Here is a 57,671-nt window from a genome sequence, read left to right as displayed (position 1 = left end):
ATGGCTTGGACGCCGCCGCTTTGCAACGGGTGCTCGGCTGGAGCTCGGGACCCGCCGCGCCGACGGTGAAAGACGGCTTCGTCGACGTCGTGACGCAGATCGAACAGCAGGTCGCACGGGCGCCTGCGGCCATGGCCTTGATCTCCGATCAGGAGGGGATCAGCTACGCGGAACTGAATGCGCAGGCGAACCGCCTGGCGCGACAGATCATGCAGGCCGGCATCGCTCTGGATGCTCCGGTCGGCTTGGCATTCGAGCGCAGCGCCGACCTGGTCGTGGCTGTGTTGGCCGTTCTGAAGGCCGGGGCCGGCTACCTGCCGCTCGATCCGGATTATCCCAGCCAGCGGCTCGCGGCGATGCTGGGCGACAGCGGCACGCGGCTGGTGCTGACGCAGCCGCAGTTGCGTGATCGGCTGATGGAGATCACGGCAGGGGCGGGCGCCGAGTTGATCGCCGTCGGCGACAGACGCGCCTCGCAGGACACGGACACCGGCAGCTTGGATCTCCAGAGTCCGACCCACGCCGAGAGCCTCGCCTATGTGATCTACACGTCCGGCTCGACCGGCGTGCCGAAGGGCGTGGCCTGCACGCGTGGTGCGCTGGCAGCGCGGCTCGCCTGGATGCAGCGGGAGTACGGGCTCGATCCCGGCGAAACGCTGTTGCAGAAGACGCCGTTCAGCTTCGACGTCGCGGTGTGGGAAATCCTGTGGCCGTTGACGGTCGGTGCGCGGCTTGCGATCGCGGCGCCGGGGGCCCATCGCGAGCCGAAGCGGCTGGTCGATGCGGTCACTGCGCATGGTGTGACCACGCTGCATTTCGTGCCGCAGATGCTCGCGCAATTCGTGGCTGAGCCGGAGGCTCAGCGATGCGTGACGTTGAAGCGCCTGTTCTCCGGTGGCGAGGCCCTGCCGGTCCTGCTGAAGGACCAAGTCTACGCGGCATTCCCAGCAATCCGGTTCGACAACCGCTATGGGCCGACCGAAGCGCTGATCAATGCCAGCTTCTGGAACTGCCGCGCGGCGAGTGGGGCACGCGTGCCGATCGGCTTTCCGATTCCAGGCACGATCCTGCGCATTCTCGACACCGACCTCAATCCGGTCGCCGAGGGCACGACGGGCGAGCTCCATATCGGCGGAGACGGGCTGGCGCGCGGCTATCTCGGGCGCGCGGCGCTGACGGCCGAGCGCTTCATTCCCGATCCGTTCGGACCTCCCGGCGCGCGGCTCTATCGAAGCGGCGATCTGGCGCGCTGGCGCAGCGACGGCGCCATCGACTATGTCGGCCGGGCCGATCACCAGGTAAAGGTTCGCGGCTTCCGCATCGAGCTCGGCGAGATCGAGGCGCGGCTGCTGCAGCAGCCATCGGTCACTGCGGCCGTCGTCATCGCGAGGGAGTTCGGGGCTGGCCGGCAACTGGTCGGCTATGTCTGCGGTGACGGCACGCTCGATGGCGAGGTGCTGCGCAACGCGCTGTCCGCGACGTTGCCGGACTACATGGTGCCGGCGCGGATCGTGGTCCTCGACCGCCTGCCGCTGATGGTGAATGGCAAGGTCGATCGCAACGCGCTGCCGGCGCCGGAGGCGCCCGCTGCAGCGATGCGGATTGCGCCGCGGACGCCGGCCGAGGCTGCGTTGGCAACCATCTGGGCCGAGCTGCTGCATCAGCCCGATGTCGGCATGACCGACAATTTCTTCGAGCTCGGCGGCGATTCGATCATCTCGCTGCAGATGGTCAGTCGTGCGCGGCGGGCCGGCCTTCTGATCGAGCCACGAGACGTCTTCAAGCATCAGACGCTGGAAGCCCTGGCGCGCGACGCGCGGCAGGTCGTCCGGTTGGAGACGACGGCGGAGCAGGGTCTCGTCTCCGGGCCACTCCCGTTGCTGCCGATTCAGCTCCGTTTCTTCGAGCAGGAGCTGGAGGCGCCCGATCACTGGAACCAGGCCTTGCTGCTGCGGCCGCAACAGCGGCTCGACTGGGACGTGCTGCGGCGCGTGGCAGTGGCCGTCGTCACTCATCACGATGCGCTGAGACTGCGCTTCGAACGCATCGACGGCATCTGGCGCGCCGAGCACGGGCCGGCGCCGGCGGTCTCCGACCTGTTTCGGTCGTGCGAGCTGGCCGATGGCGAGGCGGTCACCGCGCTCGCCGCTGAGGTCCAGGCGAGCCTTTCGCTCGCGGAGGGACGTCTGGTGCGGCTGGTCGGCATCGATCTGCCGGAGGGCGGGCAGCGCCTCCTGATCGTGATTCATCACCTCGTGACCGACGGCGTGTCGTGGCGTGTGCTGCTGGAGGATCTCGCGGCTGCCTATGAGCAGCTCATGCGTAGACAAGAGGCGACGCTGCCGCCCAAGACGCACGCCTATGCCCAATGGGGCGCAGCGCTGCGCGCGCACGCGGCCTCGGATGTGCCGGCTGCAGAGTGGGATCATTGGTCCGGTCTCCGGCAGACGGAGGACGTGCCGAGCGATTTCGATCATGCGGATCGGGATACGATTGCAGACGCCGACGACGTGCCGCTCGCGATCGACGCTGAGCTGACCGCGCGTCTGCTGGGCACGGCGCACGGGGCGTACAGAACCCAGGTCAATGATCTGCTGCTGTCGGCGCTCGCGCGTGCGCTGTGGCTGTGGTCGGGCCGGGAGATCATGGCAATCGAACTCGAGGGTCACGGCCGCGAGGATCTCGGCGGCGGGCTCGACCTGTCGCGAACCATCGGCTGGTTCACGACCGCGTTCCCGGTACGACTGGCGGCTGGATCGCAGCCGCCCGCGGTGCTGATCAAGGCGACCAAGGAGATGCTGCGGTCCGTCCCCAGCCGGGGACTTGGCTACGGTGTCCTGCGCTACCTGGGTTCTGATGCCCAGCGCGCGGCGCTGACGACGGGCGTGCAGCCGCGCATCGGGTTCAATTATCTCGGACAGGTCGATGGCAGCGCGGACGAGACGGCGCTGTTCTCGATCGCGCCCGAGAGCGCCGGCCCGTCGCGCGCCGCGTCGAGCCCGTTGCGCCACCATATCGCGATCAATGCGAGGGTGCTCGACGGTCGTCTGGAGCTGTCGTTCGGCTTCAGCGGGAAGCGTCAACGCCGCGAAACGATTGCGCGCCTGGCGGACTGTTTTGAGGCGGCGCTGCGTGAGCTGGTCGATCACTGCACGAGCGGCGTCCATGGCGTGACGCCGTCCGATGTGCCGTTGTCGAAGCTGAGCCAGGCCGAGCTCGATGCGCTGGCGCTGGATTGGCGCGAGGTCGAGGACATCTATCCGCTGTCGCCGATGCAGCAGGGCATGCTGTTCCACGCGTTGCACGACGACGGCACCGGGGTCTACGTCAACCAGGTTGCCGCCGAGACCCGCGGTCTCGACGCCGGCAAGCTGCAAGCCGCGTGGCAGGCGGTCAGCAATCGCCATACCGTGCTTCGCACCGGTTTCCTGTGGCGTGAATTGCCGGGACCACCGCAGCAGGTCGTCCATCGCAGTGCCGACGTTCCCTTCGTCGCGGAAGATTGGCGGGAACGTGCGGCGCAGCTCGCTCCGGCCGCTTTGGATGCTGCGCTCATGGCGGCGGCAGACCGCGAGCGCGCCGACGGCTTCGATCTCTCGCGGCCGCCGCTGCAGCGCGTAAGGCTGATCCGGATCGCCGACGACCGGCATTGGCTGATCTGGACTCATCATCACATTCTGATGGACGGCTGGAGCTCGGCCCGATTCATCGCCGAGGTGATGCAGCACGAGGGGCAGGGGGCGCTGCAAGGACAGCCGCCGCGCTACCGCGACTACATCGCATGGCTGCAGGCGCAGGACCACGGTGCTGCGGCCGAGTTCTGGCGAGCGGCGTTGGCCCGCCTCGACGAGCCGAGCCTGCTGTCGCGGCCTGCGGTCGACGCTCGCGTCGGCCATGGCTCGCTCACCATGGCGGTGGACGCCGATCTCAGCGAGCGGCTGCAACGCTTCGCGACCCGCGAACGGGTCACGCTGAATACGGTGGTGCAGGCGGCATGGGCGCAATTGCTCCGTCGGTTCACCGGGCAGGATACGGTCAGCTTCGGCGTGACGGTGTCGGACCGGCCCGCTGGGCTCGCTGGCGCCGAGGAGATGGTCGGCCTGTTCATCAACACCTTGCCCGTGGTCGATGCCGAGGATCCGCAGCGGCGGGTTGGTGCGTGGCTGCGCGACCTGCAGGATCGCAATCTCGCCTTGCGGGATCATGGCTGGATGCCGCTGGCCGACATTCAGCGGATCGCGGGCCAGGCAGGGCGTCCGCTGTTCGACAGCATCCTGGTGTTCGAGAACTATCCGGTGGACGAGGCCTTGAAGACCCGAGACGGCCGCGTGAGCGTCGGCCGGACGAGGATCCTCGAAACGAGCAACTACCCGCTGTTCGTGAGCGTCGGTCTCGAAGCAGAGCTGCGGCTGGTATTCAATTTCCAGCGGCAACATTTCGACGAGGCCCAGATTCGCCGGCTGCACAAGGCGTTCGTGCAACTGCTCGCGGCCATCACTGGCGATGCCGAGCAGGCGGTCGGCTGCCTTGCGGCTGATGATCCCACGGACATCGCGCTGCTGGCGCGGGTCAACGCAACGGCCGGGGCCGTGATAGCGCCGGGTGTCGTCGCTCAGTTCGAGGCCCAGGCAGGGCGCGCGCCCGATGCGATTGCGCTCGTGCACAATGAGGAGACGATCAGTTACGGAGCGCTGAATGCGCGCGCGAACCGGCTGGGCCATAGGCTCAGGGAGCACGGCGTCGGTCCCGATGTGGTGGTGGGACTGGCGCTGGAGCGCAGTGTGACGATGATGGTGGCGCTGCTCGCGGTGCTCAAGGCGGGCGGAGCCTATCTGCCGCTCGATCCGGACTATCCGGCCGAGCGTCTCGCGCACATGCTGTCCGACAGCGGCGCGAAGCTGCTGCTGACGCAGGCGACGCTCCACGACCAGCTCGCGCCTGTGCTGGCGGACGGCCACGCCCAGGCCTGGCTGCTGGACGAGGAGTTTAGAGAAGATTCGGTCGGCGTCGGCGATCTCGACGTCGCCATCCATCCAGACAACCTGGCTTACGTCATCTACACCTCCGGCTCGACCGGCCTGCCCAAGGGCGTGATGGTGCGCCATGGCGCCGTGACGAATTTCCTGGCGACGATGGCTGAGCAACCGGGCATCGCGCGCGATGACCGTGTGCTTGGCTTGACCTCGCTATCGTTCGACATCGCGGTGCTCGAGCTCTGGCTGCCGCTCATTCATGGCGCGCGGATCGTGCTGGCGGATCACGCCTCGGCCCATGATCCGGCGAGGCTGAAGGCGATCGTCGCCGATCATGGCGTGACCCTGATCCAGGCCACGCCGTCGAGCTGGCGCATGCTGCTCGATCATGACGATGGTGCGCGCGGTTGGCTGCCTCAAGGCTGCCGCTTGCTGAGCGGCGGCGAGGCGCTGGCGCCCGACCTGGCGCTTCGGCTGCTCGCGCTCGGAGGCGAGGCCTGGAACCTGTTCGGGCCGACCGAAACCACGGTGTGGTCGGCGCGCCATCGGCTCGACGCACGCGATCCCGCACCGGTCCTCGGCGGCCCGATCGGCAGCACCACGCTGCATGTGCTCGACGGCGATCTCAACCCCGCCCCCGTCGGCGTGACAGGCGAGCTCTTCATCGGCGGCGAGGGCCTGGCCCGCGGCTATTGGCGCCGAGCGGCGCTCAGCGCCGAGCGCTTCATTCCCGATCCATTCGGCGATCCCGGTGCGCGGCTGTACCGCACCGGCGATCTGGCGCGGTGGCGCGCCGACGGTTTGCTCGACTATGTCGGCCGTGCCGACCATCAGGTGAAGATCCGCGGCCACCGCATCGAGCTCGGCGAGATCGAGGCGCGGCTGCGCACGCAGCCCGGCGTGCGCGACAGCGTCGTGGTGGCGCAAGAGCTCGGCGGCGGCCGGCAGCTCGTCGGCTATGTCAGCGGCGACGATGCGCTCGACGGAGCCGAGCTGCGCGCGACTCTCGCGTCAGCGTTGCCGGACTACATGGTGCCGTCGCGCGTGATGGTGCTGCCGCGGCTGCCGCTGACACCGAACGGCAAGATCGATCGCAAGGCGTTGCCGTTGCCCGATACGCGGCTTGGGCAGGGACAGCGCGTCGTGCCACGCAATCCGACCGAGGCCGCACTCGCTGCGATCTGGGCCGAGCTGCTGCACCAGCCGGACGTCGGCGTCACCGACAATTTCTTCGAGCTCGGCGGCGACTCGATCATCTCGCTGCAGATGGTCAGTCGCGCACGCCGGGCTGGTCTCGAGCTGGAGCCGAGAGACGTGTTCCGGCTGCAGACGATCGAGCTGCTCGCGCCGGCCTGCGTGGCTGCGCGGAACGACCAGCCCGCAATCACTCGCGCGCGCGGCGCATTGTCGGGGCTGACGAGCGAGGAGCTCGCGCAGCTCGGTGTCGACTGGGACCGCATCGAGGACGTCTACCCGCTCTCGCCGATGCAGCAGGGCATGCTGTTCCATAGCCTGCGCGATGCCGGAAGTGGCGTCTATGTCAACCAAGTCAGCGTCGAGATCCGCGGGCTGGACGTCGAGCGGCTGCGCACCGCGTGGCAGGAGGTCTCTGCCTGTCATCCGATGCTGCGTACTGGATTTCTGTGGCGCGAGCTGTCCGGCGCACCGCTGCAGGCCGTCCATCGCGCGGCGAGTGTGCCGTTCGCAACGGAAGACTGGCGTGGGCAGGCCGTCGATGAGGCGCGGCTGTCGTCGGCGCTGGCCGCGGAGCGCGGCGCCGAGTTCGATCTCGCGGTGCCGCCACTGCAGCGTGTCCGCTTGTTGCAGCTCGACCACGATCGTCATCGCCTGATCTGGACCTACCATCATATCCTGATGGATGGCTGGAGCTCGGCCCGCTTCATCGGTGAAATCCTGCAGCGCTATGCCGGGCGTGCGCTCGTCTCTCAATCGGCGCACTATCGCGATTATGTTGCCTGGCTGCCGGCCCAGGACGCGCAGGCCGCCGAGCGCTTCTGGCGAGGACAACTCACGGCCTTCGACCAGCCGACGCAACTGGCCGATGCCTTCGGCGCGCGGCGCTACGACGCGCACGGACACCGGCGCTGCTACACCCGGCTCGACAAGGATGCGACCGCGGCATTGAAGGCGTTCGCCCGGCACGAGCGCATCACCCTGAACACGCTCATCCAGGGCGTCTGGGCGCTGCTGCTGCAACGCTACACCGGCCAGCAGACCGTTACATTTGGAGTCACCGTCGCCGGCCGTCCGGCGGGTCTCGACGGGGCCGAGCAGATGATCGGCCTGTTCATCAATACGCTGCCCGTGATCGAGACGCCTTCGCCGGCCGCAACGATCGGTGACTGGCTGCGCGCCATGCAGGACCGCAACGCGGCGATGCGCAACTTCGAGCAGACGCCGCTCTACGACATCCAGAGCTGGGCCGGGCGTGCCGGCGAGACCATGTTCGACAGCATCATCGTGTTCGAGAACTATCCCGTCGACCGAGGCCTGCTGCAGGGCGACGGCTCGCTTCAATTCGGCGAGCTGCGCAACGTCGACGTCACGAACTATCCGATGGACCTGTCCGTCATGGTCGAGGATACGCTACAGGTCGAATTCACCTATATGCCGAGCCACTTCACGCCGGAACAGGCGGAGCAGGTGAGGGCGCAATTCGAACATCTGCTCGCGGCCATGCTACGAGGTCCGGAAGCCAGGCTTGGCGCGATCGATGCGTCCACCGCTCAGGATGTGCAGCGCGCAGACGCCTGCAATGGCCGGGCGGCGTCTGCCGCGATGCGTCCACTCGTCCACGAGATGATCCGCGATCATGCACAGCGCGATCCGGAACGTGTCGCCCTGACGATCGGCGGCCGGAACGTGTCCTACGGTGAGCTCGATCGTCGCGCCAACCGGATCGCGCACCACCTCGTCGAGGCCGGGCTCGAGCCCGACCAGCGCGTCGGCGTCGTCGTCGAGCGCAACGAAGCGACGATGGCCGCGTTGCTTGCCGTGCTGAAGGCCGGAGGAGCCTATGTCCCGCTCGATCCCGAGCTGCCGCCGGACCGCATCGCTCATGTGATGCGCGATTCCGGGATGAGGATGCTGCTGTCCGGCGCGTGTGACATCTCCGTTATCGAAGGCGTCCAGGCGATCGATCTGGCCTCGTTCGATTTCGCCAGCGGTCCGAACCATGCGCCGGATCCACGCCTGCATCCGGAGAGTCTCGCTTATGTGATCTACACGTCCGGTTCGACCGGGCGGCCGAAAGGCGTCGCCGTCGCGCATGGACCGCTGGCGATGCATTGCCGAGCGACCGCTGCGCTCTACGAGCTCGACGAGCACGCAAGCGAGCTGCATTTCCTGTCGCTGGCCTTCGACGGCGCGCATGAGCGGTGGCTCACGGTGCTGTCGCAGGGCGCTCGGCTGGTCATGCGCGATGCGGAGCTGTGGACGCCCGAACGGACCGTCGCCGAACTTCATGCGCAGCGGATCACGCATATCGGCCTGCCGCCGGCCTATCTGCAGCAGGTCGCAGAGTGGGTGGAGCAGGCCGGCAATCCGCCGCCCGTCAGGCTGTATTCGTTCGGCGGCGAGGCGATGCCCAAGGCCGGCTTCGACAAGGTCAGGCGGACGTTGAAGCCGCAGATCCTGATCAACGGCTATGGTCCGACCGAGACCGTCGTGACACCGCTCGTGTGGAAGGTCGACGGCAACACGGCGTGCGACAAGGCCTATGCGCCGATCGGCATTCCCGTTGGCCGCCGCACCGCCTACATCCTCGATGGCTCGCTGAATCTCGTTCCGGCAGGCGCAGCCGGCGAGCTCTACATCGGCGGGTTCGGGCTCGCGCGCGGGTACCACGCCAAGCCAGGCATGACGGCGGAACGCTTCGTGCCGGATCCATTTTCGGCGGACGAGGGCGCACGTCTCTACCGCACCGGCGACCTTGCGCGATGGGATGCGAGCGGCACGATCGAATATCTCGGACGCAGCGACGATCAGGTCAAGGTCAGCGGCTTCCGGATCGAGCTTGGCGAAATCCAATCGGCTCTGCTGAGCGACCCAGCGGTCGCGCAGGCTGCCGTGCTCGCCGTGGTGGGTGCGGGAGGAAATCAGCTCGTGGCCTATGTGGCGCCACGCGCGCCAGGCGACGCGGCTGCGGCCGAGCGGCTGTCTGCAACGCTGACTGCCGCGCTGCGCCGGACTTTGCCGGCCTACATGATTCCATCCCGCATCATCGTGCTCGAGCGCCTGCCGACGCTATCGAGCGGCAAGGTCGATCGCAAGGCGTTGCCCGCGCCTGATATCGCAGCCGGGCGCGCGTTCATCGCCCCGGAAAGTCCCGCCGAGGTCGCGATGGCGAAGCTGTGGGCGGAGATCCTCGGTGTTGCGCAAGTCGGCGTCACCGACAACTTCTTCGAGCTCGGCGGCAACTCGATCCTGAGCCTCAATGTGATCGCGCGCCTTCGCCGTGCCCCGATCCTCGATGGCGAGATCAAGCTGCGGGATCTCCTTCAGAAGCCGACCATTCGCGCCTTGCTCGGCACGCCCGCAGCATCATCCATCCGACCGTCGGCGCTGCTGCCCCTGAGTTCGCCGATCGATGGCGCGCCGCCGGTGTTCTGTCTTCACGGCGGCTTCGGCACGGTGTTCGACTACGCGCCGCTGGCGCGGCGTCTGGAGGGACGGAGGCAACTGATCGGACTGCAGTGCCGGACGCTGATCGAACCGTCCTTCACCGACGAGTCGCTGACGGCAATGGCCGTGGACTATGTCGATGAGATCGCGCGGAAGCAAAGCAAGGGACCCTATCATCTGATTGGCTGGTCGCTTGGCGGACTGGTCGCGTGCCTGGTTGCTGCTGAACTTGAGCGGCGCGGTGAGCGGGTCGAGCGCCTGGCGCTGATCGACAGCTTCGTTCCGCATGGTGACGAGCAGCCGTCGCCCGGGCGGCATTGGACCGACGACTTGCTGACGCTGCTGTCGGTCGCGGCGCCGGGCGTGCAGCCTTCAGCCATTGCGTCGCAGGTGACGGCGATTCGTTCCGGCGATGCGCCGGTGACGGACGAGGTGATCCGGCGCCTGGTCGTCGATGCAATCGGCACGGCGCCGCTGCAGCCGCGCGACGGTCTTCTCGGCGTCGACGACATCGTCTCGGCCTTCAGGGTCGGGCGCCACCTCGCGCAACTGGCTCGGGCGGCCGAATGGCCGGCCGATCTCGTTGCAGCGCCCGGCTGCTGGTGGACCTCCGGCCGGCTTCGACAGCGCGATCGGCTCGCGGCGGGACTGCCGCAGGCGGCAGATTTGGGCGTGGTCGGCGACGACCACTTCTCGATCCTTGGCAACGAATCTTTCCTGGCGGCGCTCGGCGCGTGGCTGGAGCCGGACCAGGCGGCGCAGACATCACCGGCTCTGCAGCCGGAACCGGCTGAATGAGGTGACCATGGGCCTTCATCCTGATATCGCGGCACTGCTCGAGATGATCCAGCTCGGAACGGAATCGGGCGCGCGCATTCCGTTTCCGCAACTTACGCCGGCGCAGGCGCGTGCCGATTTCGACGCCTCCTCGCCGCTGCTGGATGTCGATCCGCCGCCGCTCGCCTTCGAGAGGCAGCTTGCGCTGCCGATGCGCGACGCGACGGAGATTGCCGGGCGCCTCTATGCAGCGCGGCCGTTGGACGTCGCCGATCCGATGCCCGTGCTGCTCTACATGCATGGCGGCGGCTTCGTCGTCGGCAGCCTCGACTCGCACCAGCCGTTGTGCCGGGGCCTTGCCGATGACAGCGGCGCGGCAGTGCTGTCGATCGCCTACCGGCTGGCGCCGGAGCACCGGTTTCCGACGGCATTCGAGGACTGCGTCGATGCCCTCGCTTGGATCGGGCGCGAGGGGCCTGCACTTGGCCTCGACCCGCGGCGGGTCGCGATCGGCGGCGACAGTGCGGGGGGCACGCTGGCCGCGGCGTTGGCGATCGCCGCGCGCGACGACCGGGCCTTACCGCAGCCTGTCCTTCAGGTCCTCGCCTATCCCGGGCTCAGCCCGCAGCAGGTCTCGGACTCCTACGAGAAATACGGTTCGGGTTATCTGCTCGAGCGCGAGACCGTGGACTGGTTCTTCGACCATTATCTCCGCCATGACGCCGATCGCCACGACTGGCGATTTGCGCCGCTGGCCGCGTCCGATCTCACGCGCGTCGCGCCCGCGCTGATCGTGCTCCCCGAGTTCGATCCGCTGGCGGACGAGGGGCGGGCCTATGCCGCACGCTTGCGCGCGGCCGGCGCCGCCGTGGATCTGAAGGTCTATCCCGGCATGATCCACGAGTTCCTGCGCATGGGCAACGTCGTTCCGGACGCTTTGCACGCCCGCGCCGACATCGGCGCCAAGCTCGCCGCTGTCTTCGCCACGCGAATGGGAGCCGGCAATCCATGATGACGTCATCCAATCCAGGCGTTGCCAGCGTCGGAAGCCTGCTGCGGCCCTATTGGCTGCTGCTCGCCGCAGCCATTCTGCTCGGTCTCCTCGGCGGCGCCAGCGTTGCGGGGCTGCTCGCCGTGGTGAACCGTGGCCTCTACGCAGGGGCAGGCGACGTCGGTGGCCTCGTCGCCTCGTTCGCGGGTCTCTGCATTCTGATCGTGATCGGGTCGGTCGGCTCTGACATCAGCGCGAATGTCGTCGGCCAGCGGATCGTGGCCTCGTTGCGCAAGTCACTGGCCGCCAAGATACTGATGGCGCCGATCGACCAGCTCGAATCCTATCGGTCGCACCGCCTCATCCCGGTCCTGACCAAGGATGTCGACGCCATCAGCGATTTCGCGTTCTTCTTTCCGGCCTTCCTGGTGTCGGGCGTCATCGTCGCCGGCTGCCTGATCTACTTGGCGGTGCTGTCGTGGCCGCTGTTCCTGGTAACGGCAGCCTTGATCGCGCTCGGGTCGTTCGTCCATTATCTCGCCCGCAAGCGCGGAATGATGGGCTTCACTCTCGCGCGCCAATACGAAGACGACCTGCAGAAGCATTACCGCGCGATCTCCGAAGGCGCCAAGGAGTTGCGCCTGCATCGCCCGCGCCGGCGCCACGTCCATGTCGATCTGATCGGCCGGACGGTCGACCGGATCGGCAACGTGCAGATCAAGGCCATCAATCTGCTCGTGACGGCGCGCGCGCTCGGGACGGTTCTCCTGTTCCTGGTGATCGGGACCGCTCTGGTGCTGCGTCCACTGCTGTGGCCCGACAGCCCGGCCTCGGTGTCCAGCGGCTTCGTTCTGGTGCTGCTGTTCATGCGTGGACCAATCGACCAGTTGATCGGCATGCTGCCGTCGCTCGGCCGCGCGCAGGTCGCGATGCGCCGGATCGCCGAGTTGTCGGACCGTTTCACCGCCGCAGAGGCGGAACTGCTCGATGATCCGCAGGATCGAACCGCCGACCAGATCGAATCGATCGAACTGCGCGGCGTCTCCTACGCCTTCCCCGCGCTGTCGTCCGAGCGCCCCTTCACCATCGGACCGATCGACCTTCGCGTTCGCCGCGGCGAGATCGTCTTCATCGTCGGTGAAAACGGCAGCGGCAAGACGACGCTGATCAAGCTGCTGCTCGGACTCTATGTGCCCGACCGCGGCGTGCTGCTGCGCGACGGCAGCCCGGTCGTCAACGAGACCCGCGACGATTATCGGCAGCTCTTCACCACAATATTCTCGGACTATTTCCTGTTCGACACCTTGGCGCAGCAGAGCAGTCAGCGGCCGGAGCTCGCGCAGCGCTATCTCGACCGTCTCGAGCTCGCCCACAAGGTCTCGATCGATGGCGGCGCATTCTCCACCACCGACCTGTCGACGGGCCAGCGCAAGCGGCTCGCCCTGATCAATGCCTGGATCGAGGGACGGCCGGTGCTGGTGTTCGACGAATGGGCGGCCGACCAGGACCCGGCGTTCCGTCAAATCTTCTACACCGAGCTGCTCGCCGACCTCAAACGTCTGGGCAAGACGATCATCGTGATCTCACACGACGATCGCTACTTCCACTGCGCCGATCGGATCGTGCGCCTGCGCGACGGTCGGATTGACGCCAGCGACGCCGCTGAACGCCGCGAGCCGGCACAAAGGCAACGCACGCTCACGACCGTTATGCAGGAGCCCGCTCCGTCGCTTGGAGCATCGAATCCGTGAGCCGCATCTTTGTAGTTAATCTAAAGGCAGCGCTACAGACTTTGTTGTCTTCGTCATGCCGGCCGATCTACATCCTGAGCGGGAGTGGACAGAGATGGCGCCCGTGCAGATCAATGAGAGGGAAGGAGTTCGCATGAGCGCGACTGCGAGCGTTAGGGGTAGTGTCCGGACATTCCCTGTCGCAACCGATGCGACAATGTCGGTCGTTCGCGACGATGACGGGCTCCGGGTGATCGCGGACGGCGCGCCATTGCTGTCGCTTCGGCCGGATGGCGAACTGACGCGTCTGATCGTGCACGACGGGATCGATGATTGGCGCCGGGTGTCGCGCGGAGTGGTGGCAATGGCCGAAGCGGTCTTCGGCTGGGCGCCGTCGCTCGAGAGGCTCGTCATCACGCTTGACGACAAACCGGCAGCAGCATCGGCCTTGGCGAAACACGGCGTTGCGGTCGCGACCGACGGCAGGCTGGCGCTGTATCCGGACATGGTGATGCAGCTTCGCGGGAACTGGCTGACGGACGCTGCGCGCCCGGCGTTTCCGCTGTCCTACGCGATGACCGACGGCAGGCGCCATCCGCGGCGGCCGCCCAAGCCGGTCGGCACCGTCTACGCCCGCTTCATTCCCTGGCTGTCCGACGTCGTCAGTTTTCGCGTCGTCGACATCGCTCGCGATCTCCTGCTGGTCCACCGCTGGCTCAACGATCCGCGGGTCGACTCGTTCTGGAATGAAGCGGGGGATATCGACAAGCACCGACAGTATCTGTCGCGGATCATGTCGGACCCGCACATGGTGCCGCTGATCGGCTCCTTCGGTGATCAGCCGTTCGGCTATTTCGAGCTCTATTGGGCGAAGGAAAATCGCATCGCGCCGTTCTACGATGCGGCGGACTATGATCGCGGCTGGCACGTGATCGTTGGCGAGGACGGCTTCCGGGGCCGCCGCTTCATCACGGCCTGGCTTCCCTCGCTCATGCACTACATGTTCCTCGACGATTGCCGCACCGAGCGTATCGTCGGCGAGCCGGCGGCGGCGCATTCGCAGCAGCTGCGCAACCTGGATCTGGCTGGGTTTGCCCGGCTCAAGAACTTCGAGTTCCCACACAAGCGGGCAACCCTGGTCATGTTGCTGCGCGAGCGCTTTTTCGGCGACCGGCTGTGGCAGCCGGCGACCAATGAAGCACCCACAGAAGCCTAGCGCGGACGGAGCATCACCATGTCGTATCATCCTGCCCCTGACTATGATGTCGTCGGCATTGGCTTCGGGCCATCGAACCTCGCACTGGCGATCGCGCTCGACGATTGCGCGAGACAGCAGCGCTTGAAATGCCGGTCCCTGTTCCTGGAGAAGCAGCAGGACTTCAAGTGGCATGGCGGCATGCTGCTGCCCGGCAGCAACATGCAGATCTCCTTCCTCAAGGACCTCGTATCGCTTCGCGATCCGACCAGTCCGTTCACCTTCGTCAACTACCTGCACAAATCCGGCCGGCTGCTCGACTTCACCAACTGCAAGACGTTCTATCCGAGCCGGATCGAGTTCAACGACTACCTCCGTTGGGTCGCCGGTCAGTTCAGCGGCATGGTTGCGTATGGAGAGACGGTCGAGGCTGTCGAGCCCGTGCACGCCGGCCAGTCCGTCACCGCGCTTCGCGTGCTCACGCGCATGGCTGACGGGAAAGAACGGTCACGCGTCACGCGGCACCTCGTGGCCGCCGTCGGCGGCGTGCCGCACATCCCGTCGGTATTTCGAGCGATCGCGATGGATCCGCGCGTCGTGCACACCAGCGGCTATCTCGGCTCGTTGCTTGCGGCAGGATCGGACGGCCGGTCGCCGCGGGTGGCGGTCGTCGGCGGCGGGCAAAGTGCGGCTGAAGTCACGCTCGATCTCAGCGAACGGTTTCCCGACGCCCACATCGATCTGGTCTTCCGCGGGCACGCCCTCAAGCCGGCCGATAGCAGCCCGTTCGTGAACGAGATCTTCAACCCGGACTACACCGATTATTTCCATTCGCGGTCCGACAGCCAGCGCGATAAAATCGTCCGCAGCTTCCGCAATACCAATTATGCGGTGGTCGACCCCGACCTGCTCGATCAGCTCTACCGGATGACGTACCAACAGCGTGTCGCCGGGGCTCGGAAGCTGACGCTCCATCCGCGCAGCGAGATCGTCGCAGCTCATGCCGTCCCGGAGGGGATGGAGCTCGAGTTCGTCAACAAGGACGAGGAGGTCCGCCGCCGGGCAGTGTACGATGCCGTCGTGCTCGCCACCGGCTACGAGCGATCTCCGGTCCCGGCGTGTCTCGATCCGATCAGCCGCTACATCGAGTCGGCGTCGCTCGATCGCGACTATCGTCTGCAGACAAGCCCGGCGTTTTGTCCACAAGTCTATGTCCAAGGCTGCGCCGAAACCTCGCACGGCCTGAGCGACACGCTGCTCTCGGTGTTGCCGATGCGGGCTCAGGAGATCACGAAGTCGCTCGTGTCGACAACGGGGAGAGACCAGGATGCAGCGCCGTCTCACGACCGGGCGGAGCGCGTGTACTCGTGATGGAAAGTCGAGTGCAGAGCGACGATGAGCGCGCCGCGCGCGGCGTCGTGGAATGAGGCGAAAGGATATCGTCGCGGCGACCGGGCCGTCCCTGGCGTGTCACGGTCGAATTGTCATCGGGGGGCGCCGTGCCTGCATTTGCCGGATTGCCGACCTTTCGGGTCGGCCGGTGGGCACGGTGGAGTGCAGGATTGGAAATGGGTGAGCCGCATCTGCCTGAGCGGGTCGTAACCTTGCTGGTATCGAGTGAGTACGCGCGGCTCGTCGGCCGGACCATGTCGGAGCGGCTCGACTACATCGTCGACATCGCCTCGCTGCATACGCGTGAAGAGCTGGTGCGGCGGCTGGACCTCGGCCGCGTGGTCGTGCGGCAGGTCGAGAAATGGCTCGCGTTCCACGGGCGCCGCGTGCGGCACCCGAATGAAAGCATCGATATCGTCATGTGCGGATTGGAATTCCGGAAGCGGCGCATTCGTCGCTCCCGGGTGACGGTACGATCGCGGCGACTGAACGCCAAGACGATCCCGAGGGAGCCGGGCCGAGGCAGTTGAGTTGCTCGGGCTCTGCAGCGCGGCGAGGCCGCCGACCACGCTTGCCGGGGACTGACGGGACCGCGACGTACGCGGAATGCGTTACGCCCTTATCGCGTCGCATCATGGAAAATGAGACTCGTCGTCAAGGTCGAGGCCAGGCGGGTTGCACGCGCGCTCGGCTCATCCGGTAGCCTCCGCGGTCGATGGGGACTGACCGTCGCTCGTCAGAGATGACGCGAGGCGCCGGGAAGGTCCGCTGCCAACATGGCCAGAGAAACAGTGGCCGGCACACGCTCGTGTGCCCCAGCAATGGGCGACAAGGGAGGAGTTCGATGCACATGCGAAGTGTAGGTATCGCCGTGTTCACGGCGCTTTTGCTGTCCGGCACGGCATTCGCGCAGGAAAAGATCAAGGTCGGCGTCACGGCGACGCTGGAGGGCACCTATACCGTGCTCGGTGAGGACGGGATGCGCGGACATGTCACCGCGTTGAACGTGCTCGGCAAGAAGGTCGGCGACAAGGAGCTGGAATTCGTCGTCGCGTCGACCGACGCCACGCCGGACTCGGCCGTCCGTGCCGTGCGCAAGCTGATCGAGCAGGACAAGGTACAGATTCTGCTGTCGCCGCTGTCGGGCGACGAGGGCATCGCCGTCAAGAACTTCGCCAAGACGCACCCTGAGCTGACCTTCGTGAACGCCGCGTCCGGCGCACAGGAGACGACCTATGTCGATCCCGCGCCGAACTTCTTCCGCTTCAACATGGACGGCGCCCAATGGCAGGTCGGCCTCGGCAAATATGCCTACGAGACCAAGGGCTATCGCAAGATCGCGACCGTCGGCGAAGACTATTCCTTCATCTACACCCAGGTGTTCGGCCTGGCGCTGGAGTTCTGCGGCCTGGGCGGCAAGATCACCAGCCGGCAATGGGTCCCGCTCGGCACCAAGGATTTCGCGTCGGTGATTGCGGCGCTGCCCGATGACGTCGATGCGATCTATCTCGGTCTCGGCGGCGCCGATGCCGTCAACTTCCTCAACCAGTATCAGCAGGCCGGCGGCAAGGCGCACCTGATGGGCGGCTCGATCATGATCGACCAGACCATCCTGTCGTCCAAGGGAAATGCCAAGAACGCCCTGATCGGTACGATTGCGGCGTCGGGTCAGGCCGATACCTGGGAGGATCCGCGCTGGCAGAAGTTCGTGAAGGCCTATCAGGACTCGTTCCCGCCGGAGAAGCGCTTCCCGAGCCCGTCGCTGCTTGCCACCAACTACTATGGTTCGACCATGGCGTTGATCCTGGCGCTGCGCGAGGTCAATGGCGATCTGTCGAACAACCAGGCCAAGCTCAAGGCGGCGCTGGCGAAGATCGAGATCGATGCTCCCAACGGCAAGATCAAGCTCGACGCCAACCGCCAAGCCATCGGCACCAACTTCGTCACCGAGGTCGTCGACGACGGCAAGGGCGCGCTGTTCAGCAAGGTGGTGAAGGTGATTCCCGACGTCAACCAGACGCTGGGATATGATGCCGCCACCTTCGCCAAGATCGGCCTGCCGAGCCGCACCGTGCCTGAATGTAAGAAGTACTGACCTTTCTGCAGAGGGCGACGCGGCTCGAGCGGGCTCGGGCCGCGTCGTCGCGTCCCTTGCTTTCTGCCAAGCGATGATCGACGCTGACGAACAATAAGAACCATTTCGGTGAGGAAGTGATGAGTAGGGCGCTCGCCGTCTTTCATGCTCGCTTCGGCCGTGCGACGGTTTATCAGCTCAATCGGCCATTCAATGTGCATGCCCATCGCGAGGGACATCTGATCTTTCACGTTGGCGGGACGCCGGCCGATATTGACGTCTGCGATCAGCATTATCAGATCGGCGAGAACTGGATCGTCGCGGTCAATCCGTGGGAACCGCATAATTTCCTGCCGAACGATGTCGGCAACGGCGCCATCTTCTTCGTGCTCTACGTCAATGCGGAGTGGTTCACGCCATCGGCCGCGCGCGAGCAGGGCTTGCGGTTTGGTCGTACCTGCTTCCGGCGGACCGCCGCGCTCGACCGCTGCATTCGCCGCGCCGCAGCGTTGGTATGTGGCGCGCCATCGCTCGGTTGCCTCGACGGCGAGCTGCGGCAGCTGATCGACAGTTGCTACGAGGAAAGCTGGCGCGTTTCGGAGCAGATGCCCGAGCGGCCATGCGCGGAAGTGACGGATTTTCGTGTTCGCAAGTGCATCAAGCTGATGTCGGACAGTCCGTGCGCCGAGATCGAGCTCGATCACATCGCCCGCGAATCCGGACTATCGCGGCCGCATTTCTATCGGCTGTTCCGCAGCCAGACCGGAGTGACGCCCAATCTCTATCTGAATACGCTGCTGATGGAGCGGGCGCTCGATGCCGTCGTGGCAACGGAAGCACCGATTGCCGACATCGGCTTCGATCTCGGATTCACCTCCCAGAGCGGCTTCACGCGCTTCTTCGCCGGCAATGTCGGCATGGCGCCGACCGACTATCGCCGCGCTGCAAAGGTGCTGCGCGCCTGACGTGCTGCTGCGCGTCGCGCGAAAAGAGACTGTCGATCAAGTGCGCACTCTCGTCTGCCGCTACACTCTGGGCAACGTGATCCGCAAAAGGATCCGACGAGGGAGGACGAGCGATGGCCGGCAGACCCGGCGATCTTCGGCTGAATGCACCTTTCCGCTGTGACGACGGATCCGTCCCTCTTGTCGTGAGGGCGGGCTGATGAGCCGCTTCATCGAGCGTCACCCGATCTGGTCCCTCATTGTTCTTCTCGCCTTGGCGCTGCTGGCGTGGCTGATCTTCGCCGTCTGGCCGCCGGGGCTCGAGGAGGCGATCGGCCGCAAGAAGGTGTTCCTGAGTGCGGTGTTCAATGGCATCACGCTGGGCGGACTGTATTTCCTGGTCGCGAGCGGGTTCACGTTGATCTTCGGCTTGATGCGAAACGTCAACCTTGCGCACGGCTCGCTCTATCTGCTCGGCGGCTATGTGGGCTACGGCGTGTCCGCCGCGACCGGGTCATGGATCCTCGCCTTCGTCGCCGCCTTCATCCTCGTCGCGGCCATCGGCGTTCTCCTGCAGCTGCTCGTCTTTCGTCGCATGGAGGGCCAGGACCTGCGCCAGACCATGGTGACGATCGGCCTCTCGATCGTGTTCGCCGATCTGATGCTGTGGGCGTTCGGCGGCGACTTCTATCAGATCCAGACGCCAGCCTGGCTGATCGGGCCGGTACAGCTGCCGCTGATGACGGCGATGAAATCGTCGGGCGAGGCTGTGTTCCTGCAGTATCCGCTGGTGCGGCTGGTGATCTTCTGCGGCTCCGTCGTGATCGGCGTCGCGATGTGGCTCGCGCTCAACCGCACCCGCGTCGGCATGATCGTGCGCGCCGGCGTGGATGATCGCGAGATCCTGGCGGCGACCGGTGTGCAGATTCAGCTCGTCTTCGTGCTGGTGTTCGCACTGGGCGCGGGGCTGGCCGGCATTGCCGGCGTGGTCGGCGGAACCTTCCAGTCGATCTCACCCGGCGAGGACACGCGCTTTTTGCTGGCCTCGCTGGTCGTCGTCATCGTCGGCGGCATGGGATCGATCCCGGGAGCCGCGCTCGGCGCGCTGATCATTGGGCTCGCCGAGCAGCTCGGCTCGGTCTACATCCCGACCTATGCGATCGTCGTGACCTTCCTGATCATGGTGCTGGTGCTCGCGCTGCGGCCCCAGGGCCTCCTGGCGAGGCGATGAGATGTCGCTGATCCAGGAGGCACGTGCGCGGGAGAGCATGCTGGCAGGCGGCGCCGCACGGCAGCCGGCCGCATGGTCGGCCACCGAGCAGCCCTGGGCCTGGGCGGTCTCCGCGCTGCTGCTGATCATGCCGCTGATCGCCAACGGCTTCTTCCTGATCGAGATCTTCGGCACGACCCTGATCCTCGGCACCATCGCGTTGAGCCTGATGTTCCTCGCCGGCTATGGCGGCATGGTCAGCCTGATGCAGCTGACGATCGCGGGCTTTGCCGGCTACATGGTCGCCGTGTTCGGCGTCAGCGGCAACGCCAATATCAGCCTCGGATGGCCGTGGTGGTTGGCGACGCCGATGGCCCTGGTGCTCGCGGTGCTGTTCGGCACGCTGGGCGGCGCGCTGGCGGTACGCACCGAGGGCATCTACACCATCATGATCACGCTCGCGATCGGCGCGGCGTTCTATTATTTCACCAATCAGAACTGGGCGATATTCAACGGCCACACCGGCATCAACACGATCGCCACGCCGCATTTTCTCGGCGTCGATTGGCGCATGGACGTCGCGTTCTATTACCTGACGCTGGCGGTGGCCGCACTGGGCTATTTCGCTGTGCTCTATCTGTCGCGCGCGCCGTTCGGCCTGGCGCTGCAGGGTGTGCGCGACAATCCCAGACGCATGGCCGCGCTCGGCTTCAACGTCAATGCACATCGCATCGCCGCCTATGCGTTCGCGGCCCTGATCGCCGGCATGGGTGGCGTGCTGCAGGTCTGGAACTATCGGCAGATCTCGCCCGGATCTGTCGCGGTCGAGCGCTGCATCGACATTCTCATCGTCGCCGTCGTCGGCGGCATTACCCGGCCGGTTGGGCCCTATATCGGCGCCTTCATCTTCGTCATCCTGCGCACCTTCGCGCTCGACTTCCTGGTGAAGGTCGGGCTCGACGGCAACCGGTTCCGGCTGCTGATCGGGCTCGGCTTTCTCGCTATCGTGTTCTGGTCCTCCGACGGCGTCATCGGGCTCTATGAGCGGTGGCGCCGTCGCAGCGGGGCATCGGAGCCGAGGTCGCGCCCCGGAGGTCACGGCCATGGATAGGGTCGCTGACCGGCTCTCGGCGCTCGGCTCGACTGCAGCCCTCGAATTGCGCGGTGTCACGCGGATGTTCGGTGCGCTCGCCGCGCTGACCGACATCACGATCACGGTGCGGCCCGGCGAGCGGCGCGCGGTGCTCGGCTCGAACGGCGCCGGCAAGACCACCCTGTTCAACTGCGTGACCGGCGACTTCCTGCCGACCTCAGGCACGATCCGCTTCTTCGGCGAGGACATCACCGCCTTTCCGCCCTACGAGCGGATCCGCCGCGGGCTGCGCCGCACCTACCAGATCTCGGCGCTGTTCCTCGGCCTGTCGGTGCGCGACAATGTCTATCTGGCATGCCGTGGCGTCTCGCGAGCGCGCTTCTCGATGCTGCGTCCCAGCGCCAATGACGCCCTGATGCAGGCGGCCGAGCGCCTGATCGAGGCCGTGCATCTGACGTCCGTGCGTGATCAACTGGTTTCGGAGCTCGCCCATGGCCAGCAGCGGCAGCTCGAGATCGCGCTGGCGCTGGCCGGCGCGCCCCGATTCATCCTGTTCGACGAGCCGGCGGCGGGTCTGTCGCCGACCGAGCGGCGCGAGCTGGTCGAGATCCTGACGTCGCTGCCGCCGCACATCGGTTACATCATCATCGAGCACGACATGGACGTGGCGCTGCGCGTCGTCGAGAGCGTGACGATGATGCACAACGGCCGCATCTTCAAGGAAGGCGCACCGCAGGAGATCGAATCCGATCCGGAGGTGCAGGAGCTCTATCTCGGAGGCGGCCATGAATGACGTCCGCCGCTCCGCGCCTGCGCTCGAGGTCCGCGGCCTCGACGTGTACTACGGCCATTCGCATGCGCTGCAGGGCGTCGATCTCCGGCTCGACAGCGGCGTCTTCTCGCTGGTCGGCCGCAACGGCATGGGCAAGACGACGCTGTGCAAGGCCATCATGGGCCTGCTGCGGCCGTCCGCCGGCACGGTGCGTCTGCGCGGCAATGATATCACCGGGCTCAATCCGGCGCGCATCGCGCGGCTCGGCGTCGGCTATGTGCCGCAGGGGCGGCGTCTGTGGCGCTCGCTCAGCGTCGACGAGCATCTGCGACTCGCCGCCGGCCTGCGCCGCGGCGCCTGGACCGTCGAGCGCGTCTACGAAACATTTCCGCGGCTCGCCGAGCGCCGCAACAATGGCGGCGGCCAGTTGTCGGGCGGCGAGCAGCAGATGCTGGCGATCTCGCGCGCGCTGCTGACCAATCCGCAGCTCCTGATCATGGATGAGCCGACAGAGGGCTTGGCGCCGGTCATCGTCGCCCAGGTCGAGGAGATGCTGATCCGGCTCAGCCAGGACGGCGACATGGCGGTGCTCGTGATCGAGCAGAACATCGGCGTTGCGACCGCGATCTCGTCCCGCGTCGCGATCATGGTCAATGGCCGCATCAACCGTATCATCGACTCGGCCCGGCTCGCCGCCGACCGCGAACTGCAGCAGCGCCTGCTCGGTGTCGGCCAGCATGCCGGCGACGAGACCGATCTCGGGACGGGCGAAGTTCAGGAGAGGCCCGCCGCACGTGCGGCGGCATCAACGACGCCGAAAGCTGCGCCCGTAAAGGTTTACGTCTCTAATCCCGTGCTGCCGACGCGCTGGTCGCAGCCGGTGCCGATCGCGCAGATCGAGGCCAAGGCGCGCACGCTCTCCACCAGCGTCAGCCGACTTGACGAGGCCGCGCGCCAGGGCCGTGAGCGCGCCGCGCCGATCACGTCAGGTCCGCCCGCGGTGATCGTCGCCGGCACGCTCGACACCAAGGGTGACGAACTGCGCTTCATCCGCGATCTCGTCGCGAGCCACGGGCTGCGCACCCGGCTGGTCGACGTCTCCACCAGCGGACGCCATACGAGCTGCGACGTCTCGGCCCAGGAGATCGCACTCAATCATCCGCGCGGCGGTCCCGCCGTGTTCGGTGCCGATCGCGGCGCATCCGTCACCGCGATGGCGGATGCGTTCGGGCGCTGGCTGCGCCGGCAGGACAATGTCGCAGGTATCATCTCGGCGGGCGGCTCCGGCGGAACGTCGCTGGTCGCGCCGGGCATGCGCGAGCTCCCCGTCGGTGTGCCCAAGCTGATCATCTCCTCTGTCGCATCCGGTGACGTCGGCGCCTATGTCGGGCCGGCCGACATCGCGATGATGTACTCGGTCACCGACGTTCAGGGTCTCAATTCGATTTCGCGCGCGGTGCTGAGCAATGGCGCGCATGCGCTAGCCGGCATGGTGATGGCCCGCGAGCGGCAGTCCGCTGTCGCTGACAGCACCCGACCGCAACGTCCCGCGATCGGCATCACCATGTTCGGCGTGACCACGCCGGCGGTGCAGAAGCTCACGGCCGAGCTGCGCGATGACTACGAGTGCCTCGTCTTCCACGCCACCGGCGTCGGCGGCCGTTCGATGGAGAAGCTGGTCGATTCCGGCATGCTCGCCGGCGTGATCGATCTCACCACGACCGAGGTCTGCGACCTGCTGATGGGCGGTGTGTTTCCGGCAACCGAGGATCGCTTCGGCGCGATCATCCGCAGCCGCGTGCCCTATGTCGGCTCGGTCGGCGCGCTCGACATGGTGAATTTCGGCGCGCCCGAGACCATTCCCGAGCGCTACCGCGGCCGCAAATTCCACGTGCACAATCCGCAGGTCACGCTGATGCGGACGACGGCCGCGGAGAACGCGCAGATGGGGCGCTGGATCGGCGAGCGGCTCAATCGCATGGATGGATCGGTCCGGTTTCTCCTGCCGGAAAAGGGCGTCTCCGCGCTCGATGCGCCCGGGCAGCCGTTCTTCGATCGCGAGGCGGATGAGGCGCTGTTCCGCAGTCTCGAGCAGACCGTACGGCAGACCTCGAGCCGGCGCCTGATCCGCGTGCCGCATCACATCAACGACAATGAGTTCGCAGCAGTGGTCGTCGGCGCCATCCGGCCGATGCTCGGGCGGCTGCCGGCGCGGCGCAGACAGGCGAGGTGATGGTCATGCCGAGATATGAGCGCGCACCGCTGCTGAAGAAGTTTCGCGACATGGTGCGCCGTGGCGTGCCGATCATCGGCGGCGGCGCCGGCACCGGCCTGTCGGCCAAATGCGAGGAGGCCGGCGGCATCGACCTGATCGTGATCTACAATTCCGGCCGTTATCGCATGGCCGGCCGCGGCTCGCTCGCCGGACTGATGGCCTATGGCGACGCCAATGCCATCGTGGTCGAGATGGCCAGCGAGGTGCTGCCGGTGGTGAAGTCGACCCCGGTGCTCGCGGGCGTCAACGGCACCGACCCGTTCCGCGACATGGATGTGTTCCTCGATGAGCTGAAGGCGCTCGGCTTCTCCGGTGTGCAGAACTTCCCGACCGTCGGCCTGATCGACGGCACTTTCCGCGCCAATCTCGAGGAGACGGGCATTTCCTACGCGCTGGAGATCGACATGATCGGGCGCGCGCATGACAAGGACCTGCTGACGACGCCTTACGTCTTCAATGAAGCCCAGGCCGCGGGCATGGCGATCGCGGGTGCGGACATCATCGTCTGCCATCTCGGTCTGACAACCGGCGGCTCGATCGGCGCGCAGACCGCGCCCAAGCTCGAAGACTGTCCCGGCCTGATCGACAGCTGGGCCTCGGCCGCGCTCAGTGTCAACCCCGAGATTCTAGTTCTGGCGCATGGCGGCCCGATCGCGGAGCCGTCCGACGCCGACTTCATCATGAAGCACACCAAGAACTGCCATGGCTTCTACGGCGCCTCCTCGATGGAGCGGCTGCCGGTGGAGCGCGCACTGACGGAGCAGGTACGACATTTCAAGGCAATCAGCGCGCGGCCACGCCGCGTCTGAGGCGACAACACGAGATCCGGCAGCAGCGGCGCTGAGGCGCCGCATTCGCCGGACGAGAGACTGAGGGAGAAATGATATGTCCGGGGCTCTGATCGGTGAGCTGATTCTTTGGCTGATCATTGCGATCATCGTCATCGTGGTCGCGGTCTACATCGTCAACTGGCTGTATCACCGCTCCTCGAAGGAGGTGTCCTTCGTCCGCACGGGCTTCCTCGGGGAGCGCGTCGTGATCAATGGCGGCGCCTTCGTGCTGCCCTTCATTCACGACTATACGCCGGTGAACATGAACGTGCTGCCGATGGGTATCACGCGCGCGCGGCAGGACGCCGTCATCACGCGCGACCGCATGCGGGTCGACGTCGAGGCCGACTTCTACGTTCGTGTCCAGCCGACGCGCGAGGCGGTGTCGATCGCGGCGGCGACGCTCGGCCGTCGCACCCTCGAGCCGGAGCGGCTGCATGCGCTGCTGTCCGGCAAGTTCATCTCGGCCATGCGCTCGGTTGCCGCTGAAATGACCATGGAGCAGATGCACGAGCAGCGCGGTGACTACGTGTCCCGTCTCAAGGCGGCCGCGGCCGAGGCGCTGGCCCAGAACGGCCTGGAGCTGGAATCGGTGGCGATCACCGATTTGGACCAGACAGATCTCGAATTCTTCAATCCGTCGAACCGGTTCGATGCCGAGGGCCTGACGCGGCTGATGGAGGACATCGAGAGCAAGCGCAAGCTGCGCAACGACATCGAGCAGGACTCGATGATCAAGATCCGCACCCGCAACCTCGAAGCCGAGCGCGAGGCGCTCGAAATCGAGCGCGAGAGCGAGACGGCGCGGCTGGAGCAGGAGCGCGACATCGAGATGCGCCGTGCGCTGCAGCGGACCGAAGTCGCGCGCGAACGGGCGCTGCGCGAGACCGAGGCCGAGCAGGCGCAGATCCAGGCGCGCGAGACGATCGAGAAGGCGCGCATCGCCAACGAGCTGACGATTGCCGAGGCCCGAATCGCGGCCGAGCGCGACACGCGGCAGCGCGAGATCGAGCGGACGCGTGCCGTCGAAGAGAGGGAGCTGCTGGCGCGCGAGGACATCGAGAAGGCGCGGATCGCCAACCAGCGCGCGATCGACGCCGCGCGCATCGAATCTGAGCGCGAGGTGCGCCAACGCGATATCGAGCGGACCCGCACCATCGAGGAAGCCGAGATCGCCGCGCGCGAGGCGGTGGAGAAGGCCAGGATTCAGCAGGACCGCGTCGTCTCCGATGCGCGCATCGCCAATGACGAGGAGACACGCCGCCGCGAGATCGAACGCACCCGCGCGATCGAGCAGGCGGAGATCGCCGCGCGCGAGGCGACAGAGAAGGCGCGCATCGCGCAGACCATGATCGTCAATCTGGAGCGCATCAGCTCCGACGAGCGCACCCGCGCCACCGAGATTGCCCAAGTGCGCAACATCCAGGAGGCTGAGATCGAGGCGCAGAAAGCGGTCGAGGCCGCCCGGATCGCGCGCGAGCAGGCATTGTCTGCGGAACGGATCGCCGCCGAGCACGCCACGCGCAGGCTGGAGATCGAGCGCAACCAGGGCATCGAGATCGCCGGCATCGCCGCGCGCGAGGCGACGGAGGCCAGCCGTATCGCGCAGGAGGAGCGGGTGCGTGCGCTGGAGATCGCGCGCGTCAGGACCATCGAGGAGGCCGACATCGCCTCGCGCGAGGCGATCGAAGCGGCCCGCATCGCCCAGGAGCTGGCTGTAACAGCCAAGCGGATCCAGTCGGAGAAGGAGACGCGCAGCCTGGAGATCGAGCGCACGGAGGCCGTCGAGGCCGCCGATCTCAAGCGTCGGGAGGCGGTCGAGCGGCGTCGCATCGAAGTCGAGCTGGCGCTGGAGGCCGAGCGCATTGCCTCGTCGCGGACGCGCGAGGTGCTCAACATCGACCAGAAGAAGGCGATCGAGCTCGCCGACGAAACCCGCGTCATCGAGCTCGCCGCCAAGCGAGCCGAGCGCATCGATGCGGATCGCCAGGTCAAGGAAGCCGAGATCGTCGCGCGCAGGCAGGTCGAGACCGCCGATGTCTCGCGCGAGCAGGCGCTGGAGGCCGTCCGGTTGGAGCGTCGCCGGGCGATCGAGCAGCTCGAGGTCGCGCGCGTCCAGTCGCTGCAGGAGGCCGAGATCGCGGCCCGTGAGGAGGTCGAACGCGCCCGCATCGCCTCGGATCGTGGTCTCGACGAGGCCCGCATCGGCCGCGAGCGCGAGCTGCGCAAGCTCGAAGTGAACCGCGAGAAGGACGTCGAGACGGCGCTGATGGAGAAGGCCATCGCGCTGTATCAAAAATCGCTGGAGGAATCCGCGGCCAAGGTCGCGGCCGAAGAGGCGCGCTCGCGTGCAACGGAAGCGGCGGAGAAAGTCGTCACGGCGCGCGAGAGCGAGATTGCCCGCCGCCGTAAGACGGTCGAGGTGCTGCTGGCCGAGAAGCAGGCCGAGGAGACGCGGATCGCCGCAGAGGCCGAGCGGGTTCGTGCCGCGGTCGAAGCGGAGGCGCAGAAGCTGCTCAACGAGGCCGAGAACGTCCTGACCGACCAGGCACGCTACTCGCTGTTCCGGCGCAAGCTGCTCGACCGCATCGAGGGCATCGTGCGCGAGAGCGTCAAGCCGATGGAGAAGATCGAGGGCATCCGCATCCTGCAGGTCGACGGCTTGAACGGAAATGGCGGCAACGGCAATGGCGGCCGCAGCGCGACCGACGAGGTGATCGATTCCGCGCTGCGCTACCGCGTCCAGGCGCCGCTGATCGACTCGATCCTCTCCGATATCGGCGTCGAGGGCGGCAGCCTTGCCAAGATGCCGGGCCTGATCCGCGAGGCCCGGGACATGCAGGGCATCCGGAAAGAAACCTCAGCGCGCAAGGAGACAGGCGGCGGCGCCGGATCGGGCGAGGGCAGCCCGTCCGAGCCGCCGACCGATCGCGGTCCGCGCAAGAAGGGTTGATGCGAGATGGCGAGGGTTTACGTCTCCACCGTCGTGAGTGCCCGCAACGATCGGGTGTGGGCGCGCGTCCGCGACTTCAACGGCCTGCCGAACTGGCATCCGGCGATCGCCGAAAGCCGGATCGAGGGCGGCGAGCCCGCCGACAAGATCGGCTGCGTCAGGGATTTCCGGCTTCGCAACGGCGACCGCATTCGCGAGAAGCTGCTCGGCCTGTCGGACTACGACATGTTCTGCACCTACTCGATCCTGGAATCGCCGATGGGCGTATCGAACTACGTCGCGACCCTCAGGCTGACACCGGTCACGGACGGCGACAAGACGTTTCTGGAGTGGACCGCCGAGTTCGACTGCGCGCCGGAGCGCGAGGCTGATCTGGTGGCTTCGATCGGCGGCGGCGTGTTCCAGGGCGGCTTCGATGCGCTTAAGCGCGCGTTCGGGGGCTGACGCCGTGCCGCACGTGGTCAAGAGCACCATCATCGATGCGCCGACCGAGGCCGTGTGGGAGGTGCTGCGCGACTTCAACGGTCATGATCGCTGGCACCCGGCGGTGGCGACCTCTGCGATCGAGCGTTCGCAGACGTCCGACAAGATCGGCTGTGTCAGGCGCTTTCGTCTGAAGGACGGCTCCGAGCTGCGCGAGCAGTTGCTGGCGCTGTCCGATCTCGAGCAGAGCTTCAGCTACTGTCTGCTCGATACGCCGGTCCAGCTGTTCAACTACGTCGCCCATGTCCGGCTGCTGCCGGTCACCGATGGTGATCGCACCTTCTGGCACTGGGAGAGCCGCTTCACGACGCGGCCCGAGCTGGCCGAGGCGCTGTCGCGCATGGTGGCAGAAGACATCTACCAGGCCGGCTTCGAGGCGATCCGATCGCATCTGAAGCAGGCGGCATGAGGACGAGGTGAATCGATGCCGGTCACGGTGAAGACGTTTCAGGCCGCGAGCGAAGCAGCGTCTGCGCTGTCGTCGGACCGCGCCGCGCGCTACCTGGGCGGCGGCACGCTGGTCATGCGCGATCTCAACGAGGGCGACGTCTCGATTGCGACGGTCATCCGCGCCACCGACCGGACCTTGCAGGGCATCGATGCGGCAGGCGCACGCATCAGGATCGGCGCCGGCGTCACCTTCGCCCGCGTGCTGGCCGAACGCGATCTCGCCTTCCTGCATCCGGCGGCGCGCTCGATCGGCGCCCCGGCGGTGCGCAACATGGGGACCGTCGGTGGCAATCTGTTCGCGCCGGCGCCGTTCGGCGACTTCACGGTGGCGCTGCTGGCGCTCGACGGCATCGTCTCGCTGCAGGGCGGCTTCGGCGTCAGGGACATGCCGATCGAGGAGTTCCTGCAATCGCGCGACCGCCAGGCCGGTGCGCTGGTGGTCGGCGTGTCGTGCATCCGTCCTGCGTCGGCGGATGCGTTCCGCTATCGCAAGATCGCCCGCATCAAGCCGAAGGGCGGATCGGTGATCACGCTTGCGGCGCATCTTCCACAGAGTGGCGGCCGCGTGACCGGCGCGCGGATCGCGCTGGGATCGATGGCCCCGACCGCCATCCGCGCCAAGGCGGCCGAGCGCGCGCTCGAAGGGCGGCCGTTCGACGCCGGCGCGATCAGTGCCGCCGCTGCTGCGGCAGCCGAGGGAACGGCACCCACCGACAATTCGCTTGCCAGCGCGTGGTATCGCCGCGAAGTGGTCGGCGTCCATCTGCGGCGGCTGTTGTCGGGACAGGAGAGCTAGAGCATGGCCAAGACCCCACTTCAGTTCCGGCACAATGGTCGCGATGTCGCGCTGTTCGTTGACGGCGGCACCAATCTGCTGGTCGTGCTGCGCGAGATGATCGGCGACCTCACGCCGAAATTCGGTTGCGGCCAGGGCGGCTGCGGCGCCTGCACGGTCCTCATCGATGGCGACGCGCACCTGTCTTGTCTGACGCTCGCCGAAGCCGTCGAGGGCCGCGCGGTCGAGACCCTCGACGGCATCAAGAGCGGTCCGAATTTGCATCCGCTGCAGCGCGCCTTCGCCGAGGGTTTTGCCGCGCAATGCGGCTATTGCACGCCGGGCATGCTGATGGCGGCGAAGGCGCTGCTCGACAAGATCCCGCAGCCAAGCCGCGAGCAGGTGGTAGAGGCGATTTCGGGCAACATCTGCCGGTGTACCGGCTACGAGCCGATCATCAATGCGGTGCTGGCGGCGGCCGCGTCGCTGCGCGCGAGTGCGTGAGGAGAGATCGCCATGCTGGAACTGCGCAAGGACATCTTCGCCGACGAGCGCGACGACAATCTCAACGAGGTCGGCAAGGGCACCCAACGCCAGGACATGCTCGGCCATGTCACGGGGACCTCGACCTATTTCAACGATCACAAGCTGCAGGGCATGCTGCATCTGAAGGTCGTCAGATCCACGCAGCCGCATGCGCGGCTGCGCCGCATCGAGACCAGCGAGGCCGAACGGAGCGAGGGCGTGCGGCGGATCATCCGCGGCAGCGACGTGCCGCGCAATCTCAACACGCTGCTCAGCCTGATCAATTTTGGCAAGGACGATGAGCCGACGCTTGCCGTCGACAAGGTCCGCTACAAGGGGGAGCCGATCGTTGCCGTGGTCGCGGATACGCCGCGCGCGGCGTACGAGGCGGCCGCCAAGGTGCGCGTGGACTACGAGACGTTGCCGGCGGTGTTCGACGTCGAGGAGGCGCTGAAGCCGGGCGCGCCTGTTGTCAACGAGACCTATCCGAAGAATACGTTCACCTATCACGACCGCTACGACCACCAGAAGTTGCGCTTTGGCGACGTCGAGCGCGGCTTTGCCGGCGCCGATCACGTGCTGGAGCAGCGCTACCAGATGTCGCCGATCGAGCACGCGCCGGTCGAGACCAACGGCTCGATCGCCGCGCCCGACACCAACGGCCGCTACGTGGTCTATACCTCGACCCAGGCGCTGTTCTTCTCGCTCGACACCTGCGCCAAGATCCTCGATCTGCCGTCGAACACATTCCACTTCATCGGCGGCACGGTCGGTGGCGGCTTCGGCGGCAAGGTCGACACGCTGACCGAGCCGCTCGCCATTCTCGCTGCGATGTTGACGGGGCGCCCGGTGCGCTATGTGCTCGGGCGAGAGGAGGAGATGCAGTTCGGGCCGCCCCGCGGCGCCGAGCGCATCTACATCAAGGACGGGGTCATGCGCGACGGCCGCATCGTGGCGCGCCAGATCCGCGGCTATTTCGACTCTGGTGCTTATACGCGGCTGTCGAGCTACGCGGTGGTCAAATGTGCCGCGCACCTGCCGGGGCCCTACACGATCCCGAACGTCCATGGCGACATCTACTGCATCTTCACCAACCGCACGCCGGCCACCGCAATGCGCGGCTTCGGCATCACCGGCATGGACTTCGCGCTCGAATGCCAGATGGACAAGCTCGCGCATCTGATCGGCATGGACCCGATGGAGTTTCGTATCCTCAACGCCTATCGCGACGGCGACATGAAGGCGCATCGCCGCGAGGCCAAGAACACCGCGCTGATCGAATGCGTCCAGGTCGCGGCGGAGAAAGCGAAATGGCCGATCCGCGAGGAGTTCCGCCGGATGTCGTCGCGCAGGGATGGCGGTGGCGCGCGGGCCGCGGTGCCGTCGACGCCGCGCGAGCCCTCACAGCCGCGCTCGGCGCCGGCGCAGCAACGCACCAGCTACGATCGTGGTCTCTCGGCGCCGCCACAGCCCGAGCCGCCACCACCTCCGCCAACGAGCCCGGCGCCTTCGCCGGGGCACGGCGCGACGCGGTTCTCGTCGGTGTTCGGCACGAGGAGGCGCTGAGATGACGAGGCACCGCGGCCGCGGCATGGCGGCGATCAACTATCCCATCGGCATGAATCTCGGCGGCGATCCGAGCCAGGCGCTGGTGCATTCCAATCCCAGCGGCAAGTTCACGGTGGCGCTGTCGTCGATCGATCTCGGCCAGGGCATGAAGTCGGTGACGCGGCAGATCTGCGCCGAGACGCTCGGCGTGCCGGTCGAGGACGTCTATGTCGACACCGCCGATTCCGACACCGGCCCGCATTGCATGGGCTCGTTCGCTTCGCGCGGCACGCATCGCGTCGGCAATGCCGTGATGGCGGCGGCCAAGGAGGCGCGTGGCGTCATGATGGAGGCCGCGGCCGAGGAGCTCGAGGTCAACGCCAGCGATCTCGAGACCGATGGTCGCGGCAACATTCACGTCAAGGGCGCGCCGCAGCGCTCGATCTCGGTGAAGGACGTCGCCATCGCCGCGCAGTTCCGCCAGGGCAAGACCATCTCCGGCCGTGGCATCTTCCTGGTGCCGCTGTCGGAGGTGGATCCCGAGACTGGCGAAATGTCCCCGGCGACCTGCTACGCGCATGCCTGTCTCGTCGCCGAGGTCGAGGTCGATGACGAGACCGGCGAGGTCGGTGTGGTCAGGATGGACAGCGCCTATGAGCTGGGACGCGCGCTCAATCCCCGCCTCGTCGAGCAGCAGCTGGTCGGCGGCGCCTGGATGGGCATGAGCCACGCGCTCTACGAGACGACGGAGCCGTACTACCCGGACCCGAAGCAAGGACCGCGCGACTTCGTGGAATACCTGATGCCGGGACCTGGCGACATCTGTCCGCACGACATCGCCGTGCTGGAGCGGCCGGCGCCAGACGGACCGTTCGGCGGCAAGGGCCCTGGCGAGATGTGCGCCAATCCCGTGCTTCCTGCCATCGCGAATGCGATTTTCAACGCCGTCGGCGTGCGCCTCGACGAACTGCCGATCACGCCAGAGAAAGTGCTGCGCGCGATCAAGGCCCAGGGCGGCGCCCGGCCGCAGACGCGGCGGTGACGCAGCATGGTGGTCCGCAGCAACATCGTCGGCATCGACTCGCCGCAGGCGCTGGAAAAGGCACTGCGCGCGGCGTACTATCTCGCCGATGACGGGCTCTCCACCGCGGCCTATCTCGCGCTCGCGCTGGGCAAGCCATTGCTCTTGGAAGGCGCGCCCGGCGTCGGAAAAACCGAGGCGGCGAAGGCAATCGCCGCGGTGCTCGGCCGCAAGCTGATCCGCCTGCAATGCTACGAAGGTATCGACGCTGCTGCGGCGCTCTACGAGTGGAACTATCCGCGCCAGATGCTCGCGATCCGCCAAGCCGGCGAGGAGAGCATCGACATCTATGGCGAGAGCTTTCTGATCGAGCGGCCGATGCTGGCCTGCCTGCGCGCGCCCGATGCGACCGTGCTGCTGATCGACGAGATCGATCGGGCCGACCAGGAGTTCGAGGCGTTCCTGCTCGAATTTCTCTCCGATTTCCAGATATCGATCCCCGAGCGCGGCACGGTGCGCGCCGCGGAGCGGCCGATCGTGGTGCTGACCTCGAATCGGACCCGTGACCTGCACGAAGCGCTGCGCCGACGCTGTGTCTATCATTGGATCGACTATCCCGATGCGGAGCGCGAGGCGCGCATCGTGATGATGCGGGCCTCCAGTGTTGCCGAAGCGACCGCGCGGGCCGTGGTGGCTGCAGTGGCGAAGCTGCGGCGCGAGCCGCTGAGCAAGGCGCCCGGGATTGCCGAGGCGGTCGATTGGGCGGAGGCGGCGACGCTGCTCAACCAGACCGGCGCGCGCTGGCCCGATGCGTTCAAGCGCGCGATTGGCGTCGCGCTGAAGGATGAGGAGGATCTGTCCTTCATCGCGCCGCGGCTCGACGCGCTGCTCGCGGAGGCGATGACATGAGCGAGCCCCGCCTGCCGCAGGCGACCGAGATCTTCGTGACATTCGCTGCGCTGTTGCGGCGAAACGGCTTCGCAATTGCGCCGGAGCAGACCACCGCCTTCCTCGCTGCGATCGAACTGCTGGGGCCTGTCAGCATCGAGGATATCCGTCGTGCCGGGACGGCGACCCTCGCGCCGCCTCCGGAGCGGCTCGCGACCTACAATCTGCTGTTCGACGTCCATTTTGGTGTCGCCGAGGCAACGGCCTTCAGCGAGAGCGACAGGCAGGACGATGTCGTGCGTCTCCAGGAGGAAGGGGACGGCGCTGTCGGTCCCGATCTCGCCGAGGAGCAGAACGAGTCAGGTCTGGCTGCGACGCGCGTTGAAGCGCTGGTCGCCCGCCGCTTGGCTGCGACGACGGGCGGCCATGCCCTGCAGCGCCTCGCGCGTCAGGCGCGTGCAAAACTGCCGAAACGGCGTGGCCACCGGCGCATGCGCGCGCGGCGCGGCAGCTTCGTGGACCTGCGCCGGACCCTGCGCGAGAGCATAAGGCGCGACGGTGAGGTGCTGTCGCTGCGGCGGCTGAAGCGGCGACCTCGATTGCGACGATTGCTGCTGCTGATCGACGTCTCCGGCTCGATGAAGGCGCGGACCGAGGATAACATGCGGCTCGCCCACGTGCTGGTGCAGGCCGTACCCCAGGCCGAGGTGTTCACGCTTGGCACACGGCTGACACGCGTGACGCGGCCCTTGCGGCTGAAGCGGCGCGAACAGGCGCTGCTCGCTGCCTCGCATCTCGTCAGCGACTGGGACGGTGGCACGCGCATCGGCGAGGCGCTGCAGGCCTTCCTCGCGGTGCCGCGGTTCTCGACCTACGCGCGGGGCGCCGTCGTGCTGGTCATCTCGGATGGGCTCGAGCGTGGTGACCATCATGTGCTCCGTGACGCCGTGTGGAGGCTGTCGCTGCGCGCCTGGCGCCTGAGCTGGCTGACGCCGCTCGCGACGGGGCCCGGCTTCAAGCCGCAGACCGAGGCGTTGCAGGCGATCGCGCCATTCGTCGACGACATCGCAGCCGGCGGGTCGGACGAGACCATCGTCGCGCATGTTCTGTCGCTGGCACAGAGGAGGGCGGCATGACCGGTTATGTCGATGCGCATCACCACATCTGGCGTCAGGCCGATCTGCCCTGGCTGGTCGGGCCGATGCAGCCGCGGATTTTCGGCCCCTATGAGCCGATCAGGCGCGACTACACGATCGAGGAGTATCTCGACGACATCGCCGGCAGCGGCGTCACGCAATCGGTCTACGTCCAGACCAACTGGGCCAAGGACGGCTTCGAGGACGAAGCCGCCTGGGTGCAGCGAACTTCTGAGCAGCACGGCTTTCCGCACGCGATCGTCGCCTATGCCGATCTGAGCGTCGAAGATGCGCGGCCGCAGTTCAACCGGCTGGCGCGCTATCCCCTGCTGCGCGGGGTCCGGATGCAGCTGCACTGGCATGAGAACCCGCTCTATCGTTTCGCTTCGTCCCCAGACCTTTGCAGAGATACCCATATCCGCGCCAACATCGCGCGGCTCGCCGACTACGGCTGGTCCTTCGACCTGCAGGTCTTCGGGCCGCAGATGGCGGGCGCCGCAGCGCTCGCCGAGAGCTGTCCGTCCGTGACCTTCATCCTCCAGCATGCCGGCATGCTGGAGGATCTGTCCACGCGCGGTCGCGATCGATGGCGAGCCGGCATGCAGCGGCTGGCGAGCTGCAGCAATGTCGTCAGCAAGCTCTCGGGCCTCGGCACCTTCATTCGCCGCAACGATCCGGCGCATGTCGCCGACGTGGTGCGGGAGACGGTCGGAATGTTCGGCCCCGAGCGCTGCCTGTTCGGCTCGAACTTTCCGATCGAGAAGCTCTGGACCGACTACCGCGTACTGGTGGGGGCCTATGAGGCTGCCATCCGGGACCTCGACGAGCATGCGCGCGCGCAGGTCATGGGAGGGACGGCGCAGCGCGTCTATCGGCTGGGATGATACCGCCTGCAACGACAACAAAAGCAACAGGGAACGCTCATGGCGCTGGAAATCAAGGTTCTCGACTATGGTGACATCGAATTGGAATCGAGCTTCCTTGTGCTCGGCCGTGATTGCGGCCGCACCCGCCGGGTGCTGACGCTCGGCTTCCTGATCCTGGGCGGGCCGTATCCGGTCGTGGTCGATACCGGCTACCGCTCCAACCAGATCATGGAGACGCTGGGCATGCGCGGGCTGCAGTACCATGAGAACATGATCGAGAACCAATTGGCGCGGCACGGCGTGCGCATGGGCGATGTCCGCTACGTCTGCCACACCCATCTGCACATCGATCACGCCGGGAAGGACGATCTGTTCCCGATGAACACGACGGTCGTGCTCAACCGCCGCGAGCTCGAATACTCGGTTTCCGGGCTGATGCATCCGCAATATCCGGCGCCCGACATCAAGCATCTGATCGACCGGCTGCACACCAAGAGTGCGCTGCGTTTCCTCGACCTCGAGCTCACCGGCCCGGTCGAGCTGATGCCGGGCGTCTATTGCGACGCTGCGAATGCCCATACCGAAGGCTCGATGAACATCCACGTCCACACTGCCGATGGCATCGCTACCATCTGCGGCGACGTCATCTACGACTTCAACGACCAGATCGTGACGCCGTTCAACGAGATTCAGGATGGCGAGCCGCGCACCACCGGCAATCACGGCACGACAAAACGCGCCGAGAAGGCAGCGATCAAGAAGCTGCTGTCGAGTTCGCGCTATCTGCTGCCGGTGCACGATCGTCCCGCCAAGATCGAAGGCGGTGTGGTGGTGGGACGGCTGCACGACCAAGTGCCGGGGCCGCTGGTGCAGTCGCTGCCGCAGCGGCACTGGTTTCCGGCGTGAGCAGCACAAGGTGCCCCCATGACCCACGTGACGTTGCGCACTGAGTTCGAAACTCTGATCGATCCGTATGCGCCGGTGGCGCAGGTCGCGACCGGCTTCGAGTTCACCGAGGGGCCGATCTGGCATCCCGTCGAGCAGTTCCTGCTGTTCTCCGACATGCCGGCTGATGTCCGCCGCCGCTGGGACGCGAAGCGCGGCGTGGTGGAGATGCGGCGGCCGTCGAACAAGTGCAACGGCATGACCTATGATGCCGAGCTCAATCTGATCGTCTGCGAACACGCGACGTCGTCGCTGGTGCGCGAGCGTCCCGACGGCCGCCGCGAGATCCTGGCATCGCATTTCGAGAACCAGGAGCTGAACAGCCCCAACGACGTGTGCGTCCACTCCAGCGGGGCGATCTACTTCTCCGACCCGTGGTATGGCCGCATGCCGGTCTATGGCGTGGAGCGGCCGCGCCAGCTCGGCTTCCAGGGCGTGTACCGGGTGCCGCCGGGCGGCGGTCCGCCGCGGCTGCTGGTTGACCGCCATCTGTTCGACCAGCCCAACGGGCTGTGCTTTTCCCCGGACGAGAAGCTGCTTTACGTCAACGATACGGTGCAGGCGGTGATCCGCGTGTTCGACGTCGGCGGCGATGGTGCGCTGGCGAACGGGCGCGTCTTTGCCAGCGGCATCCGCTCCGAGCTCGAGCCAGGCGTGCCCGACGGCATGAAATGCGACCAGCGCGGCAATGTCTGGGTCACCGCACCCGGCGGCGTCTGGGTCTATGCGCCTACGGGCGAACTGCTCGGCAAGGTGCGCGTGCCGGAGCTCGTCGCCAATCTCGCCTGGGGCGGTCCCGAGTTTCGCACGCTCTATCTCACCGCGACCCATTCGGTCTATGCGATCGCGACCAAGGTCGGTCCGCGCCACGAGCCGTATATGAGCGCGCGAAGTCGAGGGGCGTCAACGGCAGGTCTGGCGATGTCCAGCGCGACGTCCGCGCCATCGGCGCCGCAGCTGGCATCTGGCGACATGCAGCTCGATCCGCGCCGCTGCGCGATGATCATCCAGGATCTGCAGAACGACGTCATCATGGACGGTGGCGCCTTCGCGGATTCCGGCGCGCCCGGTCATGCCAAGCAGCAGCGCGTGGTCGACAATGTCCGGCGGCTCGCCGAGGTCGCGCGTGCGCGCGGCGTCGTCATCATTCATGTCTGGTTCGTGGTCGAGCCGGGTGCGCCCGGCGTGACCTTGAACGCACCGCTGTTCGAGGGGCTGGTCGACAGCAAGGCGATGGTGCGCGGCAGCTGGGGCGCGGCGCCTGTCGCCGGCCTGGAGCCGCGCAGCGGCGACTTCGTGGTCGAGAAGATGCGCATGAGCGCGTGGGAAGGCACGCGGCTCGAGACGATTCTCAAGGCCACCGGGCGCGACGTCCTCATCAATACCGGCGCCTGGACGAACATGTCGGTGGAGCACACCGCGCGCACCGGGGCCGACAAGGGCTATTTCATCGTGGTGCCGGAGGATTGCTGCTCGACCATGAACGCGGACTGGCACAATGCGTCGATCAACTTCGCCATGCAGAATGTTGCTGTCGTGACCACGGCCGACGCGGTGATCAGGGCGCTGGGGTGAGGCATGCCAAAGCTGCTGCATCTCGTCGCCTCGCCGCGGGCAGATTCGGAACTCAGCGCCGGCGCGCGCGCCTTCCTGGACCGCTTCAGGCAGGCGCGGCCGGGTTGGGACGTCGACGAGATGAATCTGTGGCGCGAGAGTCTGCCCGAGTTCGACGGCGAGATCCTGCAGGCGAAATATGCCCGCATGGGCGGCCGCGCCTTCACCGACGGCCAGCGCCGGGCGTTCGCTGTGGCCGAGCGCATGGCGGTGCGGCTCGATCTGGCCGAGCGCGTCGTGATCTCGACGCCGATGTGGAATTTCGGCATTCCCTACAAACTCAAGCACTGGCTCGACATCATCAATCAGCCGGGCCTCACCTTTCGCTTCGATCCGTCGCGTGGCTACCTGCCGCTTCTGAAGGATCGTCCGACGCTGGTGATCCTCGCCAGCGGCGGCGACTTCACCACCGGCATCAGCCGGGGGCGTACCGACCTCGCGACGCCCTATCTGCGCGAGGCGCTGCGCTTCATGGGCCTTCGCGACCTGCACTTCGTGGCGATCGGGCCGACCAGCGGGCCGGCGGCGCACACCGGCGTGGCGCGTGAGCGGGCGCACAGGCGGCTCGTCGAGATGGCCGCGCGATTTTGACGAGGCAGCCGCGCGGCGCGCATCAGGTCCTAGCAGCAAGCGGTGCGGCCTTCGACCGGCGACCGTTATCCTCTAGCCGCGCTCTCGACTGATTCGGCCGCGAATTCAAGCGACAAGCTCGACTGTCGCTCCGGTCGCGTCGATCAGGTGGACACGTTCGATCTCGGTGCGGGGCAGCAGGGCGCGAATCTCAGGCTCCGACATCAGGCTGAAGGCGGTCGAGAGCGCGTCTGCCGCCGTTGCATTGCCGGCGACCGTGGTCACGCTGCGATAGCGCTGCGCACAGCCGCCGTCGTGCGGATCGAACAGATGATTGAAGCGGCCTCGCGGATCGAAGCGGAAGCCATAGGCGCCCGATGTCGATACGGCGCGATCGATGATCGGAAGCAGTGCAGCGGTCCGGTCGGGAATGTCCGGATCGGCGATTGCGATCTCCCAGGGCCGTGCATCCGGCCGTGCGCCGATGGCGCGGGCTTCGCCCATGTCGACCAGGCTGTGCTGCACGCCCTCGCTGCGCAGGAGCTCGACGATCCGGTCCGTGACATAGCCCTGCGCGATGCCATTGAGGGTGAGCGCCATGCCGCGCGGCATGACGATGCGATCGCGGCTGACGCTCAGCCGCTGATGGCCGACCCGCGCCAGCGCCTCTTGCACGGCCGCTTGCGGCGGCCCGTCGGGATTGGCATGCGGGCGCGAAAAATGATCGGCATAGAGCGTCCACAGCGGTTGCACCGTCGGGTCGAAGCGGCCGTCGGTCATCGCGGCGTAGCGCTGCGAGCGTGTGAGGATGTCGACCAGCTCGGGCGCGGGGTCCACCAGCACGCCGGTGCGGTTCAGCGTCACCAGCGCCGATTGCTCCAGATACAGGCTGAACAGGCGCTCGAGCCGCCGGGCTTCGCCGATTGACACCGTGATCAGCCGTTCGGCTTCCTGCCGGTCGCGGTGATGAAGCTTGATCGTGGCGACGGCGCCGAGCAGCGTGCCGCGCCATTCGACCGACCCGCTTGTGCTGTCGGCCGCCTGCGCCCAGGAAGGAGCAACCGCGAGGCCCGCCAATGCGGCGCTGATGCGGATGAAGCGCCGGCGCGAGAGGTGAAGTGTCATCGCTGGACTCCCGTGGTTTGCTTCGAACCCGGCTCGGCCAGACCGGCGTTGTCGTCGGCGGAGCTCAGCACGTAGTCGCGGGGCACCTCGGTGAAGCCGACGATGCGGCCGCCGTGCTCGGCAGCGAACCGCTCGGCCGCGGTCCGATCCGAGAACGGCACCGCCTCGTCGCTGCCCATGCCGCTCCTGACCCGGCTGCCGATCACGAACACCGCCTTGCGCGCCTCGACCCAATTGTCGGCGCCCGGATTGTCCCAGCTCGCGGCTTTGCCCATGTCGGAGACGTAGATCGCCTGGATGTCCTTGGGCTCGTCGGGCAGCATCGTGAAGGCGATGGCGTCACGCGCGGAGGAGAACCACACCGGTTCGATCAGGCTGGCGGCGAAGATCTGTCCCTTGGGGCCAGAATGCTCGAGCAGATTCATGCCGCAATAATGCCCGATCGCCTCCGCCGTCAGCTTGATCGGCGGCGGCGGCGCGGCCGCCTGCCTGTCGTTGCAGGCGGCAAGCGCAAAGGCGGCGATGAGCAAGCCGGCGAAAGCGAGGCGTTTCATAGCTCCCTCCGGGAGAAGGCCAGCGCGGCGCCGGCGAGCGGCACCAACGTCCAAAGCACCAGCGCTGTGAGCAACACCTGCACCGACAGCGTGCTGCTGCCGGCGAGCCCGGCCATGCCGGAGAACAGGCTGACATTGGCGAAGCCGGTCAGGTTGAACAGCCGGTAGGCGTCGGTCGGGTTGAGCAGCAGCAGCGCGCTGAGCACGCCGCTGGAAACGTTGCGGCCCTGATCGATCACGAGAAGGCCGAGCAGCGCCATGTCGTAGATCAGGACGAGCACGAGCCACAGACCGATGCTGACCCCCGCTGCGGTGCCGCGGTCGCGCACCACTGCGCTGACGAGATAGCCGATCGCGACGAACACCGCGCCAAGCAGAACGGAGGAGCCGATCATCGCGGCGAAGGCCGCGAGCCCGTCACTGTCGAAGTGACTGCCGGCGATCAGCAGCGCTACGGCAGCGGCGCCATAGCCGAGGCAGGTCGCGAAGGCGAGCACCGCGAGATGACCGAGGAACTTGCCGAGCAGCACCTGCCAGCGCGCCACGGGATAGCTGAGCAGCAGCAGCATGGTGCCGCGCTCCATGTCTCCGACGATGGCGTCGTGCGAGATCAGAAGCGCGATCAGCGGGATCAGGAAGATCGTCAGGCTCGACAGGCTGACGATGACGACGTCGAGCGCGCGCGCGCCCACGGTGCCGGTCGGTGCGCTGCCGAGAAAGGTCAGCGACAGCGCGAGCCCTGCCAGCAGCAGGGTCGACGCCAGCACCCAGCGGTTGCGGATCGCCTGCTGGATTTCCTTCGCGGCGATGGTGATCACGGCATTCATTGCGAACGCTCCGCGTGGCGCAGGAAATGCGCGTAGAGCTCGTCGAGACTGGGTGGAATGAGCTCGAGATCCTGCACGGCGGTGCCGTCGGCCGTCGCACGGCGCAGCAGAGCGATCTTCTCGTCCGGCGCTGCGTCGATCTCGACGATGTGGCCATTGACCCGACGATAGGAGGTCGCCTCCGGCAGCCAGGAGGGCCGGCCGGATGGCGGCAGCTCAGCGACCTTGACCCGGATCCGGGTCGGCAGTCGCGCGAGGCGGCGCAACTCGTCGAGCGTGCCGTCGGCGACCTTGAGTCCCTTGTTCATGATGATGACACGGCCGGCCCGCTCCTCCAGCTCGGTCAGCGCATGCGATGACAGCAGCACCGTCGTGCCCTCGGCGGCGAGCTTCTGGATCACCTCGTAGAACGTCTGGCGCAGCTCGGGATCGAGACCGGTGGTCGGCTCGTCCAGCAGCAGCACGCGTGGCCGGCCGATCAGCGCCTGTGCCAAGCCGAGGCGCTGGCGCATGCCCTTCGAGTAGGTATTGACGCGGCGTCCGGCAGCGTCGCCCAGCCCGACGACATCGAGCAGCGCCAGCGCGCCCTTCACAGGCTCGCGCTTGAGGCGGGCGTAGAAGCTCTGCGTCTCGCGGCCGGTGAGCGCGGCATCGAAGGCGACGTTCTCCGGCAGATAGCCGAGCCGACGCCGCGAGGAGAACTCGCCCGCGGCCGGGTTTTCGCCGAGCAGCGCGATCGCGCCCTTGGTCGGTCGGATCAGGCCGAGCATCATCTTCATCAGCGTGGTCTTGCCGGCGCCGTTGTGGCCGATCAGGGCCACCATCTCCCCGGCCGCGAGATCGAACGACACGCCCTTGACGGCTTCGACCTTGCCGTAGTGCTTGATCACGTCGGCGATATGGACGGTCGCGCTCATCGGGCGCTGCTCCTAGCGGCAGTGCGGCGCGCCGGCGGTGGCGACATCAGCGGATGGCTGTCGACCACGCCGCCGGGCAGGATCGCCGGGAACTGCGCCTGCGCCCAGCGGATCACCTGCACGGCCGGGCTGTTGATCAGGACCTTGGCGGCCGGCGCGGTCCACAATACGCGGTCGATCAGATCATTCGGCCGATAGGCGGTGTCGGCAATGCCGTCGCCGTTGAGGTCGAAGCCCGGGTTGTCGCTCCAATAATTGCCGCGGCCGTCTTTCGACCAGTCGAGATGGCGGGTGCCGACATACTTGATCTGGCTAGCATTGTTGACGAAGGCATTGCCCCTGATGTCGTTGCCCTCGGAGCCGGCGGTAAAGTGAACGCCGATCTCGCACCCTTCGAACCAGTTGTCGGTGATATGGTTGTTGTTGGTGTTGTAGATGAACACGCATTTCTCGGGACCGGGACGGGCGCCGGCGGTCGGCGTGGCCGTGCTCGCATCGGCCTGCGGCACGCCTTCGTCGGTGCCGCGGTTCTCCGCGGTGGCCCAGCGCTCCGCCGGCTGCAACCCGCCGATCACGCTGTTGCCGGCGATCTGCGAGCCGTTGGCCGCGTTGAACAGCAAGCCGCGGTCGCGGTCGTGATCCGAGACGTTATCCCTCACGACGAGCGCCTTGGAGAACATCATCGCATAGCCGATGATGTTGCGGGTCGAGACGTTTCCGGAGATTTCGCTGTCGTTGGTGTACATGAAGTGGACCGCGAAGCGCAGGTCGCTGAAGCGATTGCCGCTGAAGACGTTGTTGCGGCTGGTGATGGCGAACACGCCATCGCGGCCGTACCGGAATTGGTTGTCGATCACCTTGGCGCCCGGCGCGTTCCAGACCGAGACGCCGTTGCCGGTGACGCCGCCGCGCGTCGCGCGCAGGCCGATGATGCTGTTGTGACGGACCATGGCGTTGGCTGATCCGTGCAGATAGACGCCGAACAGATTGCCCTCGATGCGGTTGTTCTCGATCACTGCGTCGTGCGCGGCCTGCTCGACGAAGATGCCGGAATCCATCTTCTCCAGCGCGCGGCCGGATCCGTCGATGGCGAGGCCGCGAATGACGGTGCCCGGCGCCGCCACGGTGATGACGCTGCCCTCGCCACCACCGCTGATCACGGCGCCCGGAGCCCCAGCCAGCGTCAAGCGGTGGCTGATCCGTAGCGGTCCGCGATAGGTGCCGGTGGCGAGCGCGATCTCGTCGCCGTCGGCGGCGCGGTCGAGCAGGGCCTGCAGGTCGGTGGTGTCAGTTCCGACCTGCAGAGTCGCCGCCTGGGCGCGGAAGGGCAGGCCGGCGACGACGAGCGCCGCCAGCCCCAGAGTCTTGATATGGCGCATGCGCCGCATCGCTCACGCGTTCCGCGGCGAGACCAGCATGCGTCCGCGCATTTCCATGTGCATGGCGTGGCAGAACCATGTGCAGAAATACCAGTACACGCCGGGCTTGTCGGCGATGAACGTCACCGACGAGGTCTGCTGCGGATCGATCTCCATGTTGACGCCGTAGTTGACGATGCAGAAGCCGTGCACCAGATCCTCGACGTCGTCGATGTTGGTGACATAGACCGTCACCTCGTCGCCCTGCTTGACCTCGAACTTTTCGAGCGCGTAGGCGGGCGCGCTGGACCACATGTAGACGCGCACCTTGTTGCCATCGCGGATCACCTTGGCGTCGCTCTCCAGCGTGACGCCGTCGGCTGCGGCCTGCTTGCGGGCGTCGGCGAAGAACGGGTCGTCGCGTTTCCAGATCGAGGTCACGCGGCCCTCGAGCTTGGAGCGGTGCACGATCACGGCGTCATGCGGCTCAGCGAAGCTCGGGCCGTCATGCACCAGCTCCATCTTGTCGCCGGAGATGTCGATCAGCTGGTCGTTCTCCGGCTTGAGCGGGCCGACATTCAGGAAGCGATCCTTGGAGAACTTGTTCAGCGACAGCAGCCATTTGCCGTCGGCTTCCTTGGTCTCGCCCATCGAGGCGTGGTTGTGGCCCGGCTGATAGTGGACGTCGAGCTTCTGGATGATGGGGTTGACCTTCTCGCCCTTGAAGGCGCGCTTGGCGAGATCGAGGCTCCATTTGCAGACCTGGCTGTCAAGGAACAGCGTAGTGTAGGCGTTGCCCCGGCCGTCGAAGGCGGTGTGCAGCGGCCCGAGGCCGAGCTCCGGCTCGGCCACGACGACGTCGCGCGGCTTGATCTTGTCGTCGAACAGGTTGTCGATCAGGCGGACGTCGATCACCGTGACCGTCGGCGCCAGCTTGCCATTGGCGACGACGTGGATGCCATCGGGGGCCGTGTTGAGGCCATGCGGACTGTTGGAGACCGGCACGTAGCGCGTGTAAGGCGATCCTTTGCGGCCGTCGATCACGGGAACGCCGTTCATCTCCTTGAAGTCGCCCTTCTTGACGGCCTCCTCGATGCGCTTGATGTTGAAGATCGTGACCCAGTCCTGTTCGCTTGCCGTCATCTCGGCCAAGGTGACGCCCTTCTCCGAGTTGTAGCAGGTCGAGAACGCATATTTGCCCTGGTAGTCGCAGTCGGTGTTGTCGAGATTGCCGTCGACGATCACCTGCCAGGCGACCTTCATGGTGTCGCCGTCGACGGCCGAGAACATCGACCAGTATTTCGACTTGTCGTCGAGCACCTTGCCGTCGTTCGGCAGCGGCACCTCATATTCGCCGTTGCAGAAAACGTAACCGGTGCGCGGGAACTTCTGCGGACGCATGCCGTGGATGGTGTACTGGTTCGGCAGCTCGATGATCTTGTCGCATTTCATCACGTCGGTGCGAATGCGGGCGAGGCGGGTGTTGGCCTTGTCGTTGATGAAGATGTAGCGGCCGTCATATGTGCCGTTGGTGAACGACATGTGCGGATGGTGGCAGTCGCCGTTCATCCAGATGCCGAGCCGGTCCTTGAGCCGTTCGCGCGTCTCGGGCAGCAGCCCCTCGGTCATGATCTTGCGGCTCTCGTTGGTTTGGCCCCAGCCGGTGGCGCTGCACCGGTTGAAGACCGGAATGCGCATGAGCTCGCGCATCGAGGGCATGCCCACGATCCGCAACTCGCCGGTCTGGCCGCTGGAGAAGAAGACATAGTACTCGTCGAGCTGGCCGGGCGCGACCTCCGCCTTGCCGGCGCCTTGCGCCGGTCGCGACTGTGCGGCGGCCGGCGTGGTCTCGACGCTCTTGCCGAGGCCGATGCTGCCGGCAACGCCGGCCGCGCCGAGCGCGGCGGTGCCGACGATTTGTCGGCGGCTGAGTTTCGTCTGGTCGTCGTCGTGCGCCATCGTCGTCTCCTTATGATGGATGAGTGAGATCGTTGGATTGAGCCGGCGCCGTCGTCGGCCGACCGGCATGGGTGATCACGGTCTTCGGACCGGATTTGGCGGCGCGCATCGACGGCGATGACATCGCCTCGAACTTCTCGCGCTTGAGCCGGACCTGGATCATGTGCGGACAGCGCTGATCGTCGTAGTAGAGCTCCTGGCAATGCATGCAGTAGATGCATTCATTGACATTGATGTGTCCCTCGGGATGGATCGACTGCACCGGACATTCCTTGGCGCAGCGCTGGCAGGGCGAGCCGCACTCCTTCCAGCGACGCAGCCATTCGAAGGTGCGGATGCGTCCGGGAATCGCCAGCGCGGCGCCCAGCGGGCAGAGATAGCGGCAGAAGAAGCGTTCGATGAACAGGCCGATGCCGAGCAGCGCCGCGGCATACAGCACGAACGGCCAGCTGCGCGAGAATTTCAGGATGATCGCGGTCTTGAACGGCTCGACCTCCGCGACCTGCTCGGCGAGCGCGACCGAATACAGCGACAGCCCGAACAGGCCGAGGAAGATGATGTATTTGATCGGCCACAGCCGCTCATGCAGCCCCCAGGGCACCGTGATCTGCGGCACCTTGAGCCATTTTGCCACTGTGTTGGTCAGCTCCTGCAGCGCGCCGAACGGACAGAGCCAGCCGCAGAACGGCCCGCGGCCCCAGAACAGCAGTCCAGCCGCCGTTGCCGCCCACAGGATGAAGATCAAGGGCGCCGCGAGGAAGAACTCCCAATGGAAGCCGGTCAGCAGCGCGTTGACGAAGGTGACGACGTTGACGACCGAGAGCTGGGCGTTGGCGTACCAGCCGAGCCAGACCAGCACGAACAGCAGATAGGCGCGGCGCACCCAGGTGTAGAGCCGGGGACGGCGCACCAGAACGTTCTGGAAGAAGAAGATCCCTGTGAGCGCGGCCAGCGCCAGCGCGGTGATGCCGATGGAGACCGTCTGCGAGCGCCAGATGCGCATCCATAACGGCTCCTCGGTGTCGTCGGCGACCGGTTGCGCCGTGGTCGGGGCGGGACGCGCGGACGTCGCCTTCGCTGCCGACACAGCGGGGCGCGTCTGCTGCTTCAAGTAGGCGTCGGGCACCGTGTAGTCGACATCGAATGTCAGGAACGCCTTGTCGTGGCTGCCTGTGCTTCGTTGCACCAGGAGCTGGAGCTGCCATGGCTCGGTCGGGTCGAGCGTGAATTCGGGCGGCGTGATGAACAGTCCGATCTCGCGCAGGGCAGGGGCGCCGGCGGCGGTCAGCGCACCGAGTCGCATGTGGTTCTTGTCGCGGAACCGTGTGCTTCCGCCCTCCTGCAGCACCTCGATACGGTCGAAGATGCCGCCTCGGACATAAGCGGAGCCCTTGAACGAGTAGACGCCGTCGCCGGCGACGACGATCGCCTGCTGTCCGGGCTGCAATCGCTGCTTGAGTCGCTGATAGCCCTCGTCGCCGAGCAGGCTGCGGCCGATCGTGGGCACGCTGGCCATGGCCACATAGAGATCGATGAAGGTGTCGCCGGCATCGCCGGGCTCCGGATTCTGCGCGGCCGCCGCATTGCCCGACTTGGCGAACGCGTCGTTGACGTCGCCGATGCTGAGATGCAGGCGCCGCACCGAGCCGTCGCCGAGCAGACTGCTCCAGTCGCGGATCTCGCTCTTGTCGGGATCGACCGTCTTGGTCACGCCGGGCTGCGCTGCGGCGGCGGTCGCCGCTGAGCCGGCGCCGATGCGGCCGCTGCGGATCAGGCGCGTGGCGGCGCGCACGATGCTGTCGTGCATCACCAGCACGGTGACCGTGGCACCTGAGACGATGTCGGCCTGCGGCGCATGTTCCGCGCCTTGCGCAATCGGCATCATGTCCTTGCCGAGCAGGCCGTTGAGTGCGGCAACGATGCGTGGCTGGGGAATGCCGATCAGCACGATGGGCTCTTTGTGATCGACCAGCTTCAGCCCGGTGATGACGCCCTTGGGATCGATGCCGACGAGGATGTGGATCGGCTTGCCCGAATAGCCGACGGAATTGGCGAAATCGGAGTTGAGATAGACGTAACCCTTGAGCTGATCGCCGCGATACACCGGCATGATCGGCGGCTCGCCTTGCGGCTCGCCGAAACGATCCGCATCCGGGAACAGCTCACCCGGCGTGATCTTCGAGAGGTAGGTTGCGAGATCGCCGGCCGCATGTGCTGCGCGCGGGGCCGCGATCGCGCAGAACCCGATGAGGATTGCTACCAGGATAGCAGGCATGCGCCACCGATTGGTGGCGACATCACTCGCAACCATGATCACCTCAAGCGGAACGGACGGCCCGCGAAGGGGCCGTATTCCAGTCAGGACTGTTTCGGGGAAGGAAGGATCGTCGCCATTGACAATCCCTGAGCAAATAGAGTCGGGTTAAATTGACTCCTTATCGTGCCGGTTGTCTAGTGGGTCGCAATCCGACGGACGTTGCGCTGGATCAAACAAGCCAGGACAATCAGGCGGACCATCATATGTTGTTGACACGCACGCTCTCGCTCAAGTCGGAACCGGCCGGGAACCTGCATTCGATCGACGAGCTGTTCGCGCTCGCCAATGCGATGGAGCAGGAGGCGGCCGATCGCTACGACGAGCTGTCCGGAGAGATGCAGCGTCAAGGCCGGCTCGATCTGGCCGCTGTCTTCGCGAGGCTGGCCGCGGCCGAGCGCGAGCATGTCGACAGTGTCGCGCAATGGTCGCAAGCGCGAACGGGGCGTGCCCCCGATGCGTCGCTGGTGCGCTGGCAACCACCGGAGACCTTTGAGCCCGGCGTGGCACGCGAAATCCAGGACTCGCGGCTGATGACGCCGTACCGCGCGCTGTCGATGGCGGTGCGCAACGAGGAGCGGGCCTTTGCGTTCTGGTCCTATCTTGCGGCATTTGCCGATGATCCCGAGGTCAAGAGGGCGTCCGAGGCGATGGCGCGAGAGGAACTCGGTCATGTCGCGACGCTGCGCAAGGAGCGGCGCCGTGCCTATCATCTTGAGACCGACGCCAGGCGCGCGGCGTCGGTGGCGTCGGACGCCGGCACGATCGACGCCGGCCGGCTGGAGCGTCGACTCGCCGAGTTGCTCGACGCGATGGCTGTGCGCGCCGCTGGCCGCCCGGCGGATCGCGTGCGCGAGCTTGCGCAGGAAGCCGCGGCAATGGCATCGGAGGTTGCGGACCTGTTGCGCCTGCCGGCTGGGCTCGCGCAAGCCGATGCGGCCGTGCTGGCGGAGGCGCTCGCGGACGCGTATCTGGAGCATGCGGAGCGAGCGACCGAACCGGACCGGCTCGATCTGATGCAGCGGCTGGCGTCGCAGGCGATCGCCCGGCTGGCCTGGCTGCGGTCGCTCGGTTGAGTCCGACTCCAGAACTCCGCGAAAGAGGCGAAAGACAAGGGTCGCCCAGCCAAGCTGGATGACCCGATCATCATGAGGCTCAGTTGCGGGTCGGCGCCGGCACGGCGGTGCGGTTCGCTGGCACCGTGACGGGCTGGAAGGAGAACACGTCGCGACTGCGCGGATCGACGGTCACCTTGAGCCAGCGCACGTCGTTGTTGCCGTTGCCCTGATTGTCGCCGAACGTTTCGACGCGAACGAAGTTCTCAAGCCGCTGGCCGGCACTGTTGAGGAAGGGCTGGTCGATCCGGAAGTAATGGGAATCGCCGTGGACGTAGGCGACCGGCTTGCGGAACGCCTCGACTTCGGTGCGCAAGGCGGTCAGAAAGCTGACGAAGCCATCGGGCTGCCCGTCGGCTTCGGCGAGCGTCCTGGGATCGCGCAGCGGCGCGCGCGTCGGATCGGCCTGGTCCCAGCCCGGGTTGCCCTGGGTGATGAACATCACCGCGGCGGAGTTGCGCCTCTTGGCTTCCGCGAAGGTCTGTTGCATCCACAGAATCACGGCCGCGTTGCGCGCGTTGTATTCGTCCGGATCGGGATTTGTGTCGCAGAGATTGTTGCAGGATCCCTGGATGTTGAGGGTCGCGTAGGTGACCCGGCCAACGGTCCAGCGGCGATTCTCGACGCAGCCGACCTTGGTGCCGTTGGCGCTCAGACACAGCGGATCGGTCTGCACCTCCTGGCGCAGCTTGCGCTGGCCGAGCGAAAACGACGTCGAGAAGAACACCTTGCGCTCGTAATCGAGCCGGTCGCGCGAGTTGAAGCCGCCATTCGAGGGGCGATCGCAATCGACCCAGTCATTGTCGCCCGGGGTGAACATCGCGGGCGCCTCGAGGCTGTTGAAGTAGGCGAGCGCCTGGGCGTAGAGGCCGGCGTCGCAGGCGGAATTGGAGCCCTGCTTCAGGTCGCCATCGTGCGCCGTGAATTTCAGCCGATGGGCGTTCATGTCGGCGATCAGGTTGGGGACGCCGACGGTGGCCTGCAGCGTGGAGTAGGGCAGGTCGCCCCACAGGCCGATGGCGTAGCTGTCGTCATCGTCGTCGAAGCCATGGTCGTGCGCAAGGCTCGGCGCGGCAGCGGACAACGCCAGCAAAGACGCCGTGACGGACAATGTGAGCAATTCATGAAAGGCAGATTTGAACGATGATCGAAGTGACATTCTGCAAGATCCCCCAAGACCTCGGTTGCAACGCGCCGCTTCGTTCAAGCGGCGGCGGGACGATGCGGAGGCTCGATAACGGGGGCGTGACGATCGGCTGACAATCCGCTGACGGCGTCACGATGTTGCAAATCGGTGCACGATCAATCTCGTCGCCGCGCACAATGCGCAGATGGCCCGCCGCAACGTGTGCGGCGGGCTGTTCTTGACAGCGGCAGACTCCCGGTCGATCAGCGGTCGTCGCCGTATCCGTGCTCACCGTGGTCGTGATGATGCCAGCCGCCGTCGTGATCGTGATCGCCATCGTTATCGCCGAAGGCGAACAGATTCATCAGGTCGCCGATCGCAGGACGGTTCTTCGGCACATAGCGGTTGTCGTCCCGGTCATGGATCGGATTGGGGAGTCGGTCGCGGCTGACGGCGGAGATCGTGGGCAGCCGCCAGTTGCGCTCGATGAATTTCAGCAGCGAGACGTGATCGTAATAGGTGTGGTCGACATGACCCTTCTTGGCCAGCGGCGAGACCAGGATGAAGGGAATGCGGGTGCCGTCGCCGAGGAAGTCCACCGGCTGGACATAGCCGGAGTCATAGTAGCCACCGCCCTCGTCCGTCGTGATGAAGATCGCGGTCTTGGCCCAGAGCTGCGGGTTGGCCTTGACGCGATTGATCAGGGCCTCGAGGAATTTTTCGTAGAGGTCGGTGGTCGAATCGGCGGGATGCCCGGCGAGCGCCTCGAACGGACGCACGAATGACACTGCGGGCAGCGTGTTGTTCTGCACGTCCTTCACGAAGGCGCCGTAGTTCTGCAGCTTGGCTTCCTCGGCGGGGTTCTTCATGATGTTGTTGAAGCCGGTGAGCGGGTCGCAGATGCCGCAATAGGAGTGGAACAGCAGCGGCACGCCGTCGACGCTCTTGGCGAAGGTGGTGGCATCGTCACCGCGGTCGGCGCTGTAGTATTTCCAGGACACGCCTTTTGCGGTCATCACGTCGGCGATGGTCGGCGCGCTCTGCGGCGGCAGCACGAACTTGTCCGAGCCGAGGGCATTCGGCTTGGCGCTGGTCTGGTTCCAGAACATGCTGTAGTTGTTGACGAGATAATAGTGGTTCGGCGCGCAGTTGTTGCTATAGACGCCGTTCTTGAAAAGCTGCTCGTTGACGGCGGCGACGCCGGGCGCGCTGGGGTCCGAGCAATTGACGTAGGAGCCGCCGCTGTAACCGTCCTGCTTGTAGTAGTTGTTGGTGCCGGGAACCGGATCCGGGTTCTCGATCTGGTTGGCGTAGGGCACGGCGGGGGCGCCGTTCAGCGTCTCGGGATTGGTGAAGAACGCGGCGTGGCCGGTCACGAGCGCCTGGAAGTTGGCTCCGGTGCCGCCCATGATCGCCTGATGATAGTTGTCGCTGATCGCATACTCGTCGGCGAGCTGCTTGAAGAACGCTGCGTCACCGGGCTGGGCCTTGCCGGCGGCGTCGGTGAACGGGTTCATATTGTAGAAGCCCATCGAGATGGCGCCTTCCATCGGGTTGAACCCGCCGGCCGGATAGGGCTGACCGTTCGAGCCGGTGCCGATGGTCTGCTCGACCCACACGAATTTGTCGTGCTTGCCGCCGTCGATGTCCTGCCACATCTGGAAGAAGCGGTGCACCGGATCTCCGGTGTAGGCGGCATAGGAGACGTATTTCGAAATCTGGTACGGGCCGTTGGGAAGATTGGCCGGGAAGCGGGTGTCGAGGACGTTCTGCGGCAGGCCGATCCCGTAGGTGGTGTAGGGCTGCGGAAGTGTCGCATAGGCGCCGGTGGACGCGGTCTCGGCAGTGTAGCGAACCTCGTCGCGGCCGATCCGTTGCTCCGCTTTCTTGAAATGCCGGCCCGGCGTGCCGTCTTCGTTGACGATTCCCTTGCTGAGCAGATTGTCGATCGTCTGACCCGCCTTCGGCTTGTAGGTGCCGAACAGATTGTCGAAGGTGTGGTTCTCGCCGACGATGATGATGACGTGCTCGATCGGGGTGCTGGTCGCCGCCCCGGCGAAGGCTGGTGCGACGCTGGTCGCCGTGAAAACGGCGGTGGTCGCAAGGGCGAGCGCCTTGGACCGAGTGACTGTTCTGGTCATGAGATCTCCGGACGGAGGAGGGTGGTGGCGCGCATGCTGATGGCCGCTTGCCTGCGACGATCTATCGCGGCAACAAATTGCAACGTGGTGTCGGTCTTGCTTCGGTTTTGTGAAATGCGCGGAGCAGCGCGGATACTGGACACGCACGTCACAGCGCCAGCTTGGCAGTGCGTGTGCCGCCGGGGGCTTGACTCCATTGCTGTCGGGAGCCAGCGCTCGCCGGGCTATGGACCGGTGATACTGGTCAGAGCTGGCCGGGCACCCAGCTCAGCGCGAGGGCTTGGCCTTGCGCGATCTGGCTGGCCGACATCTTGGATGCGACGGCGTTGCGAAGCCGCAGGAAGTAGCTGCGCTGGGTCGACTTGGCATGTCCGGCAGCAAGGTTCAGCCATTTGTAGGCGAGCACGACGTCCTGTGGAACGCCATGACCCTTGTCGTACATCAGGCCGAGCATCGCTTGGCCGAACGGATTGCCGGCTGCGGCGGCCTGACAATAGAGATCGCTCGCGACCTCGTAGGCCTGCGGGGTTCCAAAGCCGTTTTCATACATGAAGCCGAGCATCGCCTGAGCGCGTGGATCGCCGCGCAGGGCAGGCGGGGTCAGCACGCGCACGGCGCGGACGAAGTCGCCGCGCGCATAGGCGATGCGTGCGGTGCTGACCGAATCGGCGCGAACGGGCGAGGCGAGTGCTCCGAGCAGCAGGATGGCTGCGGTGCAGGCGATGGTGAGGCGCCCCATCGTCGGCCGGATCACTTGGCTGGGGTCAACGGGTGGTGCGGACACGCAAATCATCCGTAATGCTCGCTCCAACCGATCCGCGGAGCTTGGAACGGAGTTCTTCGGCCACCTGATGGGCATCGCTGCCGTCGCGAATGATCTGTGGCCGGATGAAGATGATCAGTTCGGTTCGCGTGCCCTTCTTGCCCTGATGCGAGAACGCATCGCCAAGCACCGGGATCTCGTCGAAGCCGGGAATGCCGTTGCGACTGCCGTTCTGCTGCTCGCTGATCAGGCCGGCCAGCAGCACCGTCTGGCCGTTGGCGACCGAGACGGCGCTCTTGACCTTGCGCTGCGACACCGTCGGCGTGAGACTCGCCGCCGTCTGCGCGGCGACGTTGCTGATCTCCTGCTCGATCTCGAGCCGGACGTTGCCGTTGGCGGCGATCCGCGGCACGACGCGCAAGATGATGCCGGTGTTGCGATAGTCGATGGTGTTGACCACCGTGTTGCTCGATGACAGCACGGTGGCGCTGCCGGTCGAGACCGGCACGACGTCGCCGACCTGCAGGGTGGCGGTCTGGTTGTTGATCACGACCAGCGAGGGATTGGAGAGCACCTTGACGCTGGTGACGGTATGGAGTGCGTCGAGGATCATGTTGGGCGAGGCGTCGTGTCCGATCAGGAAGTTGAAGCCGGGCAGAGCGCGGTTGATCAAGGCCGTCGTCGCCGCGGATGTCGTCGCTGTGGCGACCGACGTGGCTTGCGTATTGGTGATCGATCCTTTGTCGGTCCCGAGGCCGAGCACCTTGCTCGAAAGATAGGCCTGCACGCCGTAGGACAGCTCGTTGGTGAGCGTCACTTCGGCAATCGTGGCGTCGATCCCGACCTGCAGCACCGGCTGGTCGAGCTGCTGCAGCGTGCTGGAGATGATGCGGTAGTTCTCGCGGTCGGCATAGATGAGCAGCGAGTTGTTCACCGTGTCCGGGGTGATCCGGACATTCGGCATGATGGCCTGGCCTCCGCCAGCACCACTGCTGCGTGGCTCCAGCCCGGTCGAGGACGGCGTACTGCTGGAGGACGATGTGCTCGAAGATGACATGCTCGAGAGACCACCGGCTTGGGACCGGCTCGTCGGATTGGCGCTCGAACCCGATGATCCCGCTGCATTTGTGTTGAAGGAGAGCCGATCGGCGACCGATGTCGTCGTGCCGTCGGACCCCGGCGCGGTCTGGCCGTCGGCGCCGTCGGTGGAGGACGAGCCGGCGCCGCCGAACATGTCGGTGAGCACCTTGGCGAGCTGGCGCGCGTCGCCGTAGCGGACCCGGTAGACGTGGACGCTGGTGCGCCCGGAGTCGGCCTGATCGAGCCGGCGGATCCAGGTTGCCGCGCTCTGCAGCAGCGCTGGCTTGCGCGTCACGACCATGATCGCGTTGAGGCGATTGACGACCTGCAGCTTGACGAGATTCTGGCTCAATCCGTTCTCACCGGAGTCCATGATCTTCTCCAGCTCCGCCATCAAAGGCTCTGGCGCCGAATTGCTGACCGGGAAGATGCCGACGGACTGGCCGCGCATCCAGTCGACGTCGAAGCTCATCACCGTTTCGATCGCGGAGCGTCGCTCGGCTCCTGTGCCCTGGATCAGAAGCAAGTTCCGGGTAGTGTCGGCGCGCACGCTGCCGGCGCGGGTCGCGAAGCTGTCCATCAGCTTGAGGATCGTCTGCGCACCGACATATTGCAGCGGCACGACGGAGACGCCGTAGCCGGGCTCGGCGCGGCCGGCCTCGCCGTCGACGCGTCCGGCGCCGATGGCGTCGCCGAGCGGGGTCAGCTTGTAGCCGCCGCCTTCGCGGACCAGCACGACGCCGGACAGGCGCAGCGCGCTCTCCAGCACGAACAGGATGTCGGATTTCGGCACCGGCCGCGCCGACACCAGGCTGACGCTGCCCTGCACGCGGGGATCGATCGAGTAGCCCGCGCCGAGGATGTCGCCGATCACGACCTTCGCAACCACCGCGATCGGCGTGTTCTCGAAATTGAGGTCATAGCCCTTGCCATCGGCCGCCGGAAGCGGCCTGACCTCGGCGACCTCCTGAACCGTGGTCCCCTGATATGTCCGCGCGCTCGCGCGCTCGACCTCGGGGCGTCCCTGGATCGATGCGACCGGTCCACTGTCGCGCGGCAGGATATCGAGCGAGCGCACCTTGTCGATGACGTCGACATCGGCCGGCGCGCTGGCCTGGGAATTGAGCGTTGCCATGTTGCAGGAGGCGAGCAGCACCGCAATCGCCAGCAGCGAGGCAGGTCTGACAACCGCAGCGGACTGGCTTCGATTGCCGATACGAAACATGGACTTACCGATCTACTCGTGTTGACCGGCCGAAACGCAGCTGCGCCTCGTTTAGACCGCGCAGCCTGCATAGCGGTCCAATATGACACTTATGTATAATTGGCGGCTGCCGCCCGACCTTTGCGCCGCATGTGTGTCGGAAATGTCGGCGCCTCCGGCATTCGTACAGCCGTCATGTTCGCGATCAATAACGTGGGTCACCAGTAGCGGCGTGCCGAGACGTTGGGGCCGGCACGGGCGCCACCCGGATCACGCCATGAGCGGTACACTGTCGACCCAATTTCATGCCTATCTTCGCGAGCGCCATCCCCAGGCGGCGGGCGAAGGCGGAGCTGCGGGCGAAACGCAGATCGCGCTCTGGGACAGGTTCGGCCTGACCGCCGACGTTTTCGCGGAGGAGGTCGCCGGCTTCACCGGACTGCAGCGCGTCGCGCTGCGCGAACTGATGGCGGCACTGCCCGCGGTGAGCGAGTTCTCGGACCGCTTCCTCCGCGAGGTGCTCGGCTATCCATACAAAGATTCTGACGGCGCCGCCGTGTTCGCGATGGCCGATCCGACCGATCAGGCCGTGCGCCGGGCCGCCGAACTGGTGCTCGGCCCGCAGACTCTCTTCAAGGTCGCCTCGCATGAGGATATCGCCGTCGTCCTCGACCAGCGGCTTGGCGATTCCGACGACGCCGAGATCTCGCCGGCACAGGAGATCCGTGACGACGACATCGAAAGTCTGCGCGATCTCGCCAGCGGCGCGCCGGTCGTCCGCGCGGTGAACGATCTGATCGAGAAGGCGGTGGAGATGCGCGCCAGCGACATCCACATCGAGCCGTTCTCGACCGGCCTCGTGGTCAGGTTGCGTGTCGACGGCCTGTTGCGTCCGATCGCAGCGCCCTCAGGCGTGCTGCCGCAGGCAGTGATCTCGCGCATCAAGATCGTCGCCGGTCTGAACATCGCCGAGCGGCGCCTGCCGCAGGACGGCGCGGCGCGGATTCGCGCCGGCCGGGCTGAGATCGACGTCCGCGTCGCGGTCATGCCGACCCAGCACGGGGAATCGGCGGTGCTGCGCATCCTGCCGAAGGATCGCTCGCAGCTGGTTGCGAGCCGCCTCGGCCTCGCGACCCGCGACGACGCTGCACTCCGGCGCCTGATCACGCTGCCGCACGGCATGATCGTGATCACGGGGCCCACCGGCAGCGGCAAGACCACGACCCTGGCGACGATTCTGTCCATGCTCAACACGCCGGAGCGCAAGATCCTCACTGTCGAGGATCCGGTGGAATATGAGATCCCCGGCATCAATCAGTCGCAGATCAAGCCGGCGATCGGGCTGACATTTGCGAGCGCGCTGCGCTCCTTCGTGCGCCAGGACCCCGACGTCATCATGGTCGGCGAAATCCGAGACAGCGAGACGGCGCATGTCGCCGTCCATGCTGCGCTGACCGGCCATTTGGTGCTGACGACGCTGCACACGGAAACCGCCGCGGCGGCGGTGCCGCGCCTGCTCGACCTCGGCGTCGAAGGCTTCTTGTTGCGGTCGACCCTGCGCGCGGTGATCGCGCAGCGGTTGGTGCGCCAGCTCTGCGATCACTGCAAGACGCCGAAGCCGCTCGATGACGAGGCGTGTCGCGATGACCCGCGCTTCGGTCATCTCGGCCTCGTGCCCGGCGACATCACTTGGTATCCGACGGGATGCGAGCGATGCGGCCAGAGCGGCTATCGCGGCCGGGTCGGCGTATTCGAGCTGCTCGAGCTGACAAGCAGCCTGCGCGAGCTGATCGCTGACAGTGCCGACGGTCTCACGATCGATCGGCTGGCGATCCGGGAAGGCATGACGACGATGCTTGACGACGGCGTCGCCAAGTGCCGCGCCGGCGTCACCTCGGCCTCCGAGCTGCTTCGTGTCCTCGTGGCGCGGTGAGGTGGATCGTGCCGAGCTACCGCTATCGCGCCCTGACGCAGTCCGGTGAGATCGTCGTCGGCTCCCTCGTCGCGCCGTCGCGCGGCGAGGTCGAGCGGCGCATCTCCTATCTGCAACTGCTGCCGATCGAAACCGTGGAGGAGAAGGAGCGGACGGGGGCTGCGTCCGGGCTCTCGTTCGGCGCTCCGTCCGCGGCTGAAGTGACCACTTTCACGCGCGACCTGGCCCTGCTGCTCAAGGCCGGCGCGCGGCTCGACGACGCGCTCGACCTGCTGTCCGGCGACTCCGACATCGGCCGCCTCCGTCCCGTGGTGGCGCGGCTGCGCGCGGCGATCATGGCCGGCGAAAGCTTCGCGGACGCGGCGGCTGCCCAGCCGCGGCTGTTCTCGCCGATGTATGTCGCGCTGATGCGCGTCGGCGAAGCGTCGGGAACGCTCGACCACGTGCTGACTGCGCTGGCCGGCGAACGCGAGCGTTCCGAGGCGACGCGACGCAAACTGACCGACGCGATGCAATACCCCGCCTTCGTCTTCCTCGCGGCGATCGGCGTGATGCTGTTCTTTCTCGTGGCCGTGCTGCCG

Annotated in this window: 40 protein-coding genes (2 of these 40 running past the window's edge); 29 read left to right on the top strand and 11 right to left on the bottom strand. The window is 66.4% G+C overall.

Features of this window, described 5'->3' with window-relative positions; translation table 11 throughout:
- The 26 genes from ACQR13_RS26710 to ACQR13_RS26585 form a co-directional block, all read left to right on the top strand.
- On the top strand, positions 1-10,415 hold the 3' portion of the coding sequence (locus ACQR13_RS26710; protein WP_434863406.1) for a non-ribosomal peptide synthase/polyketide synthase. Its footprint begins 5,986 nt before the window's first position; the window shows 10,415 of its 16,401 coding nt (coding positions 5,987-16,401); its start codon lies beyond the left edge, outside the window; its stop codon occupies positions 10,413-10,415.
- A gap of 7 nt (positions 10,416-10,422) precedes the next feature.
- Entirely contained in the window at positions 10,423-11,406 is a 984-nt protein-coding gene (locus ACQR13_RS26705; protein ID WP_316164880.1) for an alpha/beta hydrolase, read from the top strand.
- The gene (locus ACQR13_RS26700) at positions 11,403-13,136 is read left to right on the top strand and encodes a cyclic peptide export ABC transporter (protein ID WP_434863405.1); all 1,734 of its coding nucleotides are present in this window, start codon (positions 11,403-11,405) and stop codon (positions 13,134-13,136) included. Before ACQR13_RS26705 ends, ACQR13_RS26700 begins: the two co-directional genes overlap by 4 nt.
- A gap of 133 nt (positions 13,137-13,269) precedes the next feature.
- A complete protein-coding gene (locus tag ACQR13_RS26695) occupies positions 13,270-14,331 on the top strand; it encodes a GNAT family N-acetyltransferase (RefSeq protein ID WP_434863404.1) in 1,062 nt (353 codons plus the stop codon).
- Positions 14,332-14,349: 18 nt separating this feature from the next.
- Positions 14,350-15,681, top strand: coding sequence for a lysine N(6)-hydroxylase/L-ornithine N(5)-oxygenase family protein (locus ACQR13_RS26690; RefSeq protein WP_315827783.1), 1,332 nt, complete (start codon positions 14,350-14,352; stop codon positions 15,679-15,681).
- Positions 15,682-15,878: 197 nt separating this feature from the next.
- Positions 15,879-16,232 (top strand): hypothetical protein, encoded by a 354-nt coding sequence (locus ACQR13_RS26685; protein WP_316170919.1) that lies wholly within the window; start codon positions 15,879-15,881, stop codon positions 16,230-16,232.
- Between the two features lie 314 nt (positions 16,233-16,546).
- A complete protein-coding gene (locus ACQR13_RS26680) occupies positions 16,547-17,797 on the top strand; it encodes an ABC transporter substrate-binding protein (protein WP_315752524.1) in 1,251 nt (416 codons plus the stop codon).
- A gap of 119 nt (positions 17,798-17,916) precedes the next feature.
- Positions 17,917-18,741: an AraC family transcriptional regulator gene (locus ACQR13_RS26675; protein WP_316192080.1), complete on the top strand. Its 825-nt coding sequence runs from the start codon at positions 17,917-17,919 to the stop codon at positions 18,739-18,741.
- A gap of 199 nt (positions 18,742-18,940) precedes the next feature.
- The gene (locus tag ACQR13_RS26670; protein WP_315752526.1) at positions 18,941-19,951 is read left to right on the top strand and encodes a branched-chain amino acid ABC transporter permease; all 1,011 of its coding nucleotides are present in this window, start codon (positions 18,941-18,943) and stop codon (positions 19,949-19,951) included.
- Between the two features lies 1 nt (position 19,952).
- The gene (locus ACQR13_RS26665) at positions 19,953-21,041 is read left to right on the top strand and encodes a branched-chain amino acid ABC transporter permease (protein WP_316193687.1); all 1,089 of its coding nucleotides are present in this window, start codon (positions 19,953-19,955) and stop codon (positions 21,039-21,041) included.
- On the top strand, positions 21,034-21,816 hold the full coding sequence (locus ACQR13_RS26660; protein ID WP_315717437.1) for an ABC transporter ATP-binding protein: 783 nt from the start codon (positions 21,034-21,036) through the stop codon (positions 21,814-21,816). The genes ACQR13_RS26665 and ACQR13_RS26660 overlap by 8 nt, the downstream gene beginning before the upstream one ends.
- A complete protein-coding gene (locus tag ACQR13_RS26655; protein WP_316193688.1) occupies positions 21,809-24,028 on the top strand; it encodes an ABC transporter permease in 2,220 nt (739 codons plus the stop codon). Before ACQR13_RS26660 ends, ACQR13_RS26655 begins: the two co-directional genes overlap by 8 nt.
- A gap of 5 nt (positions 24,029-24,033) precedes the next feature.
- Positions 24,034-24,879: a phosphoenolpyruvate hydrolase family protein gene (locus ACQR13_RS26650; RefSeq protein ID WP_315717439.1), complete on the top strand. Its 846-nt coding sequence runs from the start codon at positions 24,034-24,036 to the stop codon at positions 24,877-24,879.
- A 76-nt stretch (positions 24,880-24,955) separates the two neighbouring features.
- Complete coding sequence (locus tag ACQR13_RS26645; RefSeq protein WP_316193689.1) at positions 24,956-27,853, top strand: flotillin family protein; 2,898 nt, start codon at positions 24,956-24,958, stop codon at positions 27,851-27,853.
- Positions 27,854-27,859: 6 nt separating this feature from the next.
- On the top strand, positions 27,860-28,297 hold the full coding sequence (locus ACQR13_RS26640) for an SRPBCC family protein (protein ID WP_315717441.1): 438 nt from the start codon (positions 27,860-27,862) through the stop codon (positions 28,295-28,297).
- 4 nt (positions 28,298-28,301) lie between these two features.
- Positions 28,302-28,745 (top strand): SRPBCC family protein, encoded by a 444-nt coding sequence (locus ACQR13_RS26635; protein WP_315717442.1) that lies wholly within the window; start codon positions 28,302-28,304, stop codon positions 28,743-28,745.
- Positions 28,746-28,760: 15 nt separating this feature from the next.
- Entirely contained in the window at positions 28,761-29,582 is an 822-nt protein-coding gene (locus tag ACQR13_RS26630) for an FAD binding domain-containing protein (RefSeq protein WP_315752533.1), read from the top strand.
- A 3-nt stretch (positions 29,583-29,585) separates the two neighbouring features.
- The gene (locus ACQR13_RS26625) at positions 29,586-30,065 is read left to right on the top strand and encodes a (2Fe-2S)-binding protein (RefSeq protein ID WP_315717444.1); all 480 of its coding nucleotides are present in this window, start codon (positions 29,586-29,588) and stop codon (positions 30,063-30,065) included.
- A 12-nt stretch (positions 30,066-30,077) separates the two neighbouring features.
- Complete coding sequence (locus ACQR13_RS26620) at positions 30,078-31,652, top strand: xanthine dehydrogenase family protein molybdopterin-binding subunit (protein ID WP_434863403.1); 1,575 nt, start codon at positions 30,078-30,080, stop codon at positions 31,650-31,652.
- A gap of 1 nt (position 31,653) precedes the next feature.
- Positions 31,654-32,676, top strand: coding sequence for a xanthine dehydrogenase family protein molybdopterin-binding subunit (locus tag ACQR13_RS26615; protein WP_434863402.1), 1,023 nt, complete (start codon positions 31,654-31,656; stop codon positions 32,674-32,676).
- Between the two features lie 6 nt (positions 32,677-32,682).
- On the top strand, positions 32,683-33,564 hold the full coding sequence (locus tag ACQR13_RS26610; RefSeq protein WP_315717447.1) for an AAA family ATPase: 882 nt from the start codon (positions 32,683-32,685) through the stop codon (positions 33,562-33,564).
- Entirely contained in the window at positions 33,561-34,679 is a 1,119-nt protein-coding gene (locus tag ACQR13_RS26605) for a VWA domain-containing protein (RefSeq protein WP_315717448.1), read from the top strand. The genes ACQR13_RS26610 and ACQR13_RS26605 overlap by 4 nt, the downstream gene beginning before the upstream one ends.
- Entirely contained in the window at positions 34,676-35,563 is an 888-nt protein-coding gene (locus ACQR13_RS26600) for an amidohydrolase family protein (RefSeq protein ID WP_315827794.1), read from the top strand. The genes ACQR13_RS26605 and ACQR13_RS26600 overlap by 4 nt, the downstream gene beginning before the upstream one ends.
- Before the next feature lie 39 nt (positions 35,564-35,602).
- Entirely contained in the window at positions 35,603-36,451 is an 849-nt protein-coding gene (locus ACQR13_RS26595) for an MBL fold metallo-hydrolase (RefSeq protein WP_315717450.1), read from the top strand.
- An 18-nt stretch (positions 36,452-36,469) separates the two neighbouring features.
- On the top strand, positions 36,470-38,065 hold the full coding sequence (locus tag ACQR13_RS26590) for an isochorismatase family protein (protein ID WP_434863401.1): 1,596 nt from the start codon (positions 36,470-36,472) through the stop codon (positions 38,063-38,065).
- 3 nt (positions 38,066-38,068) lie between these two features.
- Positions 38,069-38,695, top strand: coding sequence for an FMN-dependent NADH-azoreductase (locus ACQR13_RS26585; RefSeq protein WP_434863400.1), 627 nt, complete (start codon positions 38,069-38,071; stop codon positions 38,693-38,695).
- Positions 38,696-38,800: 105 nt separating this feature from the next.
- Here ACQR13_RS26585 and ACQR13_RS26580 read toward each other — a convergent pair whose 3' ends face one another.
- The 7 genes from ACQR13_RS26580 to ACQR13_RS26550 are packed head-to-tail and all read right to left on the bottom strand — an operon-like array spanning position 38,801 to position 47,725.
- On the bottom strand, positions 38,801-39,799 hold the full coding sequence (locus ACQR13_RS26580; RefSeq protein ID WP_316170909.1) for an FAD:protein FMN transferase: 999 nt from the start codon (positions 39,797-39,799) through the stop codon (positions 38,801-38,803).
- Complete coding sequence (locus ACQR13_RS26575) at positions 39,796-40,353, bottom strand: nitrous oxide reductase accessory protein NosL (RefSeq protein WP_315717454.1); 558 nt, start codon at positions 40,351-40,353, stop codon at positions 39,796-39,798. The genes ACQR13_RS26580 and ACQR13_RS26575 overlap by 4 nt, the downstream gene beginning before the upstream one ends.
- Positions 40,350-41,180, bottom strand: a complete 831-nt coding sequence (locus tag ACQR13_RS26570; RefSeq protein ID WP_316170908.1) for an ABC transporter permease — start codon at positions 41,178-41,180, stop codon at positions 40,350-40,352. The genes ACQR13_RS26575 and ACQR13_RS26570 overlap by 4 nt, the downstream gene beginning before the upstream one ends.
- A complete protein-coding gene (locus ACQR13_RS26565; RefSeq protein ID WP_315827796.1) occupies positions 41,177-42,097 on the bottom strand; it encodes an ABC transporter ATP-binding protein in 921 nt (306 codons plus the stop codon). The genes ACQR13_RS26570 and ACQR13_RS26565 overlap by 4 nt, the downstream gene beginning before the upstream one ends.
- The gene (locus tag ACQR13_RS26560; protein ID WP_434841987.1) at positions 42,094-43,485 is read right to left on the bottom strand and encodes a nitrous oxide reductase family maturation protein NosD; all 1,392 of its coding nucleotides are present in this window, start codon (positions 43,483-43,485) and stop codon (positions 42,094-42,096) included. The genes ACQR13_RS26565 and ACQR13_RS26560 overlap by 4 nt, the downstream gene beginning before the upstream one ends.
- A gap of 3 nt (positions 43,486-43,488) precedes the next feature.
- On the bottom strand, positions 43,489-45,414 hold the full coding sequence (gene nosZ, locus ACQR13_RS26555; protein WP_315717460.1) for a TAT-dependent nitrous-oxide reductase: 1,926 nt from the start codon (positions 45,412-45,414) through the stop codon (positions 43,489-43,491).
- A 10-nt stretch (positions 45,415-45,424) separates the two neighbouring features.
- Positions 45,425-47,725, bottom strand: coding sequence for a 4Fe-4S binding protein (locus ACQR13_RS26550; RefSeq protein ID WP_410052336.1), 2,301 nt, complete (start codon positions 47,723-47,725; stop codon positions 45,425-45,427).
- Positions 47,726-47,934: 209 nt separating this feature from the next.
- Here ACQR13_RS26550 and ACQR13_RS26545 point away from each other — a divergent pair, with 209 nt between their 5' ends.
- The gene (locus tag ACQR13_RS26545; RefSeq protein WP_315717461.1) at positions 47,935-48,804 is read left to right on the top strand and encodes a ferritin family protein; all 870 of its coding nucleotides are present in this window, start codon (positions 47,935-47,937) and stop codon (positions 48,802-48,804) included.
- A gap of 79 nt (positions 48,805-48,883) precedes the next feature.
- On the opposite strand, the gene ACQR13_RS26540 is transcribed toward ACQR13_RS26545, so the two are convergent.
- The 4 genes from ACQR13_RS26540 to gspD all read right to left on the bottom strand — a co-directional run bounded on the left by ACQR13_RS26540 (position 48,884) and on the right by gspD (position 55,178).
- Entirely contained in the window at positions 48,884-50,002 is a 1,119-nt protein-coding gene (locus ACQR13_RS26540) for a hypothetical protein (protein WP_434863399.1), read from the bottom strand.
- Positions 50,003-50,232: 230 nt separating this feature from the next.
- Positions 50,233-52,110: an alkaline phosphatase family protein gene (locus tag ACQR13_RS26535; protein ID WP_316170901.1), complete on the bottom strand. Its 1,878-nt coding sequence runs from the start codon at positions 52,108-52,110 to the stop codon at positions 50,233-50,235.
- 244 nt (positions 52,111-52,354) lie between these two features.
- Positions 52,355-52,903 carry a tetratricopeptide repeat protein gene (locus tag ACQR13_RS26530; protein ID WP_315752547.1) on the bottom strand — a complete coding sequence of 183 codons (549 nt, stop codon included), beginning with the start codon at positions 52,901-52,903 and terminating at the stop codon, positions 52,355-52,357.
- Positions 52,875-55,178 (bottom strand): type II secretion system secretin GspD, encoded by a 2,304-nt coding sequence (gene gspD / locus ACQR13_RS26525; protein WP_316226536.1) that lies wholly within the window; start codon positions 55,176-55,178, stop codon positions 52,875-52,877. The genes ACQR13_RS26530 and gspD overlap by 29 nt, the downstream gene beginning before the upstream one ends.
- A gap of 256 nt (positions 55,179-55,434) precedes the next feature.
- On the opposite strand from gspD, the gene ACQR13_RS26520 reads away from it, so the two are divergent.
- Entirely contained in the window at positions 55,435-57,090 is a 1,656-nt protein-coding gene (locus ACQR13_RS26520) for a GspE/PulE family protein (protein ID WP_434863398.1), read from the top strand.
- Between the two features lie 8 nt (positions 57,091-57,098).
- On the top strand, positions 57,099-57,671 hold the 5' portion of the coding sequence (locus tag ACQR13_RS26515; protein ID WP_315752550.1) for a type II secretion system F family protein. 636 nt of this gene lie beyond the right edge of the window; the window shows 573 of its 1,209 coding nt (coding positions 1-573); the start codon lies at positions 57,099-57,101; its stop codon lies beyond the right edge, outside the window.

It is taken from the genome of Bradyrhizobium sp. HKCCYLRH3059 (assembly GCF_051168035.1).
Classification (GTDB): Bacteria; Pseudomonadota; Alphaproteobacteria; order Rhizobiales; family Xanthobacteraceae; genus Bradyrhizobium.
This window is presented reverse-complemented; position numbering and strand designations above follow the sequence as displayed.

What these genes read in the sequence shown, in the direction of transcription:
- ACQR13_RS26705 (WP_316164880.1), top strand. Translation starts at nt 10,423, where the DNA reads ATGGGCCTTCATCCTGATATCGCGGCACTGCTCGAGATGATCCAGCTC.
- ACQR13_RS26700 (WP_434863405.1), top strand. Translation starts at nt 11,403, where the DNA reads ATGATGACGTCATCCAATCCAGGCGTTGCCAGCGTCGGAAGCCTGCTG.
- ACQR13_RS26695 (WP_434863404.1), top strand. Translation starts at nt 13,270, where the DNA reads ATGAGCGCGACTGCGAGCGTTAGGGGTAGTGTCCGGACATTCCCTGTC.
- ACQR13_RS26690 (WP_315827783.1), top strand. Translation starts at nt 14,350, where the DNA reads ATGTCGTATCATCCTGCCCCTGACTATGATGTCGTCGGCATTGGCTTC.
- ACQR13_RS26685 (WP_316170919.1), top strand. Translation starts at nt 15,879, where the DNA reads ATGGGTGAGCCGCATCTGCCTGAGCGGGTCGTAACCTTGCTGGTATCG.
- ACQR13_RS26680 (WP_315752524.1), top strand. Translation starts at nt 16,547, where the DNA reads ATGCACATGCGAAGTGTAGGTATCGCCGTGTTCACGGCGCTTTTGCTG.
- ACQR13_RS26675 (WP_316192080.1), top strand. Translation starts at nt 17,917, where the DNA reads ATGAGTAGGGCGCTCGCCGTCTTTCATGCTCGCTTCGGCCGTGCGACG.
- ACQR13_RS26670 (WP_315752526.1), top strand. Translation starts at nt 18,941, where the DNA reads ATGAGCCGCTTCATCGAGCGTCACCCGATCTGGTCCCTCATTGTTCTT.
- ACQR13_RS26665 (WP_316193687.1), top strand. Translation starts at nt 19,953, where the DNA reads ATGTCGCTGATCCAGGAGGCACGTGCGCGGGAGAGCATGCTGGCAGGC.
- ACQR13_RS26660 (WP_315717437.1), top strand. Translation starts at nt 21,034, where the DNA reads ATGGATAGGGTCGCTGACCGGCTCTCGGCGCTCGGCTCGACTGCAGCC.
- ACQR13_RS26655 (WP_316193688.1), top strand. Translation starts at nt 21,809, where the DNA reads ATGAATGACGTCCGCCGCTCCGCGCCTGCGCTCGAGGTCCGCGGCCTC.
- ACQR13_RS26650 (WP_315717439.1), top strand. Translation starts at nt 24,034, where the DNA reads ATGCCGAGATATGAGCGCGCACCGCTGCTGAAGAAGTTTCGCGACATG.
- ACQR13_RS26645 (WP_316193689.1), top strand. Translation starts at nt 24,956, where the DNA reads ATGTCCGGGGCTCTGATCGGTGAGCTGATTCTTTGGCTGATCATTGCG.
- ACQR13_RS26640 (WP_315717441.1), top strand. Translation starts at nt 27,860, where the DNA reads ATGGCGAGGGTTTACGTCTCCACCGTCGTGAGTGCCCGCAACGATCGG.
- ACQR13_RS26630 (WP_315752533.1), top strand. Translation starts at nt 28,761, where the DNA reads ATGCCGGTCACGGTGAAGACGTTTCAGGCCGCGAGCGAAGCAGCGTCT.
- ACQR13_RS26625 (WP_315717444.1), top strand. Translation starts at nt 29,586, where the DNA reads ATGGCCAAGACCCCACTTCAGTTCCGGCACAATGGTCGCGATGTCGCG.
- ACQR13_RS26620 (WP_434863403.1), top strand. Translation starts at nt 30,078, where the DNA reads ATGCTGGAACTGCGCAAGGACATCTTCGCCGACGAGCGCGACGACAAT.
- ACQR13_RS26615 (WP_434863402.1), top strand. Translation starts at nt 31,654, where the DNA reads ATGACGAGGCACCGCGGCCGCGGCATGGCGGCGATCAACTATCCCATC.
- ACQR13_RS26610 (WP_315717447.1), top strand. Translation starts at nt 32,683, where the DNA reads ATGGTGGTCCGCAGCAACATCGTCGGCATCGACTCGCCGCAGGCGCTG.
- ACQR13_RS26605 (WP_315717448.1), top strand. Translation starts at nt 33,561, where the DNA reads ATGAGCGAGCCCCGCCTGCCGCAGGCGACCGAGATCTTCGTGACATTC.
- ACQR13_RS26600 (WP_315827794.1), top strand. Translation starts at nt 34,676, where the DNA reads ATGACCGGTTATGTCGATGCGCATCACCACATCTGGCGTCAGGCCGAT.
- ACQR13_RS26595 (WP_315717450.1), top strand. Translation starts at nt 35,603, where the DNA reads ATGGCGCTGGAAATCAAGGTTCTCGACTATGGTGACATCGAATTGGAA.
- ACQR13_RS26590 (WP_434863401.1), top strand. Translation starts at nt 36,470, where the DNA reads ATGACCCACGTGACGTTGCGCACTGAGTTCGAAACTCTGATCGATCCG.
- ACQR13_RS26585 (WP_434863400.1), top strand. Translation starts at nt 38,069, where the DNA reads ATGCCAAAGCTGCTGCATCTCGTCGCCTCGCCGCGGGCAGATTCGGAA.
- ACQR13_RS26580 (WP_316170909.1), bottom strand. Translation starts at nt 39,799, where the DNA reads ATGACACTTCACCTCTCGCGCCGGCGCTTCATCCGCATCAGCGCCGCA.
- ACQR13_RS26575 (WP_315717454.1), bottom strand. Translation starts at nt 40,353, where the DNA reads ATGAAACGCCTCGCTTTCGCCGGCTTGCTCATCGCCGCCTTTGCGCTT.
- ACQR13_RS26570 (WP_316170908.1), bottom strand. Translation starts at nt 41,180, where the DNA reads ATGAATGCCGTGATCACCATCGCCGCGAAGGAAATCCAGCAGGCGATC.
- ACQR13_RS26565 (WP_315827796.1), bottom strand. Translation starts at nt 42,097, where the DNA reads ATGAGCGCGACCGTCCATATCGCCGACGTGATCAAGCACTACGGCAAG.
- ACQR13_RS26560 (WP_434841987.1), bottom strand. Translation starts at nt 43,485, where the DNA reads ATGCGGCGCATGCGCCATATCAAGACTCTGGGGCTGGCGGCGCTCGTC.
- nosZ (WP_315717460.1), bottom strand. Translation starts at nt 45,414, where the DNA reads ATGGCGCACGACGACGACCAGACGAAACTCAGCCGCCGACAAATCGTC.
- ACQR13_RS26550 (WP_410052336.1), bottom strand. Translation starts at nt 47,725, where the DNA reads ATGGTTGCGAGTGATGTCGCCACCAATCGGTGGCGCATGCCTGCTATC.
- ACQR13_RS26545 (WP_315717461.1), top strand. Translation starts at nt 47,935, where the DNA reads ATGTTGTTGACACGCACGCTCTCGCTCAAGTCGGAACCGGCCGGGAAC.
- ACQR13_RS26540 (WP_434863399.1), bottom strand. Translation starts at nt 50,002, where the DNA reads ATGTCACTTCGATCATCGTTCAAATCTGCCTTTCATGAATTGCTCACA.
- ACQR13_RS26535 (WP_316170901.1), bottom strand. Translation starts at nt 52,110, where the DNA reads ATGACCAGAACAGTCACTCGGTCCAAGGCGCTCGCCCTTGCGACCACC.
- ACQR13_RS26530 (WP_315752547.1), bottom strand. Translation starts at nt 52,903, where the DNA reads ATGATTTGCGTGTCCGCACCACCCGTTGACCCCAGCCAAGTGATCCGG.
- gspD (WP_316226536.1), bottom strand. Translation starts at nt 55,178, where the DNA reads ATGTTTCGTATCGGCAATCGAAGCCAGTCCGCTGCGGTTGTCAGACCT.
- ACQR13_RS26520 (WP_434863398.1), top strand. Translation starts at nt 55,435, where the DNA reads ATGAGCGGTACACTGTCGACCCAATTTCATGCCTATCTTCGCGAGCGC.